This window comes from Streptomyces sp. NPDC057617, from assembly GCF_042800555.1.
Classification (GTDB): domain Bacteria; phylum Actinomycetota; class Actinomycetes; order Streptomycetales; family Streptomycetaceae; genus Streptomyces.
The window spans coordinates 1-57671 of sequence record NZ_JBHVGV010000013.1; the positions used below are offsets into that span (position 1 = coordinate 1).

The 57671-nt window shown below is 68.5% G+C and carries 37 protein-coding genes, 4 tRNA genes, 1 other RNA gene and 2 pseudogenes (1 of these 44 running past the window's edge); 20 read left to right on the forward strand and 24 right to left on the reverse strand.

The window, feature by feature from the left end; all coding sequences use genetic code 11:
* The first annotated feature begins 346 nt into the window (after positions 1-346).
* On the forward strand, positions 347-1282 hold the full coding sequence (locus ACFU9P_RS27760) for an MFS transporter (protein ID WP_384085864.1): 936 nt from the start codon (positions 347-349) through the stop codon (positions 1280-1282).
* Here ACFU9P_RS27760 and ACFU9P_RS27765 read toward each other — a convergent pair.
* The 5 genes from ACFU9P_RS27765 to purS all read right to left on the reverse strand — a co-directional run bounded on the left by ACFU9P_RS27765 (position 1279) and on the right by purS (position 6086).
* Entirely contained in the window at positions 1279-2142 is an 864-nt protein-coding gene (locus ACFU9P_RS27765) for a M23 family metallopeptidase (RefSeq protein WP_384085868.1), read from the reverse strand. The two genes, ACFU9P_RS27760 and ACFU9P_RS27765, sit on opposite strands and share 4 nt — an antisense overlap.
* 67 nt (positions 2143-2209) lie before the next feature.
* A complete protein-coding gene (locus ACFU9P_RS27770) occupies positions 2210-2710 on the reverse strand; it encodes an ArsR/SmtB family transcription factor (RefSeq protein ID WP_384085872.1) in 501 nt (166 codons plus the stop codon).
* Between the two features lie 165 nt (positions 2711-2875).
* Positions 2876-5134, reverse strand: a complete 2259-nt coding sequence (gene purL / locus ACFU9P_RS27775) for a phosphoribosylformylglycinamidine synthase subunit PurL (RefSeq protein WP_384085875.1) — start codon at positions 5132-5134, stop codon at positions 2876-2878.
* Positions 5134-5814 carry a phosphoribosylformylglycinamidine synthase subunit PurQ gene (gene purQ / locus ACFU9P_RS27780; RefSeq protein ID WP_376386688.1) on the reverse strand — a complete coding sequence of 227 codons (681 nt, stop codon included), beginning with the start codon at positions 5812-5814 and terminating at the stop codon, positions 5134-5136. The genes purL and purQ overlap by 1 nt, the downstream gene beginning before the upstream one ends.
* A complete protein-coding gene (gene purS / locus ACFU9P_RS27785) occupies positions 5811-6086 on the reverse strand; it encodes a phosphoribosylformylglycinamidine synthase subunit PurS (protein WP_376386686.1) in 276 nt (91 codons plus the stop codon). Before purS ends, purQ begins: the two co-directional genes overlap by 4 nt.
* Before the next feature lie 418 nt (positions 6087-6504).
* Here purS and ACFU9P_RS27790 point away from each other — a divergent pair, with 418 nt between their 5' ends.
* The 5 genes from ACFU9P_RS27790 (at position 6505) to ACFU9P_RS27810 (ending at position 9187) form a co-directional block, all read left to right on the forward strand.
* The gene (locus ACFU9P_RS27790; RefSeq protein ID WP_079023629.1) at positions 6505-6840 is read left to right on the forward strand and encodes an Lsr2 family protein; all 336 of its coding nucleotides are present in this window, start codon (positions 6505-6507) and stop codon (positions 6838-6840) included.
* Between the two features lie 226 nt (positions 6841-7066).
* Positions 7067-7138 (forward strand) — tRNA-Gly (locus tag ACFU9P_RS27795).
* 50 nt (positions 7139-7188) lie between these two features.
* A tRNA-Gly gene (locus tag ACFU9P_RS27800) sits at positions 7189-7264 on the forward strand.
* A 289-nt stretch (positions 7265-7553) separates the two neighbouring features.
* A complete protein-coding gene (locus tag ACFU9P_RS27805; protein WP_376386683.1) occupies positions 7554-9029 on the forward strand; it encodes a multicopper oxidase family protein in 1476 nt (491 codons plus the stop codon).
* Positions 9030-9114: 85 nt separating this feature from the next.
* Positions 9115-9187, forward strand: a tRNA-Gly gene (locus ACFU9P_RS27810).
* A 61-nt stretch (positions 9188-9248) separates the two neighbouring features.
* On the opposite strand, the gene ACFU9P_RS27815 is transcribed toward ACFU9P_RS27810, so the two are convergent.
* The 6 genes from ACFU9P_RS27815 to ffs form a co-directional block, all read right to left on the reverse strand.
* Positions 9249-10148: a phosphoribosylaminoimidazolesuccinocarboxamide synthase gene (locus ACFU9P_RS27815; RefSeq protein ID WP_384085881.1), complete on the reverse strand. Its 900-nt coding sequence runs from the start codon at positions 10146-10148 to the stop codon at positions 9249-9251.
* A 227-nt stretch (positions 10149-10375) separates the two neighbouring features.
* A complete protein-coding gene (locus tag ACFU9P_RS27820) occupies positions 10376-11836 on the reverse strand; it encodes a N,N-dimethylformamidase beta subunit family domain-containing protein (protein WP_384085885.1) in 1461 nt (486 codons plus the stop codon).
* Positions 11837-12246: 410 nt separating this feature from the next.
* On the reverse strand, positions 12247-14124 hold the full coding sequence (locus ACFU9P_RS27825) for a hypothetical protein (protein WP_384085888.1): 1878 nt from the start codon (positions 14122-14124) through the stop codon (positions 12247-12249).
* A gap of 533 nt (positions 14125-14657) precedes the next feature.
* The gene (purD, locus tag ACFU9P_RS27830; protein WP_384085891.1) at positions 14658-15911 is read right to left on the reverse strand and encodes a phosphoribosylamine--glycine ligase; all 1254 of its coding nucleotides are present in this window, start codon (positions 15909-15911) and stop codon (positions 14658-14660) included.
* Between the two features lie 136 nt (positions 15912-16047).
* Entirely contained in the window at positions 16048-18384 is a 2337-nt protein-coding gene (locus ACFU9P_RS27835) for a DNA polymerase III subunit gamma and tau (protein WP_384085895.1), read from the reverse strand.
* A gap of 51 nt (positions 18385-18435) precedes the next feature.
* Positions 18436-18534: signal recognition particle sRNA small type (gene ffs, locus ACFU9P_RS27840), an RNA gene on the reverse strand.
* Positions 18535-18606: 72 nt separating this feature from the next.
* On the opposite strand from ffs, the gene ACFU9P_RS27845 reads away from it, so the two are divergent.
* Positions 18607-18694: transfer RNA gene (locus ACFU9P_RS27845), tRNA-Ser, on the forward strand.
* A 63-nt stretch (positions 18695-18757) separates the two neighbouring features.
* On the opposite strand, the pseudogene ACFU9P_RS27850 reads toward ACFU9P_RS27845, so the two are convergent.
* Positions 18758-19660, reverse strand: a pseudogene (locus ACFU9P_RS27850) (tyrosine-type recombinase/integrase); the annotation flags it as partial.
* 278 nt (positions 19661-19938) lie between these two features.
* Between ACFU9P_RS27850 and ACFU9P_RS27855 the strand changes: the two are divergent.
* Positions 19939-21690 (forward strand): AIPR family protein, encoded by a 1752-nt coding sequence (locus tag ACFU9P_RS27855; protein WP_384085898.1) that lies wholly within the window; start codon positions 19939-19941, stop codon positions 21688-21690.
* 389 nt (positions 21691-22079) lie between these two features.
* Here the strand turns inward: ACFU9P_RS27855 and ACFU9P_RS27860 are convergent, their stop codons facing one another.
* Positions 22080-22517 (reverse strand): DDE-type integrase/transposase/recombinase, encoded by a 438-nt coding sequence (locus tag ACFU9P_RS27860; protein ID WP_384085901.1) that lies wholly within the window; start codon positions 22515-22517, stop codon positions 22080-22082.
* A 721-nt stretch (positions 22518-23238) separates the two neighbouring features.
* Here ACFU9P_RS27860 and ACFU9P_RS27865 point away from each other — a divergent pair.
* The 3 genes from ACFU9P_RS27865 (at position 23239) to ACFU9P_RS27875 (ending at position 31876) form a co-directional block, all read left to right on the forward strand.
* Positions 23239-28455, forward strand: coding sequence for a DUF6531 domain-containing protein (locus tag ACFU9P_RS27865; RefSeq protein ID WP_384086358.1), 5217 nt, complete (start codon positions 23239-23241; stop codon positions 28453-28455).
* Positions 28452-29120, forward strand: coding sequence for a hypothetical protein (locus ACFU9P_RS27870; RefSeq protein WP_384085904.1), 669 nt, complete (start codon positions 28452-28454; stop codon positions 29118-29120). The genes ACFU9P_RS27865 and ACFU9P_RS27870 overlap by 4 nt, the downstream gene beginning before the upstream one ends.
* A gap of 1559 nt (positions 29121-30679) precedes the next feature.
* On the forward strand, positions 30680-31876 hold the full coding sequence (locus ACFU9P_RS27875; RefSeq protein WP_384085907.1) for a twin-arginine translocation signal domain-containing protein: 1197 nt from the start codon (positions 30680-30682) through the stop codon (positions 31874-31876).
* A gap of 596 nt (positions 31877-32472) precedes the next feature.
* Here the strand turns inward: ACFU9P_RS27875 and ACFU9P_RS27880 are convergent.
* Positions 32473-33642, reverse strand: a complete 1170-nt coding sequence (locus ACFU9P_RS27880; RefSeq protein ID WP_384085910.1) for a Dyp-type peroxidase — start codon at positions 33640-33642, stop codon at positions 32473-32475.
* Between the two features lie 87 nt (positions 33643-33729).
* Between ACFU9P_RS27880 and ACFU9P_RS27885 the strand changes: the two genes are divergently transcribed.
* Positions 33730-35073, forward strand: coding sequence for a right-handed parallel beta-helix repeat-containing protein (locus ACFU9P_RS27885; protein WP_384085912.1), 1344 nt, complete (start codon positions 33730-33732; stop codon positions 35071-35073).
* 7 nt (positions 35074-35080) lie between these two features.
* Here ACFU9P_RS27885 and ACFU9P_RS27890 read toward each other — a convergent pair whose 3' ends face one another.
* Positions 35081-35800, reverse strand: coding sequence for a hypothetical protein (locus ACFU9P_RS27890; RefSeq protein ID WP_384086360.1), 720 nt, complete (start codon positions 35798-35800; stop codon positions 35081-35083).
* Between the two features lie 274 nt (positions 35801-36074).
* Here ACFU9P_RS27890 and ACFU9P_RS27895 point away from each other — a divergent pair, with 274 nt between their 5' ends.
* Positions 36075-38549, forward strand: coding sequence for an SdrD B-like domain-containing protein (locus tag ACFU9P_RS27895; protein ID WP_384086363.1), 2475 nt, complete (start codon positions 36075-36077; stop codon positions 38547-38549).
* A 730-nt stretch (positions 38550-39279) separates the two neighbouring features.
* Here ACFU9P_RS27895 and ACFU9P_RS27900 read toward each other — a convergent pair.
* Together ACFU9P_RS27900 and ACFU9P_RS27905 are read right to left on the reverse strand one after the other, a co-directional pair.
* Positions 39280-40281, reverse strand: a complete 1002-nt coding sequence (locus tag ACFU9P_RS27900; protein WP_384085915.1) for an acyl-CoA desaturase — start codon at positions 40279-40281, stop codon at positions 39280-39282.
* A 376-nt stretch (positions 40282-40657) separates the two neighbouring features.
* Positions 40658-41428: an FG-GAP repeat domain-containing protein gene (locus ACFU9P_RS27905; protein ID WP_384085918.1), complete on the reverse strand. Its 771-nt coding sequence runs from the start codon at positions 41426-41428 to the stop codon at positions 40658-40660.
* A gap of 74 nt (positions 41429-41502) precedes the next feature.
* Here ACFU9P_RS27905 and ACFU9P_RS27910 point away from each other — a divergent pair, with 74 nt between their 5' ends.
* The gene (locus ACFU9P_RS27910) at positions 41503-41661 is read left to right on the forward strand and encodes a hypothetical protein (protein ID WP_384086366.1); all 159 of its coding nucleotides are present in this window, start codon (positions 41503-41505) and stop codon (positions 41659-41661) included.
* Here ACFU9P_RS27910 and ACFU9P_RS27915 read toward each other — a convergent pair.
* A pseudogene (locus tag ACFU9P_RS27915) lies at positions 41652-42529 on the reverse strand (IS701 family transposase); the annotation flags it as partial. The gene ACFU9P_RS27910 and the pseudogene ACFU9P_RS27915 sit on opposite strands and share 10 nt — an antisense overlap.
* Positions 42530-42988: 459 nt before the next feature.
* Here ACFU9P_RS27915 and ACFU9P_RS27920 point away from each other — a divergent pair.
* Complete coding sequence (locus tag ACFU9P_RS27920; protein WP_384085921.1) at positions 42989-43975, forward strand: hypothetical protein; 987 nt, start codon at positions 42989-42991, stop codon at positions 43973-43975.
* A gap of 547 nt (positions 43976-44522) precedes the next feature.
* Here the strand turns inward: ACFU9P_RS27920 and ACFU9P_RS27925 are convergent.
* Positions 44523-45155, reverse strand: a complete 633-nt coding sequence (locus ACFU9P_RS27925; RefSeq protein WP_384085924.1) for a TetR/AcrR family transcriptional regulator — start codon at positions 45153-45155, stop codon at positions 44523-44525.
* A 168-nt stretch (positions 45156-45323) separates the two neighbouring features.
* Here ACFU9P_RS27925 and ACFU9P_RS27930 point away from each other — a divergent pair, with 168 nt between their 5' ends.
* The 3 genes from ACFU9P_RS27930 to ACFU9P_RS27940 all read left to right on the forward strand — a co-directional run bounded on the left by ACFU9P_RS27930 (position 45324) and on the right by ACFU9P_RS27940 (position 47901).
* Positions 45324-46034 carry an SDR family oxidoreductase gene (locus ACFU9P_RS27930; protein ID WP_384085927.1) on the forward strand — a complete coding sequence of 237 codons (711 nt, stop codon included), beginning with the start codon at positions 45324-45326 and terminating at the stop codon, positions 46032-46034.
* A gap of 120 nt (positions 46035-46154) precedes the next feature.
* On the forward strand, positions 46155-46895 hold the full coding sequence (locus tag ACFU9P_RS27935) for a hypothetical protein (RefSeq protein ID WP_384085930.1): 741 nt from the start codon (positions 46155-46157) through the stop codon (positions 46893-46895).
* A gap of 139 nt (positions 46896-47034) precedes the next feature.
* Entirely contained in the window at positions 47035-47901 is an 867-nt protein-coding gene (locus ACFU9P_RS27940) for a fumarylacetoacetate hydrolase family protein (RefSeq protein WP_376381251.1), read from the forward strand.
* Between the two features lie 31 nt (positions 47902-47932).
* Here ACFU9P_RS27940 and ACFU9P_RS27945 read toward each other — a convergent pair whose 3' ends face one another.
* The 5 genes from ACFU9P_RS27945 to ACFU9P_RS27965 form a co-directional block, all read right to left on the reverse strand.
* The gene (locus tag ACFU9P_RS27945; RefSeq protein WP_384085933.1) at positions 47933-49198 is read right to left on the reverse strand and encodes a cryptochrome/photolyase family protein; all 1266 of its coding nucleotides are present in this window, start codon (positions 49196-49198) and stop codon (positions 47933-47935) included.
* A 12-nt stretch (positions 49199-49210) separates the two neighbouring features.
* Complete coding sequence (locus ACFU9P_RS27950; RefSeq protein WP_384086368.1) at positions 49211-50845, reverse strand: SDR family oxidoreductase; 1635 nt, start codon at positions 50843-50845, stop codon at positions 49211-49213.
* Between the two features lie 209 nt (positions 50846-51054).
* Positions 51055-52530, reverse strand: coding sequence for an oxygenase MpaB family protein (locus tag ACFU9P_RS27955; protein ID WP_384085936.1), 1476 nt, complete (start codon positions 52528-52530; stop codon positions 51055-51057).
* On the reverse strand, positions 52527-53333 hold the full coding sequence (gene uppS, locus ACFU9P_RS27960; RefSeq protein ID WP_384086371.1) for a polyprenyl diphosphate synthase: 807 nt from the start codon (positions 53331-53333) through the stop codon (positions 52527-52529). The genes ACFU9P_RS27955 and uppS overlap by 4 nt, the downstream gene beginning before the upstream one ends.
* Before the next feature lie 212 nt (positions 53334-53545).
* Positions 53546-53956, reverse strand: a complete 411-nt coding sequence (locus ACFU9P_RS27965) for a Fur family transcriptional regulator (RefSeq protein ID WP_376381260.1) — start codon at positions 53954-53956, stop codon at positions 53546-53548.
* 265 nt (positions 53957-54221) lie between these two features.
* Here ACFU9P_RS27965 and katG point away from each other — a divergent pair, with 265 nt between their 5' ends.
* Positions 54222-56450 (forward strand): catalase/peroxidase HPI, encoded by a 2229-nt coding sequence (gene katG, locus ACFU9P_RS27970; RefSeq protein ID WP_384085941.1) that lies wholly within the window; start codon positions 54222-54224, stop codon positions 56448-56450.
* 132 nt (positions 56451-56582) lie between these two features.
* Positions 56583-57671, forward strand: the 5' portion of a protein-coding gene (locus tag ACFU9P_RS27975) for a DNA-binding protein (RefSeq protein WP_384085944.1). 321 nt of this gene lie beyond the right edge of the window; only the first 1089 of its 1410 coding nucleotides appear in the window; the start codon lies at positions 56583-56585; its stop codon lies beyond the right edge, outside the window.

The window sequence follows — 57671 nt, forward strand, 5'->3', positions numbered from 1 at the left end:
GGGGTGGGTGTCAAGGGTTAAGCGCAGCGCAATCGGCGGAGCCGACGCGACGAAGGAGCGCCCTTGACACCCACCCCACCCCCGCGAAACTCAAACCAGGAGGGGCGGCCCACACCCGCATCCCACACCCCCGCCCCACCCCGACTACCCCTCGGCACGAACCCGCACTACACCCCCGCCTCCCCCGCCTCCCCCACCTTCCTCACCACCGTGTCCTCCGCTCCCAACCGTCGGCCGTCCGACGCGTAGACCTCCAGGGCGCGCAAAGGCCGGCCGTGCGTGCGGTCGGTCATCTCCGAGTGCGGTTCGCCCGGGGCGAAGAAGTGGCCCTCGCCCCACTGCCGCAGTGCAAACCGGCTACGGCCTGGGGCTCTTCTTCCTCGTCCCGCTGGGCGATCTGGCCGACCGCCGACGCCTCATCCCGGCCCAACTGCTGCTGCTCGCCGTGGCGTTGACGCTGGTCGGCACCGCCACCACCGGAGCGCTCCTGCTGGTGGGCATGGTTGCCGTGGGGCTTCTCGCGGTCGTGACCCAGACGTTGGTGGCCTTCGCCGCGTCACTCGCCCCGGCCGCCCAACGCGGGCGCGTCGTCGGGGTCGTGACCAGCGGTGTGGTCATGGGCATCCTGCTCGCCCGTACCGTATCCGGCCTGCTCGCCGATCTCGCCGGCTGGCGTTCCGTCTACCTCGCCTCGGCGGCTCTCACCTGCGTACTGGCCCTGGCACTGCATCACGTACTGCCGTCCCGTAACAGCACCGCACCCACCCAACGCTCCCGCAACAGCAGCACCCCACCCGCCCCAACGCCCCCTGACAACCCCCCAACCACCCTGCGTTACGGACACCTCCCGCGCTCCACCGTCACGCTGTTCGTACGGGAGCGCCTCCTCCGGCTCCGTGCCCTGTTCGCCCTGCTGATCTTCGCCGCTTTCAGCACCCTGTGGAGCTGTGTCGCGTTGCCTCTGAGCGCGCCCCCGCACTCACTGTCCGACGCCTCGATCGGCGCGTTCGGACTGGCCGGAGCGGCGGGCGCGCTCGCCGCGGCGACAGCCGGGCGCCTCAACGACCGGGGTCTCTCCCGGCGGACCACCGGCATCGGTCTGGCCCTGCTCACCGCCTCCTGGCTGATCGGCGGCTACATGATCTTCTACTCGGTCGGCAGCGCCTCCGGCGCCATCGCCTCCACCTCCCTGTACGCGGCGGCCGGCTGGGGTGCCGTCTGCGCACTCGGCGCCGCGATCAGCGGCCTGGCGCTCCTCCTGTGGGCCGGCACCCGGCACTAGGGCGTGTCCGCCAAGTCTCGCCCCACCACAAACTCCGCACCGTTCCCCGGCACCCCGATCCCCTCCCAGCGGAAGGGAACACCGCGCGCCACATCCGGGTCCGGATGGTCCATGAGCTGGAAGTGCACATGCGGTTCGGTGGAGTTGCCGGAATTCCCGCAGCGGGCCAGGACCTGGCCGACGGAAACCCGGTCGCCCGGGCGGACCGTGAGCGAGCCGCGCCCGAGGTGGGCGTACATCGCGTACGTACCGTTCCCGAGGTCGAGTACGAGACGGTTACCAGTCATCCGTCCCGCGCCGCCGATCTGCCGTACCGCGCTCTCGATCAGCATCAGATAGACCAGGCCCACAAGGGAGTTGCGGCTGAGATGGTCGCGCTGCCGGTCGGAGGCGTGGACGACGGTGGCGTCGGCCACCGCGAGCACCGGCTCGCCGAAGGCGGGGAAGTCGCGGTTGCGCCGGGCGATCGGCCACACCCATGCGAAGTCCGGCCGGCTGCGGACCTTGCCCTCCGCCCCGGGCTCACCCTCCACCCCTCCCCCCACCGCCACGACATCGATCGCGTACTCCTGGCCGTACCTGTACAGGCCATGGCTGGGCACCTTGTCCGCCGGGCTGTTGTGCGCCAGCCAGCGGCCGGTGACCGGGGCCGCCACTTCGACCGCGGCCGGCCGGTGTTTCGCGTGGTGGGCCCGGGCCGTACGGCTCATCGCGAAGCCCAGGGCCATGGCGACGACGGCCGGCGGCCAGACCCACGCATAGGCGAAGGGCAGCGCGCCGAAGGCATGCACCAGGACCAGGGCGACAAAGACCCCCCAGCACAAACGCCATAAGTTCGACGCCCACTTACGGACGGCCATGATTCCCCCTCATCCATCAAGCTCGTTCATCGAGCTCACTCATCGAGCTCACTCGTCAAACGGTCGTCTACGGCCGCGCCGCCGACAGCATCACCAGCAGCGGTACGACCCGAGCGCCCGGAACCTCGTACCGGCCGCGCCCCGTCGTGTGCAGCCAGCCCGCGCCCGTCAGTTGGCGCAGGTGGTGGTAGATCTGGCCGGTCGTGCCGATGTCGTCCAGCTCGGCCAGTTCGGCGGCCGTGCGCCGGCCGCCGAGGATCTCGCGCAGCAGCCGGAGCCGTACCCCATGGCCGAGCGCCGCGAAGGACTCGGCGGTCTGCGACCAGTCGGCGTCGAGGAGCTGATCGGTGAACGTGCCGTACTGCCACTCGTACCGTTCCTCGGTCGGCAGCCGCACCGAACCCGTATAGAGGACCCCGCCGTTCGGGTAGCCGGCCTCGGCGAGTTCCTCCTTGAGCCGCTGGAGCGCCCAGAGTTCACCCCCACCCGCAGGCCGAGTCCCACCGTCCGCCCCTTCCAGCGCCGCGAGCCGCCGCTCCAGCGCCGCGACCCGTTCTTCAAGCTCCATCCGTGAGCCCCATATCTTGAAGTTACGTAATTACGTAATGATTGGCAAGCGCGGGAGCGAACACGCGCGGACACGGCTGAGCCCCCGCCCAATGACCAGATGGTCACCGGACGGGGGCTCAGCAACACTCAGGCAGCAGCCAGCACTCAGGCCACAGCACTCAACTCAGGCCAGCAGCCCCGGAATCGTCCCCTCATGCGCCGCCCGCAGCTCCCCCAGCGCGATCCCGAACTCCCCCTGCACCTCGATCTCTTCCCCGTCCACCACACCGATCCGCGTCACCGGCAGCCCCCGCGCCCCGCACATGTCCGTGAAGCGCAGCTCCTCGCTGCGCGGTACGGCCACCACCGCGCGCCCCGCCGACTCGCTGAACAGGAAGGTGAACGCGTCGAGCCCGTCCGGTACGACCAGCCGGGCGCCGTGGCCGCCCCGCAGGCAGGACTCCGTGACCGCCTGGATCAGACCGCCGTCGCTCAGATCGTGCGCCGCGTCGATCATGCCGTCGCGCGACGCCGAGATCAGGATCTCGCCGAGCAGCTTCTCCCGCTCCAGGTCCACCGCCGGCGGCAGCCCGCCCAGGTGATCATGGACGACCTGCGACCAGGCCGAACCACCGAACTCCTCACGCGTCTCACCCAGCAGATAGAGAAGCTGCCCCTCCTCCTTGAACGCGATCGGCGTCCGCCGGCTGACATCGTCGATCACCCCGAGCACGGCCACGACCGGCGTCGGGTGGATCGCCGTCTCGCCGGTCTGGTTGTACAGCGAGACATTGCCGCCGGTCACCGGCGTGCCCAGCTCCAGGCAGGCGTCCGCCAGCCCACGCGTCGCCTCGGCGAACTGCCACATCACGCCCGGGTCCTCGGGCGAACCGAAGTTCAGGCAGTCGGAGACCGCGAGCGGCTTGGCGCCGGAGGCCGCGACATTGCGGTACGCCTCCGCCAGCGCGAGCTGCGCCCCCGCGTACGGGTCGAGCTTCGCGTACCGCCCGTTGCCGTCCGTCGCCATGGCCACGCCCAGATTCGACTCCTCGTCGATCCGGACCATCCCGGCGTCCTCGGGCTGCGCGAGCACCGTGTTGCCCTGGACGAAACGGTCGTACTGGTCGGTGATCCACGCCTTTGACGCCTGGTTCGGCGACGCGACCAGCCTCAGGACCTGCTCGCGCAGTTCGGCCGCGGTGGCCGGGCGCGGCAGCTTGCCCGCGTCGTCGGCCTGGAGCGCGTCCTGCCACTCGGGCCGGGCGTAGGGCCGCTCGTACACCGGGCCGTCGTGGGCGACGGACCGCGGCGGTACGTCCACGATCTGCTCGCCGTGCCAGTAGATCTCCAGCCGGTCGCCCTCGGTCACCTCACCGATGACGGTCGCGATGACATCCCACTTCTCGCAGATCTCCATGAACCGGGCGACCTTGTCCGGCTCGACCACCGCGCACATGCGCTCCTGCGACTCGCTCATGAGGATCTCCTCGGGCGAGAGGGTCGCGTCCCGCAGCGGTACGGTGTCCAGCTCGACCCGCATACCGCCGGAGCCGGCCGACGCCAGCTCGCTCGTCGCGCAGGAGAGACCGGCGCCGCCGAGGTCCTGGATCCCGGCGACGAGCTTCTCGCCGAAGATCTCCAGGGTGCACTCGATGAGGAGCTTCTCCTGGAAGGGGTCGCCGACCTGCACGGCCGGACGCTTGGCGGGGCCGGTGGACTCGAAGGTCTCGCTCGCCAGGACGGACACCCCGCCGATGCCGTCGCCACCGGTGCGCGCGCCGTAAAGGATCACCTTGTTGCCGGGGCCCGAGGCCTTCGCGAGGTGGATGTCCTCATGCCGCATCACACCGATACAGCCGGCGTTGACCAGCGGATTGCCCTGGTAGCAGGGGTCGAAGACGACCTCGCCGCCGATGTTGGGCAGGCCGAGGCAATTGCCGTACCCGCCGATGCCCGCGACCACGCCGGGCAGCACCCGCTTGGTGTCGGGGTGGTCCGCGGCGCCGAACCGCAGCGGGTCCACGACCGCGACCGGCCGGGCGCCCATGGCGAGGATGTCCCGCACGATGCCGCCGACACCGGTGGCCGCGCCCTGGTAGGGCTCGATGTACGAGGGGTGGTTGTGCGACTCGACCTTGAAGGTGACCGCGTACCCCTGGCCGACGTCCACGACGCCCGCGTTCTCGCCGATGCCGACGAGCATCGCGTCGCTGGCCGGGGCCTTCTCGCCGAACTGCCGCAGATGCACCTTGCTGCTCTTGTACGAGCAGTGCTCGGACCACATGACGGAGTACATGGCCAGCTCGGCACCGGTGGGCCGGCGCCCCAGGATCTCGCGGATCCGCGCGTACTCGTCCTCCTTGAGGCCGAGGTCCTTCCAGGGCAGCTCGACCTCGGGCGTGCCGCCGGCGTGCTTGACGGTATCGAGGATCTTGATAGTCATCAGGCGCTTACCAGCTTCTTCAGGATCGAGGTGAAGAACCCCAGGCCGTCGGTACGGCCCGTACCGATCAGCGGCTCCACGGCGTGCTCGGGGTGCGGCATCAGCCCGACGACATTGCCCGCGGCGTTGGTGATGCCCGCGATGTCCCGGAGCGAGCCGTTGGGGTTGCCGTCCAGATAGCGGAAGGCGACCCGGCCCTCGGCCTCCAGCTCGTCGAGCGTGCGCTCGTCGGCGACGTACCGGCCGTCGATGTTCTTGAGGGGTACGGAGATTTCCTGGCCCGCGGAATAGTCGGCGGTCCAGGCGGTCCCCGCGTTCTCCACCCGCAGTTTCTGGTCGCGGCAGATGAAGTGCAGATGGTTGTTGCGCAGCATCGCGCCGGGGAGCAGATGGGACTCGGTGAGGATCTGGAAGCCGTTGCAGATCCCGAGGACCGGCAGCCCGGCCTTCGCCTGCTCGATGATCGTTTCCATCACCGGCGAGAACCGGGAGATGGCCCCGGCCCGCAGATAGTCGCCGTAACTGAAACCGCCGGCCAGGACCACCGCGTCGACCTGCTTGAGGTCCTTGTCGCGGTGCCAGAGCGGTACAGGCTCGGCCCCGGCGATCCGGGCGGCGCGCAGACTGTCCCGGTCGTCCAGGGTGCCGGGGAAGGTGACGACTCCGATACGGGACGTCACTTCGGCCCCTCCGCCTTCGCGCCCGCGGTCTCCTCGACCTTCACGACAAAGTCCTCGATGACGGTGTTGGCGAGGAAGGTCTCGGCCATCTCATGGATACGGGCGAGAGCGGCGGCGTCGACCGGCTCCGCCACCTCCAGCTCGAAGCGCTTTCCCTGGCGGACGTCGGCGATCCCGTCGAAACCCAGACGCGGCAGCGCGCGCTGCACTGCCTGTCCCTGCGGGTCGAGGATCTCCGGCTTGAGCATGACGTCGACTACGACGCGTGCCACTGGCACTCCCGGTGGTGTGGTGCGGCTGGTTCTGCTGCTGTGTTCGCTGCTGTGTTCTCCGGGGGAATGCCCCGGATCCCGGGGAATCCCCCAGACCCCCCGCGCTTCCCTCAGCGTACCGGGCCGGAAAATCTACGCGAGTAGACAGACTCGTTCGCAGATCATGACCCGACTTCGGGCACCGGGCAACGCCGGGGAAAATCCAGGCCAAATCGCGGCCCCCTATTGCATGGGACACGCTGATGCAATTGGCTGGGCTTCACAATGCGCCGCCCACCGCTGTACAAAGGAATACAGCGGAAAGCAGCATTGGCCCCGAAGTCCCCAGTTAACAGCCGGAAGGCCGGCATCGCCGCACGTCAGCCGTGTTTCCCAGACGGCCCGGGCAGGGCGGTACCGCAGGAAAGGACCGATATCCGTGGCTCAGCGCGTAGTGGTCACACTCTCCGACGACATCGACGGCGGAGAAGCGTCGGAAACGGTCACGTTCGGCCTGGACGGGAAGATGTACGAGATCGACCTCAATCCCGCCAATGCAAAGAAACTGCGCAAGGCCCTGGCGCCGTTCATGGCGGCAGGCCGAAAGCAGACAAACGCCAGCAAGAACGGCAAATCCCTGACGACCTACCGGCACACCGCCCTCGCACCCGATCCGGCGGCCGTCCGCGCCTGGGCCCAGTCGCACAGGATGGAGGTGCCGGCGCGCGGCCGTATCCCCAAGCGGGTGTACGAGGCGTTCCGCGAAGCGAGTTGAGAAGCACCGGCCGGGAGTTGAGAAGAGCGGGGCCGGAGTTGAGAAGAACCGGCCCGGAGTTGAGAAGCACCGGTGGAGCGGGAGACGGCCGGGGCTCCGGGGGCGGGCCCGCGGAGCCGGCCGGGCGACGCGGTGGCGCACCGAGTTGCACAGCACCCCCTTTGATCGGCTAGAGTTTGGACCACGCCGAGGGGCAAGGCCGAAAGGCAAGCGCCTCGCAGAGCGTGCGGGTGTAGTTCAGTAGCAGAACGCCCCCTTTCCAAGGGGGAGGCGCAGTGTGCAATTCCTGTCACCCGCTCTGCATCGCTCTCCGGTTCACCTCAGTGGATCAGGTAGGGTGGTGGGCGTGCGGACGTGGCTCAGTTGGTAGAGCATCACCTTGCCAAGGTGAGGGTCGCGAGTTCGAATCTCGTCGTCCGCTCCAGTGAAAATTGATTGATCCAGTGATTGATCTCGACAGACGCCCGGCTGGGTTTACCAGCCGGGCGTTTCTGTATGTGCTGCCGTCGCCGTATGCGCGGATTCAGGTGACCAGCGGGTCGGTGGGCCCAGTGGTGAGTCGGTGGCCCCAGTGGTGAATGTCTCACGCCAGAATGATCGGCGAATACCACCACGGGCCTGGACGAACCGCGACGAAGATTTCAATACGAGCATTCCTCGCAATCACACAATCCCGGGCCTCAGCAGACCGCCACATCAGACCGGAGAACGTGATGCGAACCAGGTCCCTGGCCGGGGCACTTTTCGCCCTGCTCGCCCTCCTCGCCCTGCTGGCGGGCTGCGGCACTGATCCGGGCGGGTCGGGCGGGTCCCAGGCGCAGTCACCGGGACCCTCGTCCGCCGCCTCGGCGCCGTCCCCGGTCCCGCCGGGAGATCCACTGCGGGAGCCCGCCCAGGTGGTGAGCAAGAACGGCTTCCTGCGCACCCGCATCGTGGTCGAGCGCAAGAAGGTCGACCTCGCAGGCCGCAAGCTCTGGGCCCTGACGTACAACGGGCAGTACATGCCGCCGACCCTGCGCATCAGGCCCGGCGACCGTATGGATGTGTCGCTGGTGAACAAGATCGACCAGATGACGAATGTGCATGTCCACGGCCTGCATGTCTCGCCGAGCGGCCACTCCGACAATGTCTTCGTCATGATCGAACCGGGCGAGACGTACCACTATGCCTACCAGTTCCCGCCCAACCTGGCGACGGGAACGTACTGGTACCACCCGCACGCGCACCCGATCACCGCCGCGCAGACCGCGGGCGGCATGTCCGGCATCATCGTCGTCGAAGGGCTGAAGCAGTATCTGCCGAAGCCGCTGCGGAACATCACCGAACGCACCGTCGCGCTCAAGGACTTCCAGATCCAGGGCGACCGGATCAAGACCGAGGATCTCAGCATCGGCGCGCCCACGACCCGGGTGGTCAACGGCCAGCTCAACCCCGTCATCCGGATCCGGCCCGGCGAGACACAGCTCTGGCGGCTCGCCAATATCGGCGCCAACATCTTCTACAAGGTGGCGCTGCCCGGCCATAAATTCCGGGTGATCGCGCGGGACGGGAATCCGGTCACCAAGATCTACTCGGTGGATTCGATCATCATCCCGGCCGCCTCGCGCTTCGACGTACTGGTGGAGGGCGGCCCGGCCGGCAGTACGACCGAGCTGAAGACGCTCCCGTACAACACCGGTCCGGCGGGCAACCAGTTCCCGGAGGCGACGCTCGCCACGGTCGTCTCGCGCGGCGAGCCGGTGCCCCGCGAGAAACTGCCCGCGACCTTCGCTCCGGCAATCGACCTGGCCGACGCCAAGATCGCGGCGCGCAAAACGATCACGTACACGGAGAACGCGGCCGGTACGGCGTACTACATCAACGGCAAGCAGTTCGACCCGGATCGCATTGATTTCAGGGCGAAGCTGAACACCGTGCAGGAGTGGACGGTGCAGAACAACAGCGACGAGGTGCACTCGTTCCATCTGCACACGAACGACTTCCAGTTGATGAGTACGAACGGGAAACCTGTGCCGTTCTACGGGTACCAGGAAACGGTGGATGTGCCGGCTCGCGGGAACATCGTGGTGCGGGTCGCGTTCCTGGACTACACCGGAAAGACGGTGCTGCACTGCCACATTCTCAATCACGAGGACAAGGGCATGATGTCCACCCTGGTGATCTCGGACGGCGCGGGCAGGAAGGACTGACCGGCCGCACCGGAAGGACTGGGCGGCCACATCGGAGGGACTGGGCGGTTCGCTGGGGTATAGTGGCAGTCGCGTTGCGGCGCACGCGGACGTAGCTCAGTTGGTAGAGCGCAACCTTGCCAAGGTTGAGGTCGCCAGTTCGAACCTGGTCGTCCGCTCAGGAGAGATACGAAGAGGCCCCCGGTCCAGGTGACCGGGGGCTTCGTCGTGTTGCCGCGCCTACCGCCACGGGGTGCCGGTGAGGAGTTCGTACACCTCCAGGTACTTCGCCCGCGTTGCCTCGACGATCTCCTGCGGCAGCGCGGGCGGCGGCTGCTCGCTCCTGCGGTCCCAGCCGGAGGCCGGCGAGGTCAGCCAGTCGCGTACGAACTGCTTGTCGTACGCGGGCTGCGGATGCCCCGGCTCCCAGGAGTCCACCGACCAGAAACGCGAGGAGTCGGGGGTCAGCACCTCGTCCGCGAGCACCAGCCGGTCACCGTCGAAGCCGAATTCGAACTTGGTGTCCGCGAGAATGATCCCGCGCAGGCGCGCGAGGTCGCGGGCCCGGCTGTACACATCGAGGGTCGTCCGGCGCAGCAGCGCGGCGGTCTCCGCGCCGACCTGGCGGGCGACTTCCTCGTATGTGACGTTCTCGTCGTGCTCGCCGACGGCCGCCTTGGTCGCGGGGGTGAAGATCGGGGCGGGCAGCTCGGAGCCGTCGGACAGGCCCTCGGGGAGCGTGACTCCGCAGACCGTACGGGACTCGTCGTACTCCACAAGACCCGAGCCGGTGAGATAGCCGCGGGCGACGCACTCCACCGGGACCATGCGCAGGGGCGTGCAGATGAGGGTGCGGCCGGCCCAGTCAGCGGGGGCGCCGGCCGGGACATCGGTGGAGATCACATGGTTGGGTACGAGATCGCTCAGCTGGTCGAACCACCAGAGCGAGAGCTGGGTGAGGACCCGGCCCTTGTCGGGGATCTCGGTGGGCAGCACCCAGTCGTAGGCGGAGATGCGGTCGCTGGCGACCATCACGAGGTCGCCCGCCTCGCTCCGGTACAGATCACGCACCTTGCCGGTGTGGATATGCACCAGACCCGGCACCTGAAGGGGCTCGGGCTTTTCGACGAATCCGGACACGGTTCCTCCCCGTGGTTCTGTGCGATCTCCGGTCCAGGCCAGTTCGGGAGATCGCCTTGATTCTCCCGTATGCGGGAAGGCCCAGCTCGCGGGGGTACGGGGCGCTGGTCGGCGGGGGGGGTGCGGGGAGGTCTGCCGGCCGGGGTACGGGGAGGTCCGTCGGCCGAGGTGCGGGCTTGTGGGGCTCGTGGGGCTCGTGTCCTTGTGGGGCTCGTGTCTGAGGGGGGTCAGTCGCGTTTGCAGATGCGGTCCAGGAGGTTGGCGGTCGCGCGCTGGATACGGGTATCGACATGGCCGGGCCGGTCCAGCGCCGGGGACCAGGCGAAGGTCCCCGAGGCGAAGACCAGCGCGCCGGACGGGGCGCGGTAGAGCGAGGTCTCCTGGTGGCGCCGGGTGTTCTCGCTGTCGCGGTACGGGGAGTGCGCGAGCAGGATGCGGTCCTGGTGGTCGGGGAGCGCGGTGCGCGGGAAGTAACGATCTGCCTCACCCGCGACCAGCCCGTCGATCTCGTCGCCCTCGCCCGCGCCGGTGGCCTCCCAGAGCCAGTGATCGGCGTTCCGTACGACCATAGGGTGCGGCTCGGGGATGCGGCCCGCGTACTGGATACCGAGAAGCTGCTGCTCCGGCCGGTCCACCTCGCGCCAGAGCGCGGGGCGGCCAGGACCCCGGCGCTTGCGGCAGGTGAGCAGCCGGTCGGGGACGCCGGAGGCGGAGGGGCCCAGCTCGACCTGCCAGTACAGGGTGTTGGCGGAGAGGAAGACCAGCGAGGTGCCCTGCTCGCGTGCCAGCTCGACGGTGCGGCGCATGGGGATCGACCAGTACTCGTCGTGGCCGGGGAAGACCAGGCCGCGGTACCGGGTGGGGTCGACGCGGCCCGCGTGCAGATCGCGGGTGTCGGCGTAGGCGAGGTCGTATCCGTACCGCTCGGCCCAACGGATGAAGTCGTACGCGTGGCCCACATGGAGGGGCAGGCCCGCGCCCGCGTAGGGGCGGTCGAAGGAGACCGTCGTGGCGGCGTCCTGCTCGCCGAGGAGCAGGCCCTGTTCGTCCCAGGCGTGGTAGAGGCTGGCGCCGGTGTGGCCGTCCTCGGGGTAGAGGTTGTACGCCTGCCAGGTGATGTCGGGGAGCAGGAGGAGCAGATCGGCGGGGTGGCCGTCGCGGACGGTGAAGGGGATGTGGGAGCGGTAGCCGTCGGCGGTCGTGAGGACGGCGACATAGGCGCCGAGGGCCCAGTACGACGGGATCTGGAGCCGCCAGGAGAGCCACCAGTGGTGGCACGAGACCGTACGGTCGGCGGTGAGCGGCGGCGGCTGGACGATCCCGGAGAGCCGGGGGCTGGTGATGATCTTGCGGGCGCCGTCGCCGCCGTAGTGCCCGATCCGGTAGATGTCGACGGAGAACTGCTGGGGCGGGTCGACGGTGACATGGAAGTCGATCGCCTCGCCGGGGGCGACCGCGCCGGTGGACGCGAAGCCCTTGATCTGGCGGCGTACGTCGTCGGCGGTACGGGGACCGCCGCTGCGGCCGCGGCCGAGCGTCGGGTCGGCGTACCAGGGGACGAGCTGGCCGGTGTCGTCGAAATAGTTCTCACTGCCGCGCAGCCAGGGCAGCGGGCCCTGGCCGAACGGGTCGCTCACCGCATGGGCGAGAGCGCCCGATTCCCATCGCCGGATCTGGTCCGCCCCCATCGCGCCCCCTCCTCCGAGCCGCCGAGCCACATCGGGTGGTACGGCCGTTTTTGATACAAGCGCCGGACTCCAGCACATCACATAACGCATGCGTCCCGTCACCGTTCGTCGCTATTGACGTTAACGGAACGACCTAATCCGGATGTGGGGTGTGATAAGGGGGGTTCTTTCGCGTCCGGATGAATCGGTGAGCCGAGTTCGATTTAGGGGGCGAAATGGGGGGGGGCGGTTATGCGCGCGGGGCGCTCAGGTGAGGCACGCGCGCCGGGATGCGACCGGTGAGCCGGGTGGGGTCGGTGGGGCCGGTGGGGCGTTCCTCGGGGCAGGCCCGGTGGGTCGGTGGGCGCGTGAGGCCAGTGGGCTTGTGGGTCGGTGGGCTTGTGGGGTCGGTGGGCCCGTGAGGCCGGTGGTCAGACGAGGCGTACGGGCTTCTCCGGCCGTACTCCGAGCGAGGCCAGCCAGGAGCGGAGCGGTTCCGCGTCACCTCCCTCGACCAGGCTGAGGACGCGCCCGACCAGGTCCGCGCGCCGTTTCCCGTCGACCAGAAGGGCCGGTCCGTCCAGCCAGTCCAGGCCGGGTGAGGCGCCCGCCGTGTCGACGGCCGAGCAGCAGACCATCGCCGTCACATGGTCGGCCAGCAGCTCCCTGCTCGTACGGGGCGGCTGGAGCGGGAAGAGCGGGAGCGGATCCGTGCCCCAGGAGGTCAGGGCATCGCCACCGGTCTCGATCGGGACGGGCGGGGCCGCAGCTTCCTCGCGGGCCAGCTCCGCGCTGATCCCGGCGGCCAGGGCGTCGCCGGCCTGGGCCGCCTGGGCTGCGCGTGCCTGGGCGGCCTGGGACGCGCGGGCGCCTTCGTACTCCTCGCCCTCGTGGCCCTCGTGGCCCTCCTTGCCGTCTCTGCCCGTGGTGCTGTCCATGCCGTAGGCGCCTTCGCCGCTCGGGGCGGACAGATGGTCCATGACCCGGGCGAGGGTGGGGCCCGGTGCCATCGCGGAGGAGCCGGGGTCCGCCGAGCGCCGTACTCCCATACCGTCCAGCACCCGGTGCAGCCTGGCCGCTTCCGTACGCCACTTACGGTCGACGACCTCTTCCGGATACTGCTGCCAGTCCACCGGCGACCAGTCGGGCCCCGCCTCGGCCGGACCGCCGTGGAAGAGACGGGCAGCGAGGAGGGACGCCGCCTCGTCGACCGCGCCCGGCTCTTCGAGCAGGTCGCAGGCGGGGCGCTCGCCGAGCCGGGAGGCAAAGCCCTCGGCCAGCCGGTCGCGGCGGGACAGCTCCGTGAGGGCGGACACCACGCCCGCGTCCAGCCGTGAGGGCCACCGGCCCATGCGCCAGGCGGGCAGGGCGACCCTGGTCAGCAGCCGGTCCCACCCCGCGTATGCCAGCCCCACCTGCTCCTGGGCGACGATCCGCAGCCCGTAATCCACCCCCTGCGCACGCTCCGAGGCGGCCGCCGCGACCCCACGCTCCATCTGCGCGGCATGCTCGGCGCAGCCGCGCAGCAGCACCTTGGCGATCCGCCCGACCAGGCCGAACGCCGCTCTCCGTATCACTCCCCGCCCCGGGAGCCCCGCGATCGCCCTCTGTCCCGGGCGCGGTCCCGGGGGGCGCGCCGCCACCGCGACCGCCGCGTCGAGTCCCCGTACGAAGCGGCGCGCGGCGGCTATGTCCGGATGCGCCGAAGGGCCCGTACCCGCGACGACAGGCGCGAGCACGGCGCGCAGCTCGGCGACCCGCATCCACCACAGGAAGGGCGATCCGATCACCAGTACGGGCGCGGCGGGCGTGCGCCGGCGGCGGCCCGCTCCGGGGAGGGCCGGCAGATGCGCCGGATGCGTACGGTCCTCCAGCCAGCTGTCGCAGTCCGGGGTCAGCGCTATGGCGGAGGGCGCGGGCACTTCGAGCCGCTCCGCGAGATCACGCACCAGCCGGTAGAGATCGGGGGCCGCCGCTTCGGTGACCGCCACGGTGGGGCTGAGGGCGGGCCTGGCCCAGGCGATCACGGCCGCGACCCCGGCGCTGAGCAGCAGCACCACCGCCGCGAAGGCCGTCACGGCCCAGCGGGCCGCGTCCCAGCTCCCCCCGCGCAGATGGCCCGTGGCCCCGCCGGCCAGCAGCACAACGGCGACGGCGGCCGGCAGCAGCGCCACGGCCAGCGCCCTGCCGCGCACCCGCAGCACGGCGAGAGCCCGGACACGGGCGCCCTGAGCACCCAGCTCGTCGCCGATGCCGGAACTTGTACTGGAACTGAGACCGGTATGCGAACCGGAACGGGAACCGGACATGGTCGGACTTCACCCCCTCTGCCCCTGTGACGGCTTTGCTCACTCCCCCACTGTGGCACCCGCCACTGACAACGCAATGTCGATGGGCCAAGTGCCGGAACGCCTGCGCCGCACCATAGTTGGACCCCGGCGAACCGTCATCCGGATGGCCCATTCGTCACTCGATGGAATGGCTCTGGTCAAAGCTGCTGACGAGCGGCGTACGGGCCCTTATTTCCGGGGCCGGGCACACCTCGTTCACCCGTACGGACGACCGCCTCGTTCCACCGGGCGGCGGGCGCCCGGACGAGGGGAAATGGCGGACCGGGGTTGACGGCGGGGCCGACGAGGGAGGGGGCGGGATGCGGGCACGGGCCTGGGCACGGGCCTGGGCACGGGTCCGGGCACGGGCCTGGGCGCCGGGTGCAGGCGCGGTCCGGGGCGGGCCCGGGTGCGGGTCTGGGGCGCGGGGTGCAGGTCCGGGCCCGGGTGCGGGCCCGCGGAGGCCGGGGTGCCCGCGGTGCCTGAGGTGCCTCGCGGTCCTGAGTGCTCGCTTACGCCTTCGCGGCGTCGCGCGCGATGTCCGTACGGTGCTGGGAGCCCGGCAGCGTGATGCGGTGCAGCGCGGTGTACGCCCGTTCGCGGGCCTGCGTCAGGTCCTCGCCCGTCGCCGTCACCGACAGCACACGGCCGCCCGCGCTCACGACCGTACCGCCGTCGTCCCGCCGGGTTCCGGCGTGCAGGACGTACGCGTGGGGCGCATCGTGGGCCGCGATCTCTTCGAGGCCGCCGATCGGATCGCCGGTGCGCGGCGTGTCCGGATAGTTGTGCGAGGCCACGACCACCGTGACCGCCGCGTCGTCATGCCAGGTCAGCGGCGGCAGATCGGCGAGCGTCCCCTCGGCTGCCGCCAGCAGCACCCCGGCCAGCGGAGTCCTGAGCCTGGCGAGCACGACCTGTGTCTCCGGGTCGCCGAAGCGCGCGTTGAACTCGATGACCCGTACCCCGCGGCCGGTGATCGCGAGACCCGCGTACAGCAGCCCGGAGAAGGGCGTGCCGCGCCGCCGCAGTTCGTCGACCGTGGGCTGGAGAACCGTCTCCAGGACCTCGTCCACCAGCTTGGGATCCGCCCAGGGAAGCGGGGAGTACGCGCCCATGCCGCCCGTGTTGGGACCTTCGTCGTTGTCGAGCGCACGCTTGAAGTCCTGGGCCGGCTGGAGCGGCAGGACCGTACGGCCGTCGGTGATGGCGAAGAGCGAGACCTCGGGGCCGTCGAGGAACTCCTCGATGACGACCCGCTCGCAGGCGCGCGCGTGGGCGCGGGCCACCGCGAGGTCCGAGGTCACGACGACGCCCTTGCCGGCGGCGAGCCCGTCGTCCTTGACGACATACGGCGTGCCGAAGGCGTCGAGCGCGTCGTCGATCTGCTCCGGCGTGGTGCAGACATAGCTGCGGGCCGTCGGTACGTTCGCCGCGGCCATCACATCCTTGGCGAAGGCCTTGGAACCCTCCAGCTCGGCGGCCTCCTTCGACGGCCCGAAGCAGGGGATGCCCGCTGCCCGTACCGCATCGGCGACCCCCGCCACCAGCGGCGCCTCGGGGCCCACGACGACCAGCCCGGCCTCCAGCCCGGCGGCGAGGCGGGCCACCGCCGCGCCGTCCAGCATGTCCACCGGGTGCAGCTCGGCGACCTCGGCGATACCGGCATTGCCGGGCGCGCAGTGCAGAGCGGTGACCTGGGGGTCGAGGGAGAGAGAGCGGCACAGGGCGTGTTCGCGGGCGCCGCCGCCGATGACAAGGACCTTCACGGGAGGCAGCCTAGCCGGGGGAGCGGATGATTCCGTTTGCGGGCCTTGCGGTGAGGCGACGCGGGCGGGATTGCGTGGGCCCCTTGTCCGTGTCCGCTACCCCCCTTGTCCACTACTCACTTACTCCCCTTGTCCACTACTCATTCGTGTATTCCTCCACGACTGTGGCTCCCAGCTCGCGCACGATCAGGTCATGGCCGGAGAGCGCGGAGTCGACGAGATCCGGATCGTCCTCCTCCGGAATGTCGTCCTCCGGGGCTACGGGAGGCGGCCCGGCGGCCGGTCTGTTGCCGGAGCCGCCGGAGCCCGGCTGCTGGGACCGGCCCGGAGCGCCGCCCTGGGGCTGGGCCTGTCCCTGCCCGGGACGGGTGGACGGTGATGCGGACGTACGGTTCGCCGGTGCGGCCGATGACGAGGACGCCGTGGGCGCGGCCGGACGGTGTGCGCCGGACGCGGTGGGGGCTGCCGGTACGGAGTTCGATGCCGGGGGACGGCCTCCGTAACCACCGCTGTTGCCCGGGTTTCCGGGGTTTCCTGGGTTTCCGCCGCTGCCGGGGCCGCCGCCTCCGTAACCCCCGCTGTTGCCGGGGCCCCCGCCGTAACCGCCGCCGCCTCCACCGGCCCCTCCGGACGGCGGCTGAGTGCCGCCCGACGGGTCGATGATCGCTTCGACCTTCCACTGCACATTGAACTGCTCGGCGAGCGCCTGCTTGAGCACGTCCTCGCTGCCGCTGCTCGTGAAGTTGTCACGCGCGCCCGCGTTGATGAAGCCGAGCTGGAGCGTCGTACCGTCGAACCCCGCCACCTGTGCGTTCTGACTGAGCAGGATCCAGGTGAAGCGCCGGCGGTTCTTCACGGCCTCCAGGATGTCCGGCCACATGCTCCGCACCTGGCCCGCGCCCTGCGCCATCCCTGGGCCGGGGCCTCCGGCGGCGGGGGGCTGGGGTGCGGACGCGGCGGCCGGGGCGGGAGCCTGGGGCGTACGGGCGGGCGGGGCGCCCTGGCCGGGCGCCGAAGCGGTGGGCCAGCCGCCCGGACGGCGGCCGGCATCCGGCGCGGCGGAGGACGGCCATGCCCCGGGCCGCTGCGGCTCTGCGGCCTCTGGGGCAGTAGGGGGCGCGGCTGCGGGCGGCGGAGCCGCGGGGGCACTGGGCGGTACGGCCGGTCCGGCAGCCGGTCCGGCGGGCATCGGCGGGGATACGGGAGGGTGTGGAGGCAGTACGGGAGTGTGCGCCTCGGGCCCCGGTACGTACCCCATCGCGGGCCCCGGCCCGCCTCCCGAGAACGCGGCGCCCTGCACCGTAGCGGCCGCCGCCGCACCCCGCTCCAGCCGGTCGAGCCGCGCCTGCACCGAACGCTCGTCGTCGAACGCCGCGGGCAGCAGCACCCGCGCGCAGATCAGCTCCAACTGGAGCCTGGGCGAGGTCGCCCCACGCATCTCCGTCAGCCCTGTGTTGACCAGATCGGCCGCCCGGCTCAGCTCTGCCGCGCCGAACACCGACGCCTGTGCGGTCATCCGCTCGACAACATCGGCGGGCGCGTCGATCAGCCCCTTCTCCCCCGCGTCCGGCACGGCGGCCAGAATGACCAGGTCACGCAGCCGCTCCAGCAGGTCGGCGACAAAGCGCCGCGGGTCGTTGCCGCCCTCGATCACCCGGTCCACGACCTCGAACGCCGCGGCCCCGTCGCCCGCCGCGAACGCGTCGACCACCGAATCGAGCAGCGACCCGTCCGTATAACCGAGCAGGGCCGTCGCCATGGCGTACGTCACCCCGTCCTCGGCGGCGCCTGCCAGCAACTGATCCATGACGGACATCGAGTCACGGACGGACCCGGCACCGGCCCGTACGACCAGGGGCAGCACCCCGTCCTCGACGGGGATCCCCTCCTGGCCGCACACCTGGCCGAGATAGTCGCGCAGCGTCCCGGGCGGCACGAGCCGGAACGGATAGTGGTGCGTACGCGACCGGATCGTCCCGATGACCTTCTCGGGCTCGGTGGTCGCGAAGATGAACTTGAGATGCTCCGGCGGCTCCTCGACCACCTTCAGCAGGGCGTTGAACCCCGCCGAGGTGACCATGTGCGCCTCGTCGATGATGTAGATCTTGTAACGACTGCTCGCCGGCCCGAAGAACGCCTTCTCGCGCAGATCACGGGCGTCGTCCACGCCACCGTGCGACGCGGCGTCGATCTCGATGACATCGATCGACCCCGGCCCGTTCCTCGCGAGGTCCTGACAGGACTGGCACTCCCCGCAGGGCGTCGGCGTGGGCCCCTCCGCACAGTTCAGACAGCGGGCGAGGATGCGCGCACTGGTCGTCTTGCCACAGCCCCGAGGCCCGCTGAACAGGTACGCATGGTTGACCCGGTTGTTCCGCAGCGCCTGCTGCAGCGGGTCAGTGACATGCTCCTGCCCGATGACCTCGGCGAAGGACTCGGGGCGATAGCGGCGGTACAGCGCAAGGGACGACACACCTACGACGATATCGGCCCCCTCCGACAACGCGCCCGTACCACCGCCCCCAACGCAAGCGCCCCCCACGCACCCGCCAGAGCCGACCTACCCTTGCTGCCTTCCGGCCCTGGGGGAGTTCAGTCAGATAGCGCCACGTGAGGGGCTGGGCCCACCCTACCCGATCCCCACCCCCCACAACGAGTTCGCGAGCACGCCCCAGCGTCTTGTATTGTTTGCGGCGGAGGATTCGCCTAGTGGCCTAGGGCGCACGCTTGGAAAGCGTGTTGGGGGCAACCCCTCACGAGTTCGAATCTCGTATCCTCCGCCATTGCTCTCACCGGGCAATACGTCGAAGGGCCCCACCGCGAGGTGGGGCCCTTCGACGTTGTCCTCAGCCCTCGTTGTCCTGGTTTTTGTCCACAGGGGGTGCCTCCGGGGGTCCCCAGATGGCTTCGGCGATCTTCCGGGCCACGTCCTTGAGCATGGCGTCCGGCACGTGAAGGTACCGGGCCCGCATGCTTGCGGAGGTCCCCGGTTCCCATCCCATGATCTGGTCAATGACCCGGGCCGGGACACCGAGCAGCATGAGCACCGTGGCGGCCGTGTGCCGCGCGTCGTGCAGCCTGCCGTCTCGAACCCCCGCGTCTTCGAGTAGCCGCTTCCAGTCGTGGTAGTCCGTGTTCGGGCTCAGCGGGCCACCCAGCGGCTTGGTGAACACGTACTCCGACTCGGTCCACAGGTCACCAGCCACCTTGCGCTCGCGCGCTTGCGTCTCGGCATGCGCACGGAGCATCAAGACCAGCGGGCCCGGCAGGGGCACCGCACGCCGGCCCGCCCGAGACTTGGTGTTCTTGGTCTCGCGCCGGACCTGCACCCTGCCGGGGCAGTACCCGGCCTTTCGGCCGCACGGTGACGCCTCCGGGCACCCGTGCTCGTACCGGGGGCCCAGACGGTTCCGACGCAGCTTCAGGTACTCGTTGTCCAGGTCGACGTCAGCCCAGCGCAGCCCGAGCGTCTCGCCCTGTCGCAGTCCGAGCGCCAGCGCCAGCATCCAACGGGCGCTGTTCCGGCGCTTGTTGGCTTCGAGCAACAGGCACTGCACCTCGTCAACGGAGTACGGCTCTACCTCCGATTCGTCCTCTTCCGTCCGTGGCGGCTTCGCCAACGCGGCGACGTTCTTCGCCGCGTAACCGCGCCGTACGGCCTCCCCCAGCGCGGTTCGGGCGGTGCGGTGGACCTGGTGAGCGGTACCCGCCTTGCGTTGCCCGTTCGCCTGCATTCGGCGGTAAAGGCTTTACAGAAGGCGGGCGCGGCCTCCAAGTGAGGTCGCGCCCGTCTCGGTTTCCATCTATCCGGTGGATCCTTCTGCCCTTCTACTAGGTCCGCCCGGTACTGAAGCAGACCGCCGTCGGCACTCAGAACTGGCTCACCCAAGTGATGATCCGCTCGGCTCGGCAAAGTCCTGATGTCGACGGCAACCCAGACGCTAAGCTCACTGACAAACACACCGTGATGACGATCAGCGCTCGCGCTGCCTAGGGGGATAAAGTGCACACGCTCACGGGAAAGCGAGTGGCCAAGTTTGCACGAGACTTTGGCTTTGAGGGGGACGAGGCGAAGCAGTTCGAGCTGTACGTCGCAGCCAACTACCTCTTCCCTTATGTACGGGACGATGTCGAGCAGATTGAGCGCGCTGTTCTCGGCGGTGGGACCGACGAGGGCATCGACATCGCTGCCGTCGTAGTCAACGGACAGATCGTCTCGGAACCCTCAGAGATCGACGATCTTATCTCAGATCAGGCGTCCAATTCAGCGCGGGTACTCTTCATCCAGGCTAAGACAAGCGAGTCCTACGACTCTAAGCTCATCGCGAAGTTCCTCCACGGCGTCGAGGCCGTGACAAAGTACGCGATTAAGGCGAAGAGCGTCAAGCTTCCTCCGGCCCTGGTTGACCTGGCTGCTTTGATCGATCGGATCGCAGAGAACGGTGACAAGTTTCAAGACACGCGAATCCCGTGCGAACTCTTCTACGTCACCACCAGCAGCAATGACGGGAAGAGCGCACAGCAAGAACTTCAAGTCACAGAAGCGATCGATCGTATTCGATCCCAGGGCATTTATTCAGAACCTTTGCACCTCAACACTCATGGCCACGATGCACTAGCTGCAAAGCTGAAAGAACGTCACGGACCACAGAACATTCAGTTCAACTTTGAAAAGCGGCAGACCATCCCTGCGACTGAGCGGGTGAGTGAGGCTTACATCGGGCTCTTGTCCGGCAGGGAGGTGATGAAGTTGCTGACGGATGAAACTGGCTCCGTACGGCCAGGGATCTTCGACGACAATGTGCGTCTCGATCTCGGTAGCCACAACCCAGTGAATATCCGGATCACGAGAACCCTTCAGAGCGACGACCGCGAGCACTTCCCCTTCCTCAACAACGGACTCACGATCATTGCGACATCTCTCCGAGGGTCGGGTGACAGGTTCTTCATCTCCGGGTATCAGATCGTAAATGGCGGGCAGACAAGTCACCAGCTCGTTAGGTGGGCGGCAAGCGAAGAGGTTAAGGCCAAGCCGCCCCTCCTCTCTGACCTTTGGATCCCAGTGAAGATCGTCAGCTCAGGCGACGCTGGGGTGCGAACAAACGTGGCGATCGCTACTAACCTGCAAACTCCCATCGGCTCAACTGACATTCAGGCGAGTTCCCAGATGGCGAAAGACGTGGAAGAGTTTTTCAACCAGTCGGGCGTAAACGGCCTACGTTATCTGCGGCAGAACCAGCATGCGTCTCTTGATTTCCCGCGGACTCGCGTTGTCACAACTCCCGAACTTAACCGAGCGGTCGCTGCAACACTGTTCGGTGATTCTTTCCGAGCGATCGGTGCTCCGAAGGAGCTAGAGGTTGAGGGTTCATTCGTTTGGGGTGAATACTCCGTTGAGGCCTACTATTACGCGGCCTGGATTTTGTATCGGGTAGACAGATTCTTCGCCCGAACACCCGACTCGACCACTCTCAAAGCCGCGAAGTATCACATCGCGATGATGGTGTCCGCTCTGATCACGCCGGAACTTGTGCCTATCTTCGAAACCTCTGAGACAGAGGCAGCTAAACAGCGGCTGAGGGGCGCTAAGAAGCTGAGGTTCAAGATTTCGGACTCGGAGAGGATTGAAGGAGCGATCACTACTGCAGTCGAGCTTGCCACCGAGCAGTTTCAGTCTGTCTTGAACGAGGGCAGGAGTTTGCGCAAGGACGATGTGCGCAGCCGTCGTCACCAGGAGGCTCTGCTACAAAAGGCCAAGGAGTCGAGCGCCGACGTCTGATGCTCGGCTTTCTATACATCAGCCGAAAGTAGTCAGACGAAGAAGGCCGGGGATCGACCCTGCGGCTTGTCCTGGTCTTTGTCCAGTACGCCGACGGCCGCCACCGTTCACCGCCGTACGCGCACCCCCTCTGAGCTGCACCGCGAACGTCTATGAACGGCCCCGGACGGCCGCGCGGACAGTTGGAAAGCGTGTTGGGGGCAACCCCTCACGAGTTCGAATCTCGTATCCTCCGCTCATGCTCTCACCGGGCATAACGTCGATGGCCCCCGCTGCTCGCAGCGGGGGCCATCGACGTTCGTGGTCTCAGTTCCGCCGTTGACCGGCTGCTGATCGACCCCGGCTCTCGGGGCGTTCACATCCCGTTCAATGCGACCGCTACCGTGCGGTCATAATCGGTTCTGCACAGCGACTGCGGGCCTTGACCCCGAGCTCTGGACACGGACTCCGCAAGCGTGTTGTCCGCCGAGCTGCCGACGGCGCTCATGCTCTGGATCACGCTGGCCTGGCGGCAGGCGTCGACGAACCCCCAACTCGTGCATCGGGCTCCGTGACCGGTGTGCAACCGCCCCGGCGAGACTGCCGCGGCACCGCTCGGCCGTAGTCAGGGCATCGGTGACGAGATCGGTACATGTGTGATCAGCGATCGCCCAACCGGCCAGGCGGCCCGAGGCAAGATCGATGGCGGTGGCCAGGTAGAGGAACTTCCCTCCGTCCACGGGGAGACAGGTCATGTCGCGACGTACTTCCTGTTCGGCTCGGTGGTGGTGAAGTCGCGGCCGATCAGGACCGGGATCGTGTACGGTGCCTGCGGCGCAGCCGCACACCTGTCAGGCCGATGCTCCGCATCACGCGTGCGACCCGCATGTGGTTGACACGCTCGCCTCCTTACGCCGCCGGTGGCTGTCTCTGCGGCTCTGGTGATACCCGCCGGGCGCTCCGGCTCACATTCCCCGGCTGGATCGGCGTCGTCGATGCCGACCAATGTTTCATCGCAGACGGATTCGCAGACAGAAAGTCGAAGGCGGACGCATCGCCAGCTCCGTCTCTCACGAACAGGTAAGACGCCGGGCGCAGGGGTAGGACGCCCGTTCGTGATCGAGCCCCCTCTCCAGCCGCCTGACCGTTACATACCGTTCGCTCGTCGACGGTGGCGAGTTCATGTACGCCACCGTGTGCGCATGAGTGCCTTCACGCCAAGTCAATTGACCGATCGCCCCATTCTGGTCGCGTCACCAGCAAGTATGCAGTCGAGTCGCCCTTGAGCCTCCGCCACAATCCAGCCGAACACCTCACCGTCCGTTAGTTCGGATACGTCGTGGATCAACATCACCGAGGCTCTGTTCACCGCTGCCCTACAGGTGATTCACAATGCACACACAGGTGCGAAGACTTCTCACAGCCGTCCTGTCGCTGGCTCTCCTGGCGATAGCGGGTGTCACCCCGTCGTGGGCGTCGCCCCGGGACCGACCGCCTTCCGAGGTCCCGGCGGCCGTCGCACAGGCAAAGGCCCGGACAGCGGCCGATCTGCCCGATCCACCCAAGGCCATGACGCTGGCCGAGCGTCGCAAGCAGGTCGCGAAGGACCAGCACGAGCTGTCGCCGATGCGCGGCTACATGAACGCGCCCGAGAAGAAGTCCAAGGGCAAGCCACACGGCCGGCCGGACAAGGACCGCGTCGACCGCGGTCCCGTCACCGAGTCGAGCACGGTTGGCCAGCCTCTCGCGGCGGCGACCGAGAACCCGACATGGGTCTCGTCCTGGGCGACCGCGTACCCGGCGATGCTGTCGATCGGCGGGCAGGTGAAGCTGCCCAAGCGGGGCTCGACGTACAACGGGATGTGGCTGTACGTCCTGGACGAGGCGGGTTTCCCCGTCGTCCAGCAGGAGATCAAGAAGGCCACGGACGATCCCGCAGGTGACACCCCGGACACCGGGGCCTGGTGTTACGACTGGTGGGCGAGCAACTCCTACCCCACCGACCAGTGCTTCTGGTGGACCGGCAGCGAACTGGGCGGAATCCTGGAGGACGGCAAAAGGTACTACGCCTGGGTCTTCCTGGAGAGCGCCGACGGGACGTCGAGTCCGGGCGGGACCACGTCCCCGCTGGTGGAGGCGTTCTACACCCCGGGGATTCCGGGTGCGCAGGCGGGCATCTGCACCTGCTACGCGCAGGCCCACCGCGCCGACCCGGTCAATACGGCGACCGGCATGTTCTACGAACAACTCACCGACGCCTCTCTGGTAAGCCCCGGCGTGCCCTTGACGCTGGAGCGCACCTACCGCTCGGACTCGACCGCTGCCGGACTGCTGGGGCGCGGCTGGGCGACACCGTTCGATGCGAAGCTGACGATCGCCACAGGCAAGGTGACGTACCGGACGGACGACGGCGCGTCGTTCGTGTTCACGCAGGCGAGTGACGGCACCTACACCGCTCCGGCGGGCTCGGCGGCCAGACTCGCCAAGGGTACGAGCAGTTACACAATCACCACGCCGGACCACACGAAGCGGACCTTCGACAGCGGTGGCCAGCTCACGTCCGTGGTCGATTCCGCGGGCAAGGGGCTGAGCCTCACATACGCGTCGGCCAAACTCGCCTCCGTCAAGGACGCCGCCGGCCGTACCACCACCTTCACGCTCGGCACCGATGGACTGCTGTCCAAGGTGAGCCTGCCCGACGGCACTTCGGTGTCGTACGGCTATACCGACGCCCTGCTCACCTCGGTGACCGACCCGGCCGACAGGACGTCGTCCTACACGTACGACGCGAACAAGCGGCTGGCCTCCTACACCGACCCGGCGGACGGCAAGGTCGCCAACGTCTACGACACGACGGGCCGCATCAAGTCCCAGACCGACCAGAACGACAAGACCACCACGTTCACCTGGGACGGCGCCAGCGAGTCACACACCACAGCGCCGGACGGCGGCGTATGGACCGACGTGTACGCCGGCAACGTCCTGATGGAGACGATCGACCCGTACGGCGAGAGCATCACCTACGACTACGACCGCTATCTGCGTCCTGCTGCCATCACCGACCAGCGCGGCAACACCACGCAGATGACGTACGACAGCGCGGGGCGGATGCTCACCCGCACCGCGCCGACGGCCCTCGGCTATTCGGAGACCTGGACCTACGACAGCGCGGGCAACATCACCAGCCACACCGACGGCCGCAAGAACAAGACGACCTACGGGTACAACACGTCGAACCAACTGATTCTGACCACCGACCCGATGGGCGGCGAGACCGCCTTCACGTACACCTCACTCGGTGTCCTCGACACCGTGACGAGCCCGCGGAAAAAGGTCACCAGCTACGGTTACGACGCTGTCGGCAACCGGACGTCGGTCACCACCCCGTTGGGTGAGAAGACCACGTTCACGTACGACAAGGCCGGCCGGATCCTGTCCAAGACAGACCCGCGTGGCAACGTCGCGGGCGCCGACCCGGCCGCGTACACCACCACATACGCCTATGACGGCCGCGGTCTGCTCAGCTCGGTCACCGACCCGCTGGACCGCACCACGGTCTATCAGTACAACGGCGCCGAGCAGTTGACGTCCGCGCGGAACCCGGCGGACGACACCACGACATTCGCCTACGACAAGGCGGGGCGGCCGACCCGGACCACTGACCCGTCGGGCAATTTCGTCACCCGCGCCTATGACGCGAGCGGGCGGCTCGCCTCCGAGACCGACGCGGCCGGCAACAAGACCACCTACGCCTACGACAAAGTGGGCCGCCTGCTGAGCAGCGTCTCACCCCGAGGAAACGTATCCGGCGCCAATCCGGCCGCCTACACCACGAGTTACGCCTATGACGCGGCCGGGAACCGGACCAAGGTCACCGATCCCACCGGCGCGTCCACCACCACGACCTACGACGAGATCAACCGGCCGCTCGTGGTCACCGACCCGCTGACCCGCACCACCGGATACACCTACGACGCCAACGGCAACGTCACCAAGATCACCGACGCGGCGAACAAGGCGGCCACCTCCGTCTATGACAAGAACAACCGCCTCACCAGCAGCACCGACCGGCTGAGCAAGACCACCTCCTACGGCTACGACGCGGACGGCAACCTGCTCAGCAGCACCACCCCGCTCGGCAACAAGACGAGCTGGACCTACGACGCCGACGGCCGCCAGGCCACCGCGGTCGACCCCCGCGGCAACGCCGCCGGCGCCGACCCCGCCCAGTACACGACCACGTACGGCTACGACCCGGCGGGCAACCTCACGACGGTCACCGACCCGCTCGGCGGCGTGACCACCACCACCTACGACGCGGTGAGCCATGTCGTCAAGCAGACGGACGCCGACAAGCGCTCCACCGCCTACGGCTACAACAAACTCGACCAGCTGACCGAGGTCACCGCGCCCGGCGGCGCCCTCACCACCTACGGCTACGACAAGACCGGCAACGTCACCGAGCGTACCGATGCCAACGGCCATGTCACCACTTACGGTTACGACGCCGCTCGCCGTCTCACCTCGGTCACCGACCCGCTGGAACGACAGACGAGCTACGGCTACGACGCCGAGAACAACCTCGTCAAGACGACCACACCCCGCGGGTCCACCAGTTACTCGTTCGACCAGCGCGGACTGCCCACCAAGATCGATTACTCGGACACCACGCCCGACGTGACCTTCGGCTACGACGACGCCGGACAGATGACGGCCCGCGTGAACTCCAAGATGTCCGAGGACTTCGTCTACGACGCTGTCGGCAACCTGACGAAAACGCGCGGCTTCTCCTACACCTACGACGCCGTCGGCCAGATGCTCACCCGCAAGTACTCCGACGGCAACACCCTGACCTACACCTATGACAACGACGGCCGCACCTCGACGATGGTGGCCGACAGCAAGACCACCACATACACCTGGGACGCGGCCGGCAACCTCACGAAGTCGGCCCTGCCCAACACCGAGACCGAGGACCGCACCTACGACAGGGCGGGCCGCCTCACAGCAGTCACCTCCACCAAAGCTGGCGCGACGGTCACCAAGACCGCTCTCGCCCTCTCCGCCGCAGGCCTGCCCACCCGCGTCGACGTCACCCGGGCCGGCGTCGGTACCGGTGGCTACGACCAGACCTACGACGCGGCCGGCCGCCTCACCTCCGGCTGCTACCCACAGCCCTGGGTCACCGGCTGCGCGGCGAGCCGTACCACCTCCTACACGTACGACAAGGTCGGCAACCGCCTGACCTCCACCCTGGGCACCACCTCGACCAGCTACGCCTACGACGCGGCCGACCAGCTCACTTCCACCACATCCGGCTCGACCATCACCACCTACGGCTACGACGCCGAGGGCAACCAGACCAAGGCCGGCACCGACACCTACACCTACGACCTGGCCGGACAGATCTCCGCCGCCACCGTCGCGGGCACCGCCTCCACCTACGACCACGACGCCAGCGGCAACCAGGTCACCACGGCCCAGGCCGGCACGGTCACCAGCCGCACCCAGTGGGACCCCAACGCACCCCAGCCGATCCTGGCCACCGAGTACGACAGCGCCTGGGCCATCAAGCAGTCCTACCGCTACGACCCGCTCGGCCAGCCCACAGCCACCAGGACCGGCGCCGGAACCCTCTTCTACTACCACCACGACACGCAGGGCTCTCCGGTCGACGTCGCCGGCGGCACAGGAACCCTCCACCAGCGCTGGGCCTACGACCCGTACGGCACCCGTGTCCTCAACACCACCACCAGCGGCGCCCCCACCAGCACCCCGTCCTACACCGGCGCCCGCTACGAGACCACCACCGGCAACCTCGACCTCCACGCCCGCCAGTACAACACCACCACCGGCCGCTTCACGAGCCCCGACCCCGCGACCCGCGGCCAGTCGACCCCGGGGATCTCGCCGTACGCCTACGCCGACAACGTCCCCACCCTCCTCACCGACCCCAGCGGCCTCACCCCCGACGACCCCAACAACGAACGCGTCGACAGCATCGGCGAAGCACTCGGCATCTTCGGCGACGCCTTCGTCGACGTCTTCAAGTCCCCCTACGTGTTCCTCCAGGACGCACACGACGCGTTCACCGGCGAAAACGGCGGCGCCGGCGGCTTCGTCGACAAATACCTCCCCGTCCGCCCCGCCTACCGCCTCTACCGCGCCGAATACATGCTCCGCCAGCAGGGCTGCGAGGCCCTCGCCGACCAGTACGCCAAGGCCGCCGACGAACTGACCCAGCAGATCGCCGTCGTGGGAATCGGCGGCCTCACCGGGTGGCGGCGAGCAGCCGTGACCCCGGAAAAAGCGGCGTCCTCGATCGGGAATCTGAGGTTCGGCGCGGGCGGCAGCGGCACGGTGCACTACCTGAGGGGCAAACTCTCCTACAAGACGCCGATCACCTCGAAGCTGACGAAGCTGGTGAACCCCCAGAACGGCGGGACCAACTGTCGTGCCTGCGCCATAGCCGTCGACCGACTGCTGGCCGATGGTGCTCCGTCTTCGGCACCCGGCAACCTCGGAAGAGGACCCGACTCGGCGGTCAGCAGCCTTTACGGGGGCAGGCCATTCCTGAGCACGACCCTGAGTGGCATCGTGCGTGACATCAAAGCCGGTGGAGACGGTGCTCGCGGTATCGTGTGGGGGTACGGGCCCCGCCCAGGAGACTCGCACGTCTTCAACGTGGTGAACGTGAAGGGTGACGTGATATTCCTCGACGGACAGACCGGGCATGCCAACCCTCGTCCCTACCGGAACTACGGTTTGCTCAGGACCGACCAGTGATCAGCCTCGAACGAGCAGCCGAACTGGCCCAGAAATACGTGGACGAGGATCCACTCAACGCCCAAGTCGAGTTGGTCCCGGTCGATGACGCCGTGGCCGTGGTCGGCGCGGCCGCCTACTTCGGCTATCAGGACCGCCGCTACCTCGAGACCGGCGACCCGTCGCTGATGGTGATCGGAATCGGTCCTGTCCGCGTCGACCTGCTGACGGGCGATTGCAGAATGCTCGGCGCCGTCGAGGCCATGGAGCTGAAACTGTTCGAGACCGACGAGTTCGCCCTGCCCGGTCCGGGCGGCTGGCGGCTCGTCCCACCCGAGCTGATGGATGCCTGGCGGGCAGCCTTCGACTCGGAACCGTCCGCCGCCGACCTCTCGCCACCCTGCCCGCAGTGCGGTGTGGCAGATCTCCACCGCTGGTACCGGGTGGACGGTCCGTTGGACGAGACGATCGATGGGGTGCACGCTGTCGCCTACGGCTGGCGGACCGAATGGTGCTCCTCGTGCCACCTCTGCCACGAGGACGGTGACAGCTTCGTACCGGACTACTGGCGGTCTCCCTACGATGTGCCCGAGGCATACGAGATGAAGTTCGCGCCCCGCTACATCGAGGCCGCTCGCCAGGCAAAGCTGGCAGCCGACGAGGAGCGCCCAGCTCAGGACCACTGAAACAGCTGATGGTGGTGCCGTGCTTCTCCCTGCGCGATCAGTGGGAAGCACGGACCATCGCATAAAACGGGCATGCCTTCATCTTCACGACAAGAACAGAGCGAATCGCCGCCAAAGAGCCGACGCTATGGGCCTTTCGTCTCGCAAGAGACCGCCCCACGTTGGGCCTCTCCGGGCGCCGTGTGCCACTACGTGCCATTCAGAGGGGTAAACAGCGGTCACTCCGGGCCTCATCCGGCCGCCGACCAGGAGCACGTCCTCGCTGTGTTTCCGCTGATCAGCGTCGTGCGTGGCCATCACGCGCTGGGTGATTCCCAAGCTGAGAGTCTTCGGGCCGTCGTAACGGACCAGCCGTTGGGGCTCGCGCTGGCAGACGTACATCGGGACAACGCGGCGGAGGCTGGCGGGGGTGCAGCGAGGCACACGCGCGCCTGATCGGTCGACGTACCCGACGCGGTGGCTGGCTGTCGCCGGCTGAAGTTCAGGCACCGACGATTCCCGGGCTCGGTTCAATGGGAAGAGGTGAAACTAGCGGACTGGTCGAGGTGGAACGCAGAGCCCGAAGTTGTCGGGGTCCACCCCATGTGCAGGGCGAGCCGAACAGCCACAGCAACACCGGACGGCAGTACAGGCTTAGCGTCGCGAGCGACCCAGTTGCTCGGATGCGGTTGGTCCGTGGTGACCACGAGCGTGATCCCTGGGGTGTCTGCATGCTCGACTGCGAACGTGCACGGCGACCAGGCCAAACCCTGGGAGTACGTAGGTCTGCCTCGCAGCCGCCAGCGGTAGACCGTGCCGTCGACGACGATCCGTCGTGATCCCTTATGGACCAGTGCCATCACACCTCCTTCAACAGCGCCGATGCTAGCGAGCCCGGCCCCGCCGTCCGTCTCAGTTTCCGTCTCATTCAGCGCCGTTCGCGGCCGTTCAAACAAGACCGAAGCCTGTAGTCGCGCCAGTAACCGACCGCCCATGAACGCAGGCGAACGCTCCCGTACGCGGCCCAGCAAGGCACCACCACAGTTGCGTGTTGGGGGCAACCCCTCACGAGTTCGAATCTCGTACCCTCCGCCATTGCTCCCACCGGGCAATACGCCGATGGGCCGCCGTCCGGTGCGGGACTTGGTGTTCTTGGGCGAAGACACGCCCTAGGGCTCACCCTGGCCAGGGCCGCCCGCGCCAGGCTGACCGTCCTGTGGGCCCGCGTCGGCTCGTGAGGCGGTGAGTCAGGCACCTGATCTCGGCGAGGCCGAGGCGGATGAGGGTGAGCTGGGAAGCGGCCTGGGGAACCGGTGCGCGAACCGTCGTGCAACCGCCCCGCCGTGGAACCGCCCGCCGTGGAACCCCCGGGCACGGCCGCAGCCGTACGCGAAGGCCCCGCTCGCCATCGCGTGGGACAAACAGGGTGGACCAGCAAACCGCTCGTACGCTCGCGGCCGTTGATGAATCTAGGTTAAGCGCGCGGTCACGCTGCCGCCGTGGTGGCGCAAACTCGCCCTCGTAGGACTTAGTCCGGCACAGCGGACAGCTCGTCCGTCTGCGGATCGGATGGAGTCATCGTGGGAAGTTTCACCAGAAGGAATTTCATCGGCGGACTCGCCGTGGTCGGCGCGGCCGTGGTGGCGGGGCCGGTGGCGGCGGCGTCCGTGGCGGCGGCGTCCGCGCGGGAGGGCGAGACGTGGGAGTTCATCGGCAAGGACGTGTTCACTGGGGAGGCCGAGAGTTCGCGCAGTCAGGGCGTCACTACTGACGGCACTCACTGGTACTTCTCCAGCAGCAACGGGCTGGAGATCACGGATATGCGGTACAACACACTCTTCAAGAGCTCGCCGGCCATTCCGGCCGAACTGGCCAACCCTTCACCGCTCGCCTACAAGGGCCTGAACCACATCGGCGACATCGACTACGCCAACGGCAAGCTCTACATCTCGCTCGACACCAGCACGCGCGATTCGGTTACCGGCAGCAGGTACGACACGCCGGTGTTCGCCGTCTACAACGCCGCCCGTCTGAGCTTCACCGGCCAGGCCGTTGCCCTGAACCCGCCGCACGGCGTGCAGGACATCGCAAGCTGGGTGGCCGTCGACGCGCACAAGGGCCTCGCCTACGGCATGGCCTATGACAACGCGACGGAGATCGCCGTCTACAACCTGCGCGACTGGACGTTCAAGAGATACATCCCGCTGTCGCAGACGATCGACCAGGCGCAGGGCGGCAAGATCCATAACGGCTGGATGTACTTCGCCTCGAACGACTCGGGGAAGAACATCTCCCGCGCCAACCTGACGACCGGCGAGGTCCAGGTCCTCTTCAATCTCAAGGTTCCCTACGCCCAGGAGGTCGAAGGCCTGTCGTTCCTGGAGACGCGGAACGGTCTGACCCTCAACATCCTCAACCGGGAGCAGCCGGACCCGAACGGTCCGAGCAACGTCACCTTCTATCACTACCGGTTGAAGGTGACGGGCACACCGGTCATCAAGGGCTCGCCGAAGGTCGGCGGGTACGTGACTGCCGACCCGGGCAAGTGGGTCCCGGATGCGAAGTTCAGCTACCAGTGGCTCGTGAACGGCAAGCCGGTGGCGGGCGCGACCAGGTCGCGGTTCCACCTCGCCGGAAAGTACCGCGGTGACAGGGTGAGTGTTCAGGTGACCGGCACATGGGCCAACGGGACGTCGAGCACAGTCGAGTCAAGGCCGGTGACGGTCGGTCGTGTCCGGCTCCGGCACGAAGAGGTGAGGGGTCACAACGCGCACTGACCCCCGTTGTGACGACGTAGCCGGGCCGCGCCTCCGGGTGGCGGTGATCCAGTGGGGGCGGCCCGCACCTGAGCGTCTTCGAGGCCGGTTATCGCATCGCACCCCGGATCTCGCTCGGCGTGGGCGTTCCCCGCGCCTCCCGTCCTGAGGCGCCCTCCCGTCCTGAGGCGGCCTCCCCATCCTTGAGGCGCCTGATCAGGCCACGGCGCGCCGACGTCGGCGTCAGGCCACGTTCCGCCGACGTCGGCGCTTGAGCCGGACGAGCAGCGACCAGCCGAGGAACAAGCCCATCGCCACGCGCTGGCCCGGCTTCCACGCGTCCTTGAACAAGGTGTCTGTAAAGGCGTACCAGCCGAGGGAAAATGCCCCACCCACCAGATGCGCAAGGACGAATCTCTCCTGCCACGTGTCGCAGATTTTCCCCGCTCCGCCCCGCACCATGTGCCCCTGCCCCACCGCTGAGTGACCACCGCCTGACCGACCAACTCGGTTGCCTGGTAAAGGAGTTAGCGAGCCGGGTGAGTGCCCGCCTCTCTCGTCCTGGCCCGCGCGATCTCGCTCTCGACCGCCTTGCGCGTCCCGTGCGTGCTCGGCATCTACGACTTCGCCCTCAAGAACAGGTGGGAACCGAGCGGGTGCTGTTGGTCGAAGCCGGGGAGGATCAGGAAGGTCGCGCTGGCGGTCGTGGTGGTGAAGGGCAGCAGCGCGTCGGAGGTGTCCATGCGGGTGAGCGTGGCCGTGAAGGTCCGCAGGTCGTTCTGGAAGCTGATGAAGAGCAGGCCGGGGGCGGGCTCGTCGGTGCTGTAGGAACGGCGGAGCATGTGGCCGACGCCGACCACGGTGGGGTTCGCCCTGCGCACGTGGGCGTCCACGGGGACGAGATAGCGCCCGTCGGGCGTCTTGGCGCCGAGTTCCGGGCCGGAGGCGACGGTGCCGCCGGAGAGGGGTACGCCGCTGGCCCGGCGCCGCCCGAAGACCGCCTCCTGCTCGGCGACGGACAGGGCGGCGAACCGTGTCAGGTCGAGTTCCATGCGCCGCAGTACGGCCAGGGTGCCGCCGGCGACCGCGGGGGGCCCGGCCAGCCACAGGTCACGTTCCTGCTCGGCGATCGTGTGCGGGCCCACTATGCCGTCGATGAAACCGAGCAGGTTGCGCGGTGCGGTGCGGCCCTTGGCGACCGGCACGTCCGTACCGCGGCGTCCGGACTGCCGCCAGCGTTCGCGGACGCGGTCGCCGGCCTGGTCCAGGAGCGCGGCGGCGACGACCGGTACGAGCAGCGCGTCGCCGGCGCAGATCTGTATCAGCAGATCACCGCCGCGCGCCTGCGAGGCGATCCGCTCGCGGGAGAACCGCGGAAGGTCGGCCGCGCCGGGCAGCGAAGCACCGGCCGTCCGCACCAGCCGCGGACCCACGCCGACAGTCACGGTCAGGTCACCCGGGGACAGGCCCAGCAGCCGCGGGTCGGACCCGGCGGTGAGGGCGCGGATGGTCTCACCGAGTTCGGCCAGTAACGGGCCGGGCGCCACTGCGGTGCCGAGGTCGGCCACCACGGCCAGCAGGTTGCGCTGGGCCGTCTCGGGAAGTGTGACGCCCGCCTGATGCCGGCCGGTCGCCGGAACCGGCGTGGGCACGGCCGCCGCGGAAGGGGCGGGCCGACCCGGCTCGGTGGAGTCCCATGAGCACCCGGCGACGAGACCTGCGGCCACGGTGGCGCCGGTGACATCGAGGAACGCGCGGCGTGACGGGTGGCGATCGGCGCGGTGCATGGTGTGCAGAGTGCCACACCCGCCTCGCGTCTGCCGCTCAACCTCCTTGTTCCGGCGGGGAATTCGCCGCCATGCCAGACTGGGATCATGTCTCGATCAGCTCTTCGCGTGATGGCGGGGTTACTGGGCGCACTGACACTGGTGGCCGGCTGCAGCAGCGGTGGCGGCGACGACGGATCGGACAAGGGCCGGCGGCCGGAAGGCGCGCGGGTGACAATCCGTGTGCCCGGCGACGCCCCGACGATCTCGGATGCGGTGTCCCTGGCCCACCCCGGTGACCTGGTACTGGTGGCTCCGGGGGTGTACCACGAGTCGGTGAAGATCGACACGGCTCGCATCACGCTGCGGGGCGAGTCCCGGCACAGGGTGGTCATCGACGGGCGGTTGCGGCAGCCGAACGGTGTGGTCGTCGCGGCGCCCGGGGTGGCCGTGGAGAACCTGACCGTGCGGAACAATACGCAGAACGGGGTGCTGGTCACCGGTTCGGCGGCGGCGGTCGCCGGACTGCCGGGGAGCGGCGGATACGACACCGGCGATGAACCCGTCAGCCTTCTGAAGTCGTTCCTGGTCTCGTATGTGACCGCGACCCGTAACGGCCTGTACGGCATCTACGCGTTCTCCGCGCAGAACGGTGTCATCGAGCACTCCTACACATCGGGCGGGGCGGACTCGGGGATCTATGTCGGCCAGTGCAAGCCGTGTCGGATCGTGGTGCGGGACAACGTCTCCGAACTCAACGCGGTCGGTTACGAAGGCACCAACGCCGGCGGCGACATGTATGTGGTCGGCAACCGTCTGGTCGGCAACCGCGTCGGACTGACCACCAGCTCCGACCACCAGGAGAAACTGCTCCCGCAGCGCGACGCCGTCGTCGCCGGCAACCTGATCGCGGACAACCAGCAGACGCAGACCCCCGAACAGGCCGACGGCGGCTGGGGCATCGGTATCGGCGTCGACGGCGGCAGCGACAACCGGTTCGTCCGCAACCGGATCACCGGCAACACCAACGCCGGGCTCGTGATCACCGCGACCGCCGACCTGACGGCGGACCGTAACCGGATCACGGACAACACCTTCACCGCCAACGGCGTCGACATCGGCTGGACGTTCCCCACCGCCACCCGCGGACAGGGCAACTGCCTGCGGGGGAACGCGCTTCGGACGACCGTACCCGCAGGGCTCGCGGACACCGCGTCCTGCCCGGTTCCCGCCAAGTCCCCCACGCCCTCCGGCAGTTGGGCGAGTCCGACGGCGCCCGCAGGCATCCCGTTCACCGACGTAGCCGCGCCCGGCCCGCAGCCGGAGTTCCCGCATGCCACCACCACCGGCGCCTCGGTCGTGCCGGACGTTCCGGCACTGCCGGACATCACGGACATCGCACTGCCGTCGCCGTCGCTGCTCGCCGCCGGTGCGCGGGTGCAAACCTCGTGAGCGGCAACTACGGAGCCGGTGTGGCTCCGGGCACCGGCTGGACGGGGACGTACGCCTGGGTGTCGAAGTCGAGGACCACCGGCTGCGGCTCCGAGGCGATACTGACCTGGACGCGGTACATGGTGCCGTCCGAGCCGATCCAGTAGCGCACGGTCTGTGACGTACTGGCTTCGGTACGAGCTTCGGTACCGGCTTTGCCAACGGCGTCCGGCCCGTTCATGATGTCCGTCCGATGGCCGTGCACATCGTCCTGCCCGACCCATGCGGCGCCGCTCTGCGGCAGCAGTGCGGCGTTGTCCGGCCGGTCGCTGCCGAGGCTCAGCGCGATGGCCAGCGAACTGTCCAGGGTCATGCCCGATGTCCGCAGCGGACGGCTGTACCAACCGGACGCGGGCGGCGACGCCGGTGCGGCCGCCGGGGGGTCTGTCATGGGGTGGACGAGGACGGTGGTGGCCGTCCACCGGATCAGCCCGTCGCTGGACGTGTCGCGCCCGGTCCCGCGCACCACCCCGTAACCGGTATGGGTGCGGTAGTCGATGGATCCGGTGACGACCAGCCCGCCGGCGGCGTTCGGTACGTTGATCGTCACCGCCCGGCCACCCGCCTGGTAGTTGAGGAACCGCGTGATCGCCAGCCGGTTCACCTCGTCCGGGGTCAACGCCCGCGGGGCGGTGGGGCCACCGCTGTTGCCGAGGAGGACGAAGGCGGTGGTCGCGGCAGCCGTGATGCCGATGGCGGCGACTGCCACCCAGCGTAACCTTGGCCACCGGCGGCGCCTGCCTGCCTCGCGCCCCGGGCGACCCCGCTTGATGTCGATGCTCCGCGTTCTGATGCTCCGCACGCGGCGCGATCGTAACAGGTCTCTACAGAGGCACCCGTGAACTCTGCGTTTACCAGACATGACGTTCCGTCAACTTGTAGGATCGCCCTGGAATTTGCCGCGTTGGCGTTAGCGTAGGACGACGTAAAGGAGCGCCATGCCATTACGTGGACTGGTACGGATGGGGCTGTCCGGCCTGTTACTGGTGGGGGGCGGCACAGGCGCGATCTTGGCCGGCGCCGGGCAGGCCGGCGCTTCGGCCTCCGACGGCACCCTGACCGTCGAGGTACTGCGGGACTTCTTCGGCACCGGCGTGATCAACTCGACCATGGACGTGCCGCAGCGGGGAATGAAGGTCGATGTCGCCGACCTCGCCGGCCATCACGTCACCGGTGTCACGGATGCCACCGGAAAGGTCGTCGTGCCGCCGTCGACCGAGCTGACCGGCGGCCGGTATCGCGTCGATGTCACCGTCCCGGCACCGTACAGCGACTATCTGCGGGCGGCGCCCGCCTCGACCGCACCGAATCACTTCGACAGCTTCACCACGTTCGTGGACGTCTCGGACGGCAAGGACGCCTCGGTGATCACCGGGGTCTGGGACCCGGCCGACTACGCACTGCCCGATTCCCGCTATTTCGTACCGATCCAGAGCGGTGCCGGCGGGACGGACACCCGGGCACTGGTGGCGTTCGGGACAGGCGCCCGCGGCAACTGTCCCGACCAGCAGGCGTGCCCGGAGGTGCTCAACACCCAGGACCAGGTGGGCACGACCTTCGGGCTGGCCTACGACAAGTACCGCGAGCAGCTCTTCCAGTCGGCGTTCGCCCGGCGGTACACCGAGTACGGGCCGGACGGCGGTGACGCGATCTACACCGTGCCGGCCGACGGCGGGGGCGCCCCGAAGCTGTTCGCGAAGGTGCCGGGCGCCGCGGAGACGCCGCACGACACCGACAACCTGATCAAGGACGCCGGGTTCACCGACGTACCGGGCAAGGAGAGCATCGGCGGCCTGACCCTGTCGGAAGACGGCTCGACGCTGTACGCGGTGAACCTGCGCACCCGAAGCCTGGTCGGCTTCGACGCTACCGGGGCCACGGCATCGGCGCCCGAGGCGACGGTCCCGATCCCGGACCCCGGCTGTGCGTCGGCCGAGGACTGGCGTCCGTTCAGCCTGGCCACCCACAACAACACCCTGTATGTGGGCGGTGTGTGCAGCGCGGAGAGCACACAGCAGCGCGCGGATTTGAAGGCCGTCGTCGCCACCTATGACGGCGAGCGGTTCACCACCGTGCTGTCCCAGCCGCTGACCGCCGAGCGCGGGAGCGTGCTCACCGGCAACTCCGGCCGAGACCAGGTCAACCACTGGAACCCGTGGAACACCGACCTGGAGGACTGGGACACCTTCAACGTGAACGGCCCGATGATCGATCCGCAGCCGGAACTGGCCAGTATGGCCTTCGCCCGCGACGGCTCGATGGTCCTCGGCTTCCGCGACAGGTTCATGGACGTCGTGAGCTGGGGCGGGCTGGACCCGAGGCCGGGCAACGACACCCCGCAGAACGGCATGTCCGGCGGCGACATCAGCATGGCCTGCGCCACGCCCACCGGCGGGTACGAGTGGGAAGGCACCGGAAACTGCCCCGACCACGCCACGGACCCGACCCTTGACGGGGTCCAGCCCAGCAGCGTCGTCGAGTACTTCCCGGGTGACTTCTTCCCGAACGGCGGCTCCGCGACCCAGCCCGGGCCGCACCAGGAGTCCTCGCTGGGATCGGTCGCCTACATCCCGCAGCAGCAGTGGGTCGTCAGCACGCAGATGGACCCGACCGGCCAGGTCATTACCAACGGAACCGGCTACTACGACATCGCCACCGGCCTCGGCCCCGGCAACGACCCGGCCGCCAACGCCTACCAGTTCATCGGTCCGAACCAGAACGGGTTCGGCAAGGCCGGTGGCCTCGGTGACATCGCGTACGCCGCGGCGAACGCGCCGATCCAGATCGGCAACGTGGTGTGGTACGACGGCGACCACAACGGCGTCCAGGACCCCGGGCACGTGCTGCTGCCGGGTGCGACGATCAACCTGCTGGACGCCGATGGCAAGAAGGTCGCCACGACCACGACCGATGCCGCCGGCGAGTACTACTTCGGTGGTGTCGGCGCGGAGTACGAGCTGACACCGGGCGCCAAGTACACCGTGCAGTTCGATGTGTGCACCGCGGACACCAGCGAGGTGCCGGGCCAACCGGCCGCCGCCGACCTGCGGTTCACCCTGCCGCGGACCGGTGACGACCGGGTACACGACTCCAATGTGACCCCGCCGACCACCGGCCGGCTGTGCAATGGGTACGCCCCGGTCACCGCACCGGCCACGCCAGGAGGGGTTGATCACACGATCGACGCCGGCGTGTACATCCCGCAGGCGGCATCGCCGACACCCACGCCGCCCGCATCCACGTCCCCGACACCGACACCGGTGCCGCCGACGGGCCCGGCGCCCAACACCCCGGCACCGGCCGGCCGGACACCGGGTTCACTCGCAAACACCGGCATGTCCGACCTGGGAGAGACTCTCGCCCTCGTCGCCCTGCTGCTGGGTGCGGGTGCGGCAGCCGTCCTCGTCAGCCGAAAGCGGCGCGCCAGGCACCGCTGACACCCGAAACCCGAAAGCCGAATTCCCCGACGGGCCGGTGCGATGCACCGGCCCGTCGGCATGGACGCCCTCGCCAAGGGCGCGGACCTTCGCCCACACGGTTACGGACCTGCACGGTGACCAACTGCCGGAGTGGATCGAAGCGGCCAGAACTGCTGCCGACCTGAACGGTCTCCGCCGGTTCGCCAACACCTCGAACGCGACCCTGACGCCGTCGTACGGGGAAGCAGGTCAAGTGTGGGGCGGCCACCAAGACCGGCAAGCGGTGTCAGAACCCGGCGATGATCGGCTACTCCTGCTGCCAGTTGCACCGAGGCGAATGGACCCCGCCGCAAAAGAAGAAGACCAAGAAGCGCTGACTCAGCGCGCTGCTGTCGGGCAGACCACCTTGTCGCCCGATCCGCCCCGCGCCGCCACTGGGTGGGGCGGTGGCCCTGGTTGCGGTTCCCCTCGCGGGCGCCTCCGTTCACCAGGACACGGATGGAATCCGCTTCGGCTCCGTCCACGACCTGGCTGGTCAGCTGGTTGCCACGGAAGACCACCGCGGCGCGTCACGCGTCCGGATGCGCCATGTCGTCGATGCGGCCGTCGGTCGTGGGCGTGATGGTCTGCCCGGCTCCGCTAGTCGGCTGAACCGCGGAGCGCGGAACGCGGACCAGCACAGGGTCCCGCGTCGGCCGCTATGTCACATCGGCGCGGGACCCCGGGGCGACGCGTCGCCCAGGGATTGTCAGGCCGCGGACTCGTGCGAACCGGCCGGTTCGGACAGCAGGCGGGCGCTGAGACGGTCCGGGCTCGGCCAGCGGACGTCGTGGACCCAGCCCAGCTTCTCGAATATCCAGATCAGGCGTGCCGCCGGGTCGATCTGGCCCGGCAGCACGCCGTGGCGCGCGCCCGTGGGGTCGGCGTGATGTGAGTTGTGCCAGCTCTCGCCGAAGGACAGCAGTGCGAGCGGCCAGAAGTTGGTGGCCTTGTCCCGGCTGGCGAACGGGCGCCGGCCCGCGACGTGGCAGACCGAGTTCACCGACCAGGTGACATGGTGCAGCAGCGCCATCCGCATCACGCCGGCCCAGAAGAACCCGCTCAGCGCACCGGCCCAGGTGCCGGTGACGAGCCCGCCGACCAGCGCGGGGGCCAGGAGCGAGACGGCGGTCAGCAGCCCGAAGAGCCGACCGATGAGCCGTAGATCGGGATCGGCGGCGATGTCGGGCGCGAACCTGGCCCGGTTGCTCAGTTCACGCTTCAGCATCCACCCGACATGCGCGTGCAGAAGCCCCTTGAGCAGCGCGCGCGTGTCGGTTCCGAAGCGCCAGGGCGAGTGCGGGTCACCCTCGCGGTCGGCGAAGGCGTGGTGGCGGCGGTGGTTCGCCACCCATTGGACCGGCGAGCCCTCGACCCCCAGCGAGCCCGCGACGGCCAGGGCGATGCGCAGGCCCCGCTTCGCCTTGAACGAGCGGTGCGTGAAGAGGCGGTGATAGCCGACCGTGAGGCCGGCTATGGACACGAGGTAGGCAGCCACGGCCATGGCGACGTCCAGCGCGGACAAGCCCCATCCCCACGCCAACGGCACCACGACGATCAGGCAGATCACCGGGCCGACGACGAAAATCCACATCGCCACCGCGGCCGCGGACGTCTGCGGGGCGTCGAGCAGCGGCTTGACCTCGGCCGCGGCGACGGCGTCACCTTCGGCGGCGGCCTGTTCGGGTCGGCCGGTGTCGCTCGGGTTCATCGGTTCCTCGCCGTTGCTCGAGCCTTTTCGGACGGGGTGCCGGACCCACCCGGATCACGCGCGCGTGCGCGCGCTTTCGAGCGCACTCGGCGGCCCACGGCACACGATCGCACCGGACCGGCATCCACGCAGGTCGTCGCTCATGTCCAGCATGTGAACGTCGCGGGGCTAAATCTCCTTCACGTTCCGGCGGGAGCTCCCGTCCCCCGTCGGTTGCACAACACCGGACGGCTACGCGGGCCGAGGGGTGCCCGGAACGCGAAGTTCCAGGCACCCCTCGGTGACGGACACCCCTCAGTGACGGACACTCCTCGCCGTCGGGCACCCCTCGGTCTCGGGCACCCCTCACCGTCGGGCAACCCTCCGTACCAGTCGGTCAGTACAGGGCCTTGTAGCCCTGCCACCCAGTGCCGATCTCGGCGCGCGGACCGAAGGAGCCCTTGCCGTCGCCGTTGTTGCGCCACAGCTTGCCGGAGGTGTCACGGGAGACGATGTCCGCCCTCCCGTCCCCGGTGATGTCGCCGGCGCCCACCACGACGTTGTAGGGGGTACCCCAGTTGTCGGCCACCTTGACCCGCGCCCTGAAGCAGCCGGTCGCGGTGCCCGCGTACCGCCACAGTTCGTTCGACGTGTCGTGCGCCAGCAGGTCTCCGTACCCGTCACCGTTGAGGTCACCGACGCCGATGATCTTCTTGTAGCCGGACCACTTGGAGAAGATCTTCACCCGTGCCGCGAACTTTCCGCTGCTTGTGGCCTTGTACAGGTAGATGTCATTGGTGGACGCCTGGCGGGCGATCAGGTCCGCGCGGCCGTCACCGGTGATGTCGCCCGGTGAGGTCAGCACGTTGTACTGGTTCCAGCCCGACGTTGCCAGCGTGGTGTACGGCGTGGAGGTTGTCAGGGCCTTGCCGCACCCCGGCCGGTACGCCCGCAGCGCACCGCTGCTGAGCCGCACGAGCACGTCGTCGCAGCGGTCACCGTTCAGGTCCCCGAACGGCACCGCGGTGATCGAGGCCGGCCAGCCCGAGGCCGTCGTCTTCTTCGGGAACTTCCCGGCGCCGTCCCCCTGGTGGAAGGTGAGCGCACCCGAAGGGGTGAGCGTGAGCAGGTCACCGATACCGTCGGACCCGACGTGGTCGCGCCTCACGGCAGTGCCGACGGCAGTCGCAGGGTTGCGGCGAACGGGCCACCTGGTTGCGAGATGAACTGTCGCGAAAATCGGTGACCGAGATCGTGCAGTTCCAGGTGCGCCTGGATGAGGTGACGCAGGAAGCGTTCACCTGGGAGTTGTGGGCAGCGGCCGATGAAGCCCTCTCAGCTTTTGGCTCCGGGCAACCAACTTCGGTGCCCGAAGTGGTCGGCAGGTGGGCCAGGCCGTGAACGGGCCGGACAACAGCACTGATAACCAGGCGCTGGATCTCGTTGCAGGCCAGCGGAATCAGGTCGCCCGGCGTTGGGCGGTGTGCGTGTTCGTCGGCGCAGACGACGGGTAGGAAGGCATGGGCCGACATCGCGAGGGTGACCCAGCGGGCCCAGGAAGGGTAGCGGCGGACCTGATGCTCATCCGGTCCCGCTGGCGCGGAACGGGCCTGCGCCGGTGGTCATTTCGGCTGAGCAGGCCACCGCGAGAACATAGCCGATGCCGCGGTTCTTCAGCGCGGACCGCAGTTTCGGGTTGCCGCCCTAGGCCTCGCCACCCGTGACCCAGCCGACGCGATGTCCGGTGTCCAGGAACCGTTCGATCGTCACCTGTGCCAGTTCCGGCTTGGTTACCAAGACGGTGTCCTCGCTGAGCCCCGCGGCCCGACAGCCGTCCGGAGCGCGCGTCCAGGAGCACGGGATGTACGGCTCCCGGTCCACCGCCGCGTGCCCGCGCTCGCCGGCGTAGACGAGGCAGACAGCGACCTGGGAGTTCTCGATCCGCCCGGCAGCGCCGGTGTACTGGCGCTGGACCCCGACAGTGTGAGTGCCCTTGTTCACATCGCCGGTCTCGTCGACGACCAGTACAGCGGCCTCGTCCTGGAGGTGCTCGACGACGTACTCGCGCGCGTCGTCACGGACCGCATCCGCGTCCCAGGAGACCCGGCACAGCAGGTGCTGCATGCCGCGGGGTCGATTCCCCGACTCACTCCGCGATCGTCCAGCAGTTCTTGCGCGGCAGGTCAGACAGCAGACCCAGCACCAACCGCCCCGCCCGCAAGCAGGGTTCGACCCACGCGAACCGACCCGCGATCCGGCCCGTGGCCACCTCGAACGCCTCCCGCCAACGGGCGGGATCTATGCGGGTTCTCCGCAGGCTGCCTGGTGCGCGAACACTCAGGAGTCCCTGGCCATGCTGCTGCAGTTCGGCAATGCCGGCGCTAACACGATCGCCGACCACCCCACCGTGCTGACGGAGGCGATGCAGCGGATTCGCCTACTGCGTAGGGACCTCCGCCGCGGGTGCACCGCTTGACTAGCCGCAGATCAACTCTCCGGGAGCGGCGCTTCTGATCAAAGTGTCCCGACAGACTGGCCATTCACAAGCTCCCGCCCTGTAGCCCGGACAGAGCCGTCTATCGGGTTCGACTGCCTCATGCCAATCCCCACATCTTGCAGTCAAACATAGGTTCACTCGATTGGGTCGGATCTGAGCGGAAAGGGCGAGAGAGCAACAGACCCCCCTCATGATTTTTCTCAGGCCAGATCTGCTGCATGAGGGGAAATCATGTCCAATGTTTTCGCTATCATCACCGAACAAATCCTGCGCAAATGCGGCGGGGAGCCCATTTGCACACACGTGGGTGACGTTCAGATTTGCGCAATCAAGAAGCATCCAACGTATCAGACATTCCGCAGGCAAGTTCGCCTAAATCGCAAGAAACCCACAGCAAGCCTGCGCCTCTGGGAGTCAGTAGTCACCCTTGCAAGAGAAGGCGATGAACAGGAACGAGAGAAATGGCTGATGATCGTATTGGATTTACTAACCCCATACCTCGAGGGATGGTCGAAGGATCTGGCACGAAAGTGGCATTATGAAATTTCTGACATCAGGTCTGCGATGATAGAAGGACTCCTCGAGGCGTGGTCTTCTACGGCAGACGGTGCAACTTCCAAGAAGTTGCGAGATACCATGATGACTCGCGCCTTCGCCCGCGCTCGCAGCCTAGTGGACGCCGGATCCTCAGAGACATGTACGGATAGTGTGGAGTTTTGGATTTCAGAGGGCACCCACGTGGGTGACTCCACGCTACGTGCGTCGTCAATTATCGACACTGGCGCAGTAAGGGATCCGGACGCCGATGAGAGAATTCGCGGTGAGCGAATAGGGTCCCTGCTGCAACGAATGGGCGCCATGGACCAGGCGAACCGCCTACACGGTGAAATCCGAGATGGCTGCCGCAATGAGGCACATGCTCCTACTATTACCCCTGCGCAGGTCGGGCGATCCTGGGTCGATGGGAGGAATCTTTACTATCGATTTTCCGACCTCCTGCCGCAGTATATAAGCTTTAAGGAAGCGGCCAATATCGTTGGCTTCTCGGAATCACAAGCGTCAAGGAGAGCCGGGAAGGGATCCCTTCCCTTTCGCGTGCTCTGGATTGGTAATAGCAGGGTGGTTTCAGTCAAGTCACTCATGCACATGCTGGGCATCCAAGACTCCATATTGCATCCCGATGACGTGGAGAATGGAGCTTCCCATATCGTCGGTTAATAGAAATTCGACGGATTATGGTCAGGATGGCCCATGCCTCTGCCGGTGGTTCGTCGAACTCGTTGACAGCAGCAGGCCAACCCGGCCACGCCGGCGAATTGACGCCCGTCGCGTTTCGCTTCCACAACGGATACGCCAAGACTTGTCGGGGCCACCGGCGCCGAAGTCAAAGCCACCTGGCACCTGGCACCTGGTAACCACGGACCTTCTCCGCCCCAATCGTCCACCCTCGGCAAACTGCCCCCATCCGCCCGCTAGCCGCAGCGAAAGCGTCCGTATGCGCCCGGTTCGCCATCGCGGCGAGACGGATCCCCGGCAGGTGATCTCAGCCTCGCTTATCCCCCGGCGCTGAGCAGTGTCCTTGCCGTCGTTGCAGTTCTAGTTGCATTCACCTCTGTCCGGTCCGATCCCATGCCGTTGAACTCTCCGCCGCAGGTCAGGACACCCCTGAAGTTCCCGGGACGCCAGCACGAACAGTTGGAGAGCGTGTTGGGGGCAACGGTCGGCTCCGTCGCGTCTCTTCGCTTCCGAGGCCAAGGACGCTTGGTCAGTCCGTGATGCCGGCGGCTTGGATGAGGGTCTCGGCGGTGGTGGCGGCCAGGCCCTGGAGGTTGTCCGCGCCGATGCCGGCGCGGGTGCTCGCGCCGTCGTAGAGGATGGCGAGCTGGCGGGTGAGGAGGTCGGGGTCGGTGGCGTTTCCGCGCTCCGCCTCGGTGCGGAAGAAGCTCTCCAGGTAGTGCTTGATGCGGGCTGCCACGATGCTTGCGGGGTGGGCGGAGTCCTTGAGTTCCACCTGTGGCGCCAGGTAGGCGCAGCCCCTGTAGTCCGGTGACCGGGCGAACTCTTCCAGTTGCCGGAAGACATGGAGCAGCCGGGCGCGGGGGCTCGGGCTGAAATCGGGCGGAGGCAGCAGGAAGGCCGCGTCAGCGAGTGCGCGGCGTTCCAGTGCGGCCACGAGCAGGGCGTCCTTGCTGTCGAAGAGCTGGTACATCGACTTCTTGGAGATCCCGGCGCTCCTGCAGAGCGCATTGGCGCCCACGCCGACGCCGTGGCGGTAGAAGAGGTCGACCGCGGCGTTCAGGAGCCGTTCCCGCTGTGAGGCATTGACGGATGCCTCACCATTGGCGGATGCCTCCGGGGCCTCGGGCACCACGTCGGATGCGGCCTTGTCGATGGTCATGGCATTGAGGTTACCTGGCGAACTCGACAGTGGAAACCGATCGGTTTACAGTGGCTGCAAGGCAGGAAACCGATCGGTTTCTCGTTGTGCCCCGGTCGTGCCACAGCGCGGCCAGGCCGTTCCTCACGGAAATCCCCTCCATCCTCCGGACAGGAAGAAGCCCAGCTCATGGCTCTCAACGACTCCGTCGCCTTCGTGACCGGCGGCAACCGCGGCCTCGGCGCCCAGTTCGTCCGCGCCCTTCTCGAAGCCGGCGCGAGCAAGGTGTACGCGGCGGCCCGCGATCCGCGCACTGTCACGGCCGAAGGCGCTGTCCCGGTGCGGCTCGACATCACCGACCACGCTTCGGTCCTCGCCGCCGCCGAGCAGGCGCAGGACGTCACCCTGCTGATCAACAACGCCGGAATCCTCACGCCCACCAGCGTCCTGGAGGGCGACCTCGACACGTACCGCCTTGAGTACGACACCCACGTGCTCGGCACCCTCGACGTGACCCGCGCCTTCGTGCCGACCCTCGCCCGCAACGGGGGCGGGGCGATCCTCAACGTCCTGTCCGTACTGTCCTGGGCGTCGGTTCCGTACCAGGCGGCGTACTGCGCGGCCAAGGCCGCCGAATGGTCCGTCACCAACTCCCTGCGCGTGGAGCTGGCCGGCCAGAAGACCCAGGTGACGGCACTGCATGTCGGCTACATGGACACCGACATGATCGCCGGCCTGGACGGCGTCGAGAAGGCCGACCCGGCCGACATCGCCAAGATCGCTCTCGAAGGCGTCGAGAGGGGCCAACTGGAAGTGGTCGCCGACGCGTTCCCCCAACAGATCAAGGCAGGACTCTCGCTCGGTGTCGAAGCCCTCTACCCGCAGTTCGCACAGGCCTGAGGCCACCGCAGTCCGGCCGGCACCACCACAGCCCAGCCGCACCACCGGGGTGCCGCCCGCGACCCCAACGAGCGCAGTCGGCTTGTGACTTCGGCGCCCCATCAACAGAAGGACGCGACAGTGACACATCTTCTGGATCTCGTACTGGAAGCTCACGGCGGCAAGGAACGCTGGAGCAAGGTCACGGCAGTGACGGCGGTGTCGCGCATCGGCGGGCCCATGTGGTCCCTGCACCAGGTGCCCGGCGTCCTCGGCAGCCATGAGGTCACGGTCGACTTCGGCACGCAGCGTACTGTCCTCCACGACTACACCGAGGCCGGGCTGCGGGGCATCTTCACCCCTGACCACGTGTCGATCGTGGACGAGGACGAGCGCACGGTGAAGGAGCGCCGCGACCCCTTCGCCTCATTCGACGGGTTCAGGACGGACACCCCCTGGGACATGCTGCACGCCCTGTACTTCGTCGGCTACGCCACCTGGAACTACCTCACAGCCCCCTATCTGCTGACCCTGCCGGGCGTGCGGGTCCGGGACCTGGCACCGGAGCAGCCGGCCCTGGACCCGCGGCCCGGCCTCAGCGGCGGGTGGCGACGCCTCGGCGTCACCTTCCCGGACGACATCACGGTCCACACCAAGAACCAGACCTTCTACTACGACGAGCACGGCCTGCAGCGTCGCATGGACTACGCGCCGCGGGTGACAGGCGGCATTCCCGCGGTGCACATGATCGACGGCCACCAGGAGTTCTCGGGATTGGTCTTCCCCACCCGCCGCCGCGTCTTCGTCCCCGACCCCGGCGGGCCGGGCCTGCTCGCCGACCCCCTCATCACGCTGGACTACTCCGACATCCACGTCGGTTGAGGAGTTGAGAAGTTGAGGAGGGGCAACCCTCCGCGGCTGTTCCGAGTTGCCGGATATTAACACCTACGGCGTAATTGAAGGTGGTATGCCTCGGATCGGCTGAAGCCGGTCGAAGGGCCACGCTGAGGAGGGTGCGGCGATGAAACTCGCGACATTCGAGGCCGGTGCTGGACAGCATGTCGGTTTCATCGACGGTGACGAGGTGGTGGACCTGACAGCGGCCGATCCGTCGTTGGCGACGATGATCGAACTGCTGGAGCGCGACCCGAGAGAGGTGTCGACCGCCACCAAATCGGCCCCGAGGCTGCCCCTGTCGGAGGTGAAGCTGTGCGCTCCGGTCCCCAGGCCGCCCAAGTTTCTCGCCATCGGCTACAACTACGCCGCTCATCTTGAAGAGACCCACATGGACCGGCCGACCCGCCAGGCATGGTTCAACAAGCAGCAGACCTCCGTCATCGGACCCGGCGATCCGATCTGGATCCCGGCGATCGCGCCGGACGAGGTCGACTACGAGGGCGAACTCGGTCTGGTGATCGGCAAGCGGTGCAAGGACGTCCCGAACGAGAAGAAGGCGGTGCTGGACGTAGTCGCGGGATTCACCATCATCGACGACGTCAGCGTGCGCGATTGGCAGACCCTTGAGCCGGGCATGGTGGTCAGCAAATCGTTCGACACACACGGCCCGATCGGTCCGTGGATCGTCACCCCCGATGAGATCGGTGACCCGCTCGATCTGCGGTTGCGTACGTACGTCAGTGGCGACCTGCGCCAGGACGGACACACGGCGGACATGCTCTTCGATCTGTACGAGCAGGTCGCCTACCTCTCCAGTGCGTTCACTCTGGAGGTCGGAGACGTACTGGCCACCGGCACCCCGAGCGGCATCGCGTGGCACCGGCCCGGCATGTACCTCAAGGCGGGCGACACCGTGCGCGTAGAGATCGAAAAGATCGGAGCCCTGGAGAATCCGGTCATCGACGAACCTCACCAACCGGCCGGCTACTAGCGAGGTTCGGTACTAGCGAGGTTCCCGGCCACTAGTGCGGTTCGGGGAGCCATCGGCGTACGTACTCCCCGCCCGGGTCGAACCGCCGGGCCTGGACGAGGGGGTTGAGGACGCGGTTCGGCCGGGTGTCGGTACCGGTTCCGGCCATCCACTGCCAGTTGAGCTGGTTGTTCGCGATATCGCCGTCCACCAGCAGCTCCAGGAAGTACCCGGCCCCCACCCGCCAGTCCGCGCACAGCGTCTTGGTGAGGAAGCTCGCCGTCAGCAGACGGGCGCGGCCCGGCATCCACCCCTCGTACCGGAGCTGCCGCATGGCCGCGTCGACGACCGGGTATCCCGTGCGGCCCTCCTGCCAGGCCCTGATCTCCTCGGCGTTCCGGCGCCAGCGGTCGTGCCGGGGGCGGTAGTCGTGCCGGGCCGCGTCGGGGCGGGCGGCCAGGACCTGGTGGTGGAAGTCCCGCCACGCGAGCTGGCGGACGAAGGCGTGCGCCCCGGGACCGCCGTGCGCGCGGACCCGGTCCAGCAGCTCGACCGGGGACAGGCAGCCGAAATGCAGGTAGGGGGAGAGCCTGGAGGTCGCGTCGGCGGCGAGATCGTCGTGCAGGTCCGCGTACCGCGCCAGGGGACCGGCCAGCCACGACCGCAGCCTTCGGCGCCCGTCGGACTCCCCGCCGACGGGCAGCCCCGGCGACACGGGTCCCGGCGCGAGGGACTCCGCGCGCGGCAGCCCGGCAGAGTGCACCTCAGCCGAGCGCAGCCCGGCCAGACGCACCTCGGCCACCGGCACCCTGGCCGGAGCCGGAAGGACGCCGCGTACGGAGAAACCCTCCCACCTGCGGAAGTACGGGGTGAAGACCGCGAAGTGGTCCTTGCCTGCGGGGACCAGCGCCCCCGGCGGTACGGCCGTCACCGAGGCGTCGTGGACCCGCAGCCCGCGCCGGTCTGCCGCCAGCGCCGCGCGCAGCCGGTCCTCGCGCCGTACCGCGTAGCGGCTCGCCCCGCCAGCGACATGGACCGTTCCGGCCCCGGTCTCCGCCGCCACCCGGCAGGTCTCCTCGACCACGTCACCGGTACGCACCACCAGACGGCCGCCCCGGGCACGGAGCGCCGTGTCGAGGTCGGCCAGGCTGTCGGCGAGGAAGGCCGCCCGGTTCGGCACGGCGAATCCCGTTCGGCTGATCCCGGTGTCGACGACGAAGAGCGGCACCACGCGTTCCGCTTCCCGCAGGGCGGCCCGCAGGACCGGATTGTCGTGCACCCGCAGGTCCGCGGTGAACAAGGCGACCGAGACACGCATGGCCTGCTCCCCTCAGCGCCCACCGGCCGGACCGGACCCAGCCGGACCGGACCCAGCCGGACCGGACCCGGCAGCCTGGGACCCGTCAGCCGGGGATCCGGCAGCCGCCGACTCGGCCCCGCCGGACCCGGCAGCCGTCGACTCCGCCACGGCTGACTCAGCAGCGGACTCCGCCGCGGCCGCGATGTTACGGGCCATACCGCCGAAAACCGCCGCGTGGAACGGGGCGACACCCCACCAGTACGCGTGTCCGGCGAGGCCGTGCGGATGGAACAGGGCGCGCTGCCCGTACACCGTCCGCCCCCGCGGATCCCGGTCCACGGTCATCTCCAGCCAGGCCAGGCCAGGCAGCCGCATCTCGGCTCTGAGCCGGAGCAGCCGTCCCGGCTCGATCTCCTCCACACGCCAGAAGTCCAGGCTGTCCCCGACCCTCAGTCGGGTCGCGTCGCGGCGGCCCCTGCGCAGGCCGACACCGCCCGCCAATGTGTCCAGCCACCCCCTCAGGGACCAGGCCAGCGGCGAGGAGTACCAGCCGTTCTCACCGCCGATGCCCTCCACCACGCGCCACAGAGCCTGCGGCGACGCGGCGACCGTGCGCTCACGGTGATCCATGTAGAGGCTGCCGCCGGCCCAGTCGGGATCGGTCGGCAGCGGATCGCTCGGCGCGCGCGGGGTGGACGCGGAGGACCAGCGGGTGGCCACATCTGCGCCCCGGACGCGCTGGAGGGCCAGCCGGATCGCGCGGTCCAGACCCACGGGTCCCTCCGGCGGCTCCTGGACGTAGCGCACGATGTCCCGCTCCGTGCAGACCACCGTGTGCCTCAGCGACTCGACCAGCGGCCGTGCGATCGCCCCCGGCACAGGTGTGACCAGACCGACCCACAGGCTGGACAACCGGGGAGTGAGCAGCGGAACGGGGAGAATCACCCGCCGTGAGAGGCGCGCCGCCTCCGCGTACCGCCGCATCATGTCCTGGTAGGTGACGACGTCCGGTCCGCCGATGTCGAAGGCGCGGCTCACGCCGTACGGGAGCCGGGCGCACCCCACGAGCAGCCGGAGCACGTCACGGACGGCGATCGGCTGCGTACGGGTACGCACCCAGCTCGGAGTCACCATCACGGGCAGCCGTTCGGTGAGGTAACGCAGCATCTCGAACGAGGCCGAACCCGACCCGATGATCACGGCCGCCCGCAGCACCGCGGTGGGCACCCCAGAGGCGAGAAGGATGTGTCCCACTTCGGCGCGGGAACGCAGATGGGGCGACAACGAGCGCTCGGGCACCCCTGAAGGGCTCAGACCTCCGAGGTAGACGATCCGCCGTACGCCCGCGGCACGCGCCTGCTCGCCGAAGATCCTGGCCGCCCGTCTGTCCGTCTCCTCGAAATCGCGTCCGGTGCCCAGCGCGTGCACGAGGTAGTACGCGACATCCATGCCCTCCATCGCCGCGCGCACGGACACCTCGTCCGTCGCGTCCCCGCGCGCGGTCTCCGTCCGCCGGGCCCACAGGTGATCACGCAGCTTGTCCGGGGAGCGGGCCAGGCAGCGCACCGAATGCCCGGCCGCCAGCAGCTCCGGCACCAGCCTGCCGCCGATGTATCCGGTGGCACCGGTGACCAGACAGCGCAGCGGCTGGTCGTCGCCGGTCATGCCGACCGCGCGGAAGTGGTACGGCGGCTGCGGGCCGGTGGCACACGGAACGTCACACGGAACGTCATGTCCCTCCACGGACGTCGTTCCCCGCTCCCCATGCTTCGGCCCGCACGCGGCCGGCGCAACTCCGCCGGCCGCACCGCTGTCGCCCCCTCACCCGCCTCGGCGAGACTTACGCCTCAGCGAGACTCACGCCTCAGCAGGGCTTACGCCTCGGCGAGCAGCGGGTCGTACGCGGTCGAGTGGCGGCGGCCCGACATGAAGGACAGGAAGTCCTGTACGAACGCGCTGCGGGAGTAGCTCTCGTCCGTGGCGGCCGGGGTGCGGTGGAAGGCGGTTCGGAACAGGGTTCGGTGCTCGGTCGCGTCGATGCGCTGGTCGCCGTTCTTGTCGGTGGCCTCGAAGAGGACCTCGGCGACTCGGATCAGGGCGGGCCCGGCCAGGGACGGGACGGCGGCGGCGTATTCCTGTTTGCTGATGCGGCCGTCGCCGTCGGTGTCGAGGGCCGACTGGAGTTCCTTCCACCACTCGGCGTATGCGTTGTAGAGCCGCGTCTCCTCCGGTTCGTCCAGGTCCAGCCGGGTGGACAACTCCCGTGCCATGGCGGCGAGATCGGGCCAGTCCAGGTGGCCGTCGCCGGTCTGGTCCAGTACCGCGTCGAAGAACTCCTCGGCGCTCCGCCGCGGCGCGGGTTTTTCGGCTTCCTCGGCTTCCTCAGCGAAGCCGGGCTGTGCGGGAAAGGGCGTGACCAGCCTGAACAGGGCGCCGGCCCGTTTCATACGGCTGTGCAGTGCCGCGATCGTCGCGGCCCGGGGGTCGTCGCTGTCCGGGGAGAGATACAGCAGGTCGGTGAGGGCTTCTGTCTCGATCCAGCCTTCGGGCAGGAAGCGCGCCAGGCCGGCGGCCATGTACGCACCGTGCATCAGCGTCTGAGCGCCGGGGATCTCGGGCAGGCCCGCCCGCCGACGGAAGGGTTCCGGGAGGGACGCCACGGTGACCGTACCGATGACCGGGCCGGCCAGCGTGCGGCCGGCCGCCCATACGGTGGGCAGACCGCTCAGCAGAGGCGGCGCCGGGAGATGGTCGAACAACTTGTAGAGGATGATGCGCAGCGCCTCGGTGTTCTCCAACTCCGTCTCGACCGTGTGGTCGTAGTACTGCCAGAACTCCTTCAGGGTGGGCGGCAGATGGCCGGCCTGATCCCCCAGGGCCGCGAGGAAGGCCTGGAATTCGGCGTACAACTGCTCCATGGCGCTCTGCTTGAGCGGCTGTCCGCTCAAGCGGCACATGGTGACGGAACTCTCGAACAGCGTCGCGACGACCCAGGCGCGGACCTGGGGGTCCATCGCGTCGTAGGGCCGGTTCTGTGCGTCGGTGCCGTTCAGGCGCGTGTGGAGGCGGTTGAGGCGCGCCGCCTCCCTCTGCCGTACGTCGTCGTCGGCGCCGAACATGCGCTGGAGGCTCACGAGCGTATTGCGCAGCCGTCGCCAGGGGTGCATCACAAACGTCGAGTTGTCGATCAGGGCCGCGCCGATCTGCGGGTGGGCGGCTTCCAGTACGGTGGCCCGGACCATGGCCAGTGCCCAGCGCGGGTCGTTGAAGAACCGGTGGAACTGCGAGTCCGGGCCGAACAGGTGTCCTGGCTGCGTTTCGGGAGTTGGGTTGCTGCCCGTGTCGGTCACTGGGGAGGTTCTCCGTTCGCCTTCGGCGTCACGCCGCCGAAGCGGCGGCTGCGTTGCTGGTAGGTGTGCAGGCACTCCAGGAAGTGCGGCGCGCGGAAGTCGGGCCAGAGCACCGGCGGGAAGATCCACTCGGCGTAGGCCACTTGCCAGAGCATGAAGTTGGAGATGCGCTGCTCGCCGGAGGTCCGGATGACGAGATCCACATCGGGCGTGTCCGGAAAGGGCAGATGAGCGGCGAACTGCCGCTCGTCGACGGCATCGGCCGAAACCCCGCTGCGGATGAGGGACCGTGCCGCCTCGACGATGTCCCTGCGTCCGCCGTGATCGAACGCCACGGTCAGCGTCATGCCCCGGTTCGTGCTGGTCAGCGTCATCAGGTCGGCGAAGTCCCGGGCCAGCGCCGGGGGGATCCTCGGGTCCGTCACGCCGAGGAAGCGGCAGCGGATGCCCCGCGCGTACAGCAGCGGGGCGTGTTTGCGTACGACACGGCGCACCAGCCGCATCAGGAAGTCGACCTCGTTGCCCGGGCGTTGCCAGTTCTCGGTGGAGAACGCGTACAGGCTCAGCCACTCGACCCCGGCCGTCCGTGCCGCCTCGATGACGTCGATCACCGTTGCCTCGGCCGCCCGGTGGCCCGACGTACGGGGTAAGGACCGCCGTGCCGCCCACCGGCCGTTCCCGTCCATCACGCATGCGACGTGACGCGGCACGCTCGGCGGCGGCCGGTCCTCGGCGGCCGGGCGACGCGCATGTGTATGCGCATCCGCGTCCGCATCCCCCACCGACAAGGCAGCAGCGCCCATGGCTCGTTCAACCGTCACATGTGCCCCCCGGCCGTCACGACACAGTCCCCCACCGCGGGCGCCGCTCGGATCGCCCCTCAGCAGGGTGCCGGTACGTCGTCCCGGGCACACCGCTATCTCTGCGCATTCACCCGCAGTACGTCTGTCCGATCTCACGACCACGCAAACGCGTGACGTGCCTGGACTGCGCTGCTGCTGCTCCCGAACGCGCCCTAGCCGCAGGCCGGGCACAGCCCCCGGTACGTGACCTCGACCTCGGACACCGTAAAGCCGAACCGTTCCTCCGCCGGCAGGTCGGCCAGCGGGTTGCCGGTCGGGTGGACATCGCGGATCGTGCCGCAGCTGGAGCACACCAAGTGCTGGTGCGGATGGTGCGCGTTGGGGTCGTAGCGCTTGGCGCGGCCCTCGCTGGAGACCTCCAGGACCTCGCCGAGGGAGACCAGTTCGCCCAGGGTGTTGTAGACGGTCGCCCGGGAGATCTCGGGCAGCCGCTCCGCCGCGAGGGCGTGCACCTCGTCGGCCGTGAGATGTACGTGGTCGCCGTCGAGGACCTGCGCGACAACGCGCCGCTGGGCGGTCATCCGCCAGCCACGCCCGCGCAGTCGCTCCAGCAGGTCACTCATGTCGGTTCACCTATTGAGGTTTGTGGGACGCCTGAAGTTTATCAGCGTACGTCCGGATTCTAAGCGAATATACTTTTAGTGCACTTCTTGACTTGGACTCCGTCCATCGTAGGATCGGTTCCGGCGACAGCCAAGGGACAGGGAAGACTCGGACAGGAACCTTCAGCACGGCCGGCCGGCCGGCCCGGTTCGACGGACATGCCCCGGCTGTTCCAGCGCCCGCATTTCCTGAACACCGTGACCCGCCTGGTCCGGAAGGATTTCCATGTCTGAGAACCATGATGCAATCGACATAGACGCGAAGACGGAGAGCGGGGGTGGCTGCCCGGTCGCGCACGGGCGCGCCCCGCACCCGACTCAGGGCGGCGGAAACCGCGAGTGGTGGCCGGAGCGGCTCAACCTCAAAATCCTCGCCAAGAACCCGGCCGTGGCCAACCCGCTCGGCGAGGAGTTCGACTACGCCGAGGCGTTCAAGGCCCTCGACCTCCCGGCCGTGAAGCAGGACATCGCGGAGGTGCTGACGACCTCGCAGGACTGGTGGCCGGCCGACTTCGGCCACTACGGCCCGTTCATCATCCGGATGGCGTGGCACAGCGCCGGCACCTACCGGATCAGCGACGGCCGCGGCGGCGCCGGAGCCGGCCAGCAGCGCTTCGCGCCCCTCAACAGCTGGCCGGACAACGGGAACCTCGACAAGGCCCGTCGTCTGCTCTGGCCGGTCAAGAAGAAGTACGGCCAGAGCCTCTCGTGGGCCGACCTCATGATTCTCGCCGGCAACGTCGCCCTGGAGTCGATGGGCTTCGAGACCTTCGGCTTCGCCGGCGGCCGCGCGGACGTCTGGGAGCCCGAGGAGGACGTCTACTGGGGTCCCGAGTCCACGTGGCTCGGCGACGAGCGCTACACCGGTGACCGCGAGCTGGAGAACCCCCTCGGCGCGGTCCAGATGGGCCTCATCTACGTCAACCCCGAGGGCCCGAACGGCACCCCCGACCCGCTCGCCGCGGCCCGCGACATCCGGGAGACGTTCCGCCGGATGGCGATGAACGACGAGGAGACCGTGGCCCTGATCGCGGGCGGCCACACCTTCGGCAAGACGCACGGCGCGGGCCCGGCGGACAACGTCGGTCCCGACCCGGAGGCCGCCTCGATCGAGGAACAGGGCTTCGGCTGGAAGAACAGCTTCGGTACGGGCAAGGGCGCGGACACCATCACCTCCGGCCTTGAGGTGACCTGGACCAGCACGCCCACCCAGTGGGGCAACGGCTTCTTCAACAACCTCTTCGGCTACGAGTGGGAGCTGACCAAGAGCCCGGCCGGCGCCAACCAGTGGAAGCCGAAGGACGGCGCCGGCGAGGGCACCGTCCCGCACGCGCACGACGCCTCGAAGAAAATCGCGCCGTCCATGCTCACCACCGACCTGGCGCTGCGCTTCGACCCGGTGTACGAGCCGATCGCCCGCCGGTTCCACGAGAACCCCGCGGAGTTCGCCGACGCGTTCGCGCGGGCCTGGTACAAGCTGACCCACCGCGACATGGGCCCCAAGTCGCTGCTGCTCGGCCCCGAGGTGCCGGCGGAGACCCTGCTGTGGCAGGACCCGCTGCCCGAGGCGGAGTACGGGACGATCGGCGCCGCGGACATCACCGCCCTCAAGGCGAAGATCCTCGAATCCGGTCTGAGCGTCGCCCAGTTGGTCACCACCGCGTGGGCGTCGGCCTCGACCTTCCGTGCCAGTGACAAGCGCGGCGGCGCCAACGGTGCCCGTATCCGCCTGGAGCCGCAGCTCAACTGGGAGGTCAACAACCCGGGCGAGCTGGCGGGTGTGCTGCGTACGCTGGAGGGCATCCAGCAGGAGTTCAACTCCGGCGCGGGCGCCGCGAAGGTCTCGCTGGCCGACCTGATCGTGCTCGGCGGCGCCGCCGCGGTCGAGAAGGCCGCCAAGGACGCGGGCTTCGACATCGAGGTGCCGTTCACCGCGGGCCGCGTCGACGCCACGGACGAGCACACCGACGCGGAGTCGTTCGCCGCGCTCGAACCGTCCTCGGACGGCTTCCGCAACTACACCGGCAAGGGCAACCGGCTGCCGGCCGAGTACCTGCTGATCGACCGCGCGAACCTGCTGACCCTGAGCGCCCCCGAGCTGACCGTCCTGGTCGGCGGACTGCGCGTACTGGGTGCGAACTACGACGGCTCGAAGCTCGGCGTCCTCACGGACCAGCCGGGCGCGCTGACCAACGACTTCTTCGTCAACCTGCTCGACCTGGGTACGACGTGGAAGGCGACGTCCGAGGACGCGAACACGTTCGAGGGCAGCGACGCCGCGACCGGCGAGACGAAGTGGACGGCCAGCCGCGCCGACCTCGTCTTCGGGTCGAACTCCGAGCTGCGCGCGCTCGCGGAGGTCTACGCGAGCGATGACGCGAAGGAGAAGTTCGTGAGCGACTTCGTCGCGGCGTGGAACAAGGTCGCGAACCTGGACCGGTTCGACCTCGTCTGATCACGACGTACGGACGGTTCATGAGGGCCCCGACCGGTTCGCCGGCCGGGGCCTTTGCCGTCGGGGCCTTTGCCGTCGGGACCCTTATCGTGGGGCAGCGCAGACGGGGCAGCGCGTATACGGGGGGGCGGCATGGATCATCTTTTCGCTGTGGCGGGCCGGTCGGCGGCGGCGGTCGTACGGACCAGCCTGGCCACGGAGGGGCTGCTTGAGCGGCAGCATCTGCAGGAGTGGGTGATCGCCCATCCACAGGTGCTGGGGAGTTCCGTGCTGGTCATCACCGCGGAGTTCGACCGCTGGGCCGACACGGACGGGGTCCCCGCGCGGGACCGGCTGGACGTTCTGGGCTTGGACGCGACCGGACGCCTCGTGGTCGTGGAGCTGAAGCGCAGCACGGCCGACGGGGACGTACACCTCCAGGCCATCACGTACGCCGCCCTGGTCTCCCGGTTCGACCTCGACACACTCGCCCAGGCGCACCGGGACTTCCTGGCGAGCCGCGGCGAGTCCGTCGGACTGGACGAGTGCCGGCAGCGGCTGCGCGGGCATGTGGACGGTGACTGGAGCCCCGAACTGCTGCTGCGGCCACGGCAGGTGATCATCGCCGCGGACTTTCCCAAGCAGGTGACCCACACCGTCGTATGGCTGTCGGAAATGAACCTGGACATCGATCTGGTCCAGGTGAGCCTCTGGCGGGTGGAGGGGCAGCTCGTCGCCGGCTTCACCAAGGTCTATCCGACGCCGGAGGTCGAGGAGTTCACCCTCGCCCCGGCGCGGGTCGAGTCGGAGGCGGCCGCCCGGAAGATCGAGGAACGCGCCCGGGCGCAGAACGCCGTCCATGTCCTCGTCGGCGCCGGGCTGTTGCCGGACGGCACCAGACTGCGGCTCGTACCGCGGCACGGCGCGCCGGAGTCCATCCGCGACGCCATCGCCGCCTGGGCGCGGGAGGAGGACGGCCGTACGACAGCCGTCTGGTCCAACAACACCGCCAAACCACTGCTCTGGCAGGCCGATGGAAGCGCGTACTCGCCAACGGGCCTCGCCAACCACATCTTCACGTCGGTGACCGGCCGCACCGCGGACGGCATCCAGGGCACGACCTGGTGGGACGTGGACACGGACCACGTCCCGGACGGCGTCGACCCCGGTGAGTGGGCGGCCCTGGCGGGCCTGGACCTCGTACGGCTCGCCAGACAGATCGGCGGCAGCGGCGGCTCGCGC

What these genes read in the sequence shown, in the direction of transcription:
- ACFU9P_RS27805 (WP_376386683.1), top strand. Translation starts at nt 7,554, where the DNA reads ATGCGAACCAGGTCCCTGGCCGGGGCACTTTTCGCCCTGCTCGCCCTC.
- ACFU9P_RS27885 (WP_384085912.1), top strand. Translation starts at nt 33,730, where the DNA reads ATGTCTCGATCAGCTCTTCGCGTGATGGCGGGGTTACTGGGCGCACTG.
- ACFU9P_RS27925 (WP_384085924.1), bottom strand. Translation starts at nt 45,155, where the DNA reads ATGACCATCGACAAGGCCGCATCCGACGTGGTGCCCGAGGCCCCGGAG.
- ACFU9P_RS27950 (WP_384086368.1), bottom strand. Translation starts at nt 50,845, where the DNA reads ATGACCGGCGACGACCAGCCGCTGCGCTGTCTGGTCACCGGTGCCACC.
- ACFU9P_RS27940 (WP_376381251.1), top strand. Translation starts at nt 47,035, where the DNA reads ATGAAACTCGCGACATTCGAGGCCGGTGCTGGACAGCATGTCGGTTTC.
- ACFU9P_RS27825 (WP_384085888.1), bottom strand. Translation starts at nt 14,124, where the DNA reads ATGTCCGGTTCCCGTTCCGGTTCGCATACCGGTCTCAGTTCCAGTACA.
- ACFU9P_RS27945 (WP_384085933.1), bottom strand. Translation starts at nt 49,198, where the DNA reads ATGCGTGTCTCGGTCGCCTTGTTCACCGCGGACCTGCGGGTGCACGAC.
- ACFU9P_RS27895 (WP_384086363.1), top strand. Translation starts at nt 36,075, where the DNA reads ATGGGGCTGTCCGGCCTGTTACTGGTGGGGGGCGGCACAGGCGCGATC.
- ACFU9P_RS27865 (WP_384086358.1), top strand. Translation starts at nt 23,239, where the DNA reads ATGACGCTGGCCGAGCGTCGCAAGCAGGTCGCGAAGGACCAGCACGAG.
- katG (WP_384085941.1), top strand. Translation starts at nt 54,222, where the DNA reads ATGTCTGAGAACCATGATGCAATCGACATAGACGCGAAGACGGAGAGC.
- ACFU9P_RS27820 (WP_384085885.1), bottom strand. Translation starts at nt 11,836, where the DNA reads ATGGGGGCGGACCAGATCCGGCGATGGGAATCGGGCGCTCTCGCCCAT.
- ACFU9P_RS27900 (WP_384085915.1), bottom strand. Translation starts at nt 40,281, where the DNA reads ATGAACCCGAGCGACACCGGCCGACCCGAACAGGCCGCCGCCGAAGGT.
- ACFU9P_RS27930 (WP_384085927.1), top strand. Translation starts at nt 45,324, where the DNA reads ATGGCTCTCAACGACTCCGTCGCCTTCGTGACCGGCGGCAACCGCGGC.
- ACFU9P_RS27765 (WP_384085868.1), bottom strand. Translation starts at nt 2,142, where the DNA reads ATGGCCGTCCGTAAGTGGGCGTCGAACTTATGGCGTTTGTGCTGGGGG.
- ACFU9P_RS27920 (WP_384085921.1), top strand. Translation starts at nt 42,989, where the DNA reads ATGTCCAATGTTTTCGCTATCATCACCGAACAAATCCTGCGCAAATGC.
- ACFU9P_RS27965 (WP_376381260.1), bottom strand. Translation starts at nt 53,956, where the DNA reads ATGAGTGACCTGCTGGAGCGACTGCGCGGGCGTGGCTGGCGGATGACC.
- ACFU9P_RS27880 (WP_384085910.1), bottom strand. Translation starts at nt 33,642, where the DNA reads ATGCACCGCGCCGATCGCCACCCGTCACGCCGCGCGTTCCTCGATGTC.
- ACFU9P_RS27770 (WP_384085872.1), bottom strand. Translation starts at nt 2,710, where the DNA reads ATGGAGCTTGAAGAACGGGTCGCGGCGCTGGAGCGGCGGCTCGCGGCG.
- uppS (WP_384086371.1), bottom strand. Translation starts at nt 53,333, where the DNA reads ATGGGCGCTGCTGCCTTGTCGGTGGGGGATGCGGACGCGGATGCGCAT.
- purL (WP_384085875.1), bottom strand. Translation starts at nt 5,134, where the DNA reads ATGACTATCAAGATCCTCGATACCGTCAAGCACGCCGGCGGCACGCCC.